The organism is Aurantimonas sp. NFXS3 (assembly GCF_049132005.1).
In the GTDB taxonomy this organism is placed as follows: Bacteria; Pseudomonadota; Alphaproteobacteria; order Rhizobiales; family Rhizobiaceae; genus Aurantimonas; species Aurantimonas coralicida.
Genome location: NZ_JAGDDZ010000001.1, coordinates 572,353 through 628,391, shown reverse-complemented (window position 1 = coordinate 628,391; position 56,039 = coordinate 572,353). Strand labels below are relative to the sequence as shown.

52 protein-coding genes, 1 other RNA gene and 1 riboswitch (1 of these 54 running past the window's edge) are annotated in these 56,039 nt (G+C 67.6%); of the genes, 15 read left to right on the top strand and 38 right to left on the bottom strand.

The window, feature by feature from the left end:
* Positions 1-13: 13 nt before the first annotated feature.
* A complete protein-coding gene (locus J3367_RS02785; protein WP_024348834.1) occupies positions 14-1,048 on the top strand; it encodes an RluA family pseudouridine synthase in 1,035 nt (344 codons plus the stop codon).
* A 185-nt stretch (positions 1,049-1,233) separates the two neighbouring features.
* Positions 1,234-2,145, top strand: a complete 912-nt coding sequence (rpoH, locus tag J3367_RS02780; RefSeq protein ID WP_009208764.1) for an RNA polymerase sigma factor RpoH — start codon at positions 1,234-1,236, stop codon at positions 2,143-2,145.
* A 131-nt stretch (positions 2,146-2,276) separates the two neighbouring features.
* Here the strand turns inward: rpoH and J3367_RS02775 are convergent, their stop codons facing one another.
* Together J3367_RS02775 and J3367_RS02770 are read right to left on the bottom strand one after the other, a co-directional pair.
* Positions 2,277-4,247: a hypothetical protein gene (locus J3367_RS02775; protein WP_024348835.1), complete on the bottom strand. Its 1,971-nt coding sequence runs from the start codon at positions 4,245-4,247 to the stop codon at positions 2,277-2,279.
* A 51-nt stretch (positions 4,248-4,298) separates the two neighbouring features.
* Positions 4,299-5,594: an adenylosuccinate synthase gene (locus J3367_RS02770; protein WP_024348836.1), complete on the bottom strand. Its 1,296-nt coding sequence runs from the start codon at positions 5,592-5,594 to the stop codon at positions 4,299-4,301.
* A gap of 227 nt (positions 5,595-5,821) precedes the next feature.
* Here J3367_RS02770 and J3367_RS02765 point away from each other — a divergent pair, with 227 nt between their 5' ends.
* Positions 5,822-6,733, top strand: coding sequence for a DMT family transporter (locus J3367_RS02765; RefSeq protein ID WP_024348837.1), 912 nt, complete (start codon positions 5,822-5,824; stop codon positions 6,731-6,733).
* A 47-nt stretch (positions 6,734-6,780) separates the two neighbouring features.
* Here the strand turns inward: J3367_RS02765 and serA are convergent, their stop codons facing one another.
* From serA to J3367_RS02695, 14 genes are all read right to left on the bottom strand, one after another.
* On the bottom strand, positions 6,781-8,388 hold the full coding sequence (gene serA / locus J3367_RS02760; RefSeq protein WP_024348838.1) for a phosphoglycerate dehydrogenase: 1,608 nt from the start codon (positions 8,386-8,388) through the stop codon (positions 6,781-6,783).
* A 246-nt stretch (positions 8,389-8,634) separates the two neighbouring features.
* The gene (locus tag J3367_RS02755; protein ID WP_024348839.1) at positions 8,635-9,810 is read right to left on the bottom strand and encodes a phosphoserine transaminase; all 1,176 of its coding nucleotides are present in this window, start codon (positions 9,808-9,810) and stop codon (positions 8,635-8,637) included.
* 199 nt (positions 9,811-10,009) lie between these two features.
* Entirely contained in the window at positions 10,010-10,918 is a 909-nt protein-coding gene (locus tag J3367_RS02750; RefSeq protein ID WP_024348840.1) for an outer membrane protein, read from the bottom strand.
* 227 nt (positions 10,919-11,145) lie between these two features.
* Positions 11,146-12,117, bottom strand: a complete 972-nt coding sequence (locus J3367_RS02745) for an outer membrane protein (protein ID WP_024348841.1) — start codon at positions 12,115-12,117, stop codon at positions 11,146-11,148.
* A 129-nt stretch (positions 12,118-12,246) separates the two neighbouring features.
* Positions 12,247-13,593: a phosphoglucosamine mutase gene (glmM, locus tag J3367_RS02740; protein ID WP_024348842.1), complete on the bottom strand. Its 1,347-nt coding sequence runs from the start codon at positions 13,591-13,593 to the stop codon at positions 12,247-12,249.
* Between the two features lie 288 nt (positions 13,594-13,881).
* Entirely contained in the window at positions 13,882-15,819 is a 1,938-nt protein-coding gene (gene ftsH, locus J3367_RS02735) for an ATP-dependent zinc metalloprotease FtsH (RefSeq protein ID WP_024348843.1), read from the bottom strand.
* Positions 15,820-15,946: 127 nt separating this feature from the next.
* On the bottom strand, positions 15,947-17,431 hold the full coding sequence (gene tilS, locus J3367_RS02730) for a tRNA lysidine(34) synthetase TilS (RefSeq protein WP_421460141.1): 1,485 nt from the start codon (positions 17,429-17,431) through the stop codon (positions 15,947-15,949).
* A complete protein-coding gene (gene ybgF / locus J3367_RS02725) occupies positions 17,335-18,282 on the bottom strand; it encodes a tol-pal system protein YbgF (RefSeq protein WP_024348845.1) in 948 nt (315 codons plus the stop codon). The genes tilS and ybgF overlap by 97 nt, the downstream gene beginning before the upstream one ends.
* A gap of 184 nt (positions 18,283-18,466) precedes the next feature.
* The gene (pal, locus tag J3367_RS02720; RefSeq protein ID WP_009208752.1) at positions 18,467-19,000 is read right to left on the bottom strand and encodes a peptidoglycan-associated lipoprotein Pal; all 534 of its coding nucleotides are present in this window, start codon (positions 18,998-19,000) and stop codon (positions 18,467-18,469) included.
* A 237-nt stretch (positions 19,001-19,237) separates the two neighbouring features.
* Positions 19,238-20,542, bottom strand: a complete 1,305-nt coding sequence (gene tolB, locus J3367_RS02715) for a Tol-Pal system beta propeller repeat protein TolB (RefSeq protein WP_370195018.1) — start codon at positions 20,540-20,542, stop codon at positions 19,238-19,240.
* Positions 20,543-20,792: 250 nt separating this feature from the next.
* Positions 20,793-21,866: a hypothetical protein gene (locus J3367_RS02710; RefSeq protein ID WP_024348847.1), complete on the bottom strand. Its 1,074-nt coding sequence runs from the start codon at positions 21,864-21,866 to the stop codon at positions 20,793-20,795.
* Between the two features lie 16 nt (positions 21,867-21,882).
* Entirely contained in the window at positions 21,883-22,332 is a 450-nt protein-coding gene (tolR, locus tag J3367_RS02705) for a protein TolR (protein ID WP_024348848.1), read from the bottom strand.
* A 43-nt stretch (positions 22,333-22,375) separates the two neighbouring features.
* Positions 22,376-23,092, bottom strand: a complete 717-nt coding sequence (tolQ, locus tag J3367_RS02700) for a protein TolQ (RefSeq protein WP_421460139.1) — start codon at positions 23,090-23,092, stop codon at positions 22,376-22,378.
* A gap of 247 nt (positions 23,093-23,339) precedes the next feature.
* Positions 23,340-23,786: a YbgC/FadM family acyl-CoA thioesterase gene (locus tag J3367_RS02695; RefSeq protein ID WP_024348849.1), complete on the bottom strand. Its 447-nt coding sequence runs from the start codon at positions 23,784-23,786 to the stop codon at positions 23,340-23,342.
* A 200-nt stretch (positions 23,787-23,986) separates the two neighbouring features.
* Between J3367_RS02695 and J3367_RS02690 the strand changes: the two genes are divergently transcribed.
* Complete coding sequence (locus J3367_RS02690; protein ID WP_162142645.1) at positions 23,987-26,098, top strand: esterase-like activity of phytase family protein; 2,112 nt, start codon at positions 23,987-23,989, stop codon at positions 26,096-26,098.
* Positions 26,099-26,196: 98 nt separating this feature from the next.
* Here the strand turns inward: J3367_RS02690 and J3367_RS02685 are convergent, their stop codons facing one another.
* Both J3367_RS02685 and J3367_RS02680 read right to left on the bottom strand, forming a co-directional pair.
* Entirely contained in the window at positions 26,197-27,855 is a 1,659-nt protein-coding gene (locus tag J3367_RS02685; RefSeq protein ID WP_024348851.1) for a hypothetical protein, read from the bottom strand.
* Positions 27,856-27,909: 54 nt separating this feature from the next.
* Positions 27,910-28,305, bottom strand: coding sequence for a hypothetical protein (locus J3367_RS02680; RefSeq protein ID WP_060576860.1), 396 nt, complete (start codon positions 28,303-28,305; stop codon positions 27,910-27,912).
* Positions 28,306-28,520: 215 nt separating this feature from the next.
* Between J3367_RS02680 and J3367_RS02675 the strand changes: the two genes are divergently transcribed.
* Together J3367_RS02675 and J3367_RS02670 are read left to right on the top strand one after the other, a co-directional pair.
* Positions 28,521-28,751 (top strand): DUF2188 domain-containing protein, encoded by a 231-nt coding sequence (locus tag J3367_RS02675; RefSeq protein WP_024348853.1) that lies wholly within the window; start codon positions 28,521-28,523, stop codon positions 28,749-28,751.
* Between the two features lie 174 nt (positions 28,752-28,925).
* Positions 28,926-30,386: a DUF2254 domain-containing protein gene (locus J3367_RS02670; RefSeq protein WP_024348854.1), complete on the top strand. Its 1,461-nt coding sequence runs from the start codon at positions 28,926-28,928 to the stop codon at positions 30,384-30,386.
* 10 nt (positions 30,387-30,396) lie between these two features.
* On the opposite strand, the gene ruvB is transcribed toward J3367_RS02670, so the two are convergent.
* The 6 genes from ruvB to J3367_RS02640 all read right to left on the bottom strand — a co-directional run bounded on the left by ruvB (position 30,397) and on the right by J3367_RS02640 (position 35,542).
* Positions 30,397-31,443, bottom strand: coding sequence for a Holliday junction branch migration DNA helicase RuvB (gene ruvB / locus J3367_RS02665; protein ID WP_024348855.1), 1,047 nt, complete (start codon positions 31,441-31,443; stop codon positions 30,397-30,399).
* Positions 31,444-31,594: 151 nt separating this feature from the next.
* Entirely contained in the window at positions 31,595-32,215 is a 621-nt protein-coding gene (gene ruvA / locus J3367_RS02660) for a Holliday junction branch migration protein RuvA (protein WP_009208741.1), read from the bottom strand.
* A 151-nt stretch (positions 32,216-32,366) separates the two neighbouring features.
* On the bottom strand, positions 32,367-32,885 hold the full coding sequence (gene ruvC / locus J3367_RS02655; RefSeq protein ID WP_009208740.1) for a crossover junction endodeoxyribonuclease RuvC: 519 nt from the start codon (positions 32,883-32,885) through the stop codon (positions 32,367-32,369).
* 238 nt (positions 32,886-33,123) lie between these two features.
* Positions 33,124-33,615 (bottom strand): PRC-barrel domain-containing protein, encoded by a 492-nt coding sequence (locus J3367_RS02650; RefSeq protein WP_024348856.1) that lies wholly within the window; start codon positions 33,613-33,615, stop codon positions 33,124-33,126.
* Between the two features lie 185 nt (positions 33,616-33,800).
* A complete protein-coding gene (locus J3367_RS02645; RefSeq protein WP_024348857.1) occupies positions 33,801-34,520 on the bottom strand; it encodes an SAM-dependent methyltransferase in 720 nt (239 codons plus the stop codon).
* Between the two features lie 272 nt (positions 34,521-34,792).
* Positions 34,793-35,542 (bottom strand): YebC/PmpR family DNA-binding transcriptional regulator, encoded by a 750-nt coding sequence (locus J3367_RS02640; protein WP_024348858.1) that lies wholly within the window; start codon positions 35,540-35,542, stop codon positions 34,793-34,795.
* A gap of 79 nt (positions 35,543-35,621) precedes the next feature.
* On the opposite strand from J3367_RS02640, the gene J3367_RS02635 reads away from it, so the two are divergent.
* The 3 genes from J3367_RS02635 to J3367_RS02625 all read left to right on the top strand — a co-directional run bounded on the left by J3367_RS02635 (position 35,622) and on the right by J3367_RS02625 (position 37,782).
* The gene (locus tag J3367_RS02635) at positions 35,622-36,137 is read left to right on the top strand and encodes a GFA family protein (protein ID WP_024348859.1); all 516 of its coding nucleotides are present in this window, start codon (positions 35,622-35,624) and stop codon (positions 36,135-36,137) included.
* A 168-nt stretch (positions 36,138-36,305) separates the two neighbouring features.
* On the top strand, positions 36,306-36,932 hold the full coding sequence (locus J3367_RS02630; protein ID WP_024348860.1) for a tetratricopeptide repeat protein: 627 nt from the start codon (positions 36,306-36,308) through the stop codon (positions 36,930-36,932).
* 40 nt (positions 36,933-36,972) lie between these two features.
* The gene (locus J3367_RS02625) at positions 36,973-37,782 is read left to right on the top strand and encodes an MBL fold metallo-hydrolase (RefSeq protein WP_024348861.1); all 810 of its coding nucleotides are present in this window, start codon (positions 36,973-36,975) and stop codon (positions 37,780-37,782) included.
* Positions 37,783-37,812: 30 nt separating this feature from the next.
* Here the strand turns inward: J3367_RS02625 and J3367_RS02620 are convergent, their stop codons facing one another.
* Positions 37,813-38,634, bottom strand: a complete 822-nt coding sequence (locus J3367_RS02620; protein ID WP_024348862.1) for a TIGR00282 family metallophosphoesterase — start codon at positions 38,632-38,634, stop codon at positions 37,813-37,815.
* Positions 38,635-39,077: 443 nt separating this feature from the next.
* On the opposite strand from J3367_RS02620, the gene J3367_RS02615 reads away from it, so the two are divergent.
* On the top strand, positions 39,078-39,593 hold the full coding sequence (locus J3367_RS02615) for a CAP domain-containing protein (RefSeq protein WP_024348863.1): 516 nt from the start codon (positions 39,078-39,080) through the stop codon (positions 39,591-39,593).
* Here J3367_RS02615 and J3367_RS02610 read toward each other — a convergent pair whose 3' ends face one another.
* Positions 39,594-40,175, bottom strand: coding sequence for a 5-formyltetrahydrofolate cyclo-ligase (locus J3367_RS02610; RefSeq protein WP_421460135.1), 582 nt, complete (start codon positions 40,173-40,175; stop codon positions 39,594-39,596).
* A gap of 89 nt (positions 40,176-40,264) precedes the next feature.
* Positions 40,265-40,421, bottom strand: a non-coding RNA gene (gene ssrS / locus J3367_RS02605) — 6S RNA.
* Positions 40,422-40,545: 124 nt separating this feature from the next.
* Between ssrS and J3367_RS02600 the strand changes: the two genes are divergently transcribed.
* Positions 40,546-41,067 carry a YgjV family protein gene (locus J3367_RS02600; RefSeq protein WP_029702574.1) on the top strand — a complete coding sequence of 174 codons (522 nt, stop codon included), beginning with the start codon at positions 40,546-40,548 and terminating at the stop codon, positions 41,065-41,067.
* A gap of 34 nt (positions 41,068-41,101) precedes the next feature.
* Here the strand turns inward: J3367_RS02600 and J3367_RS02595 are convergent, their stop codons facing one another.
* Entirely contained in the window at positions 41,102-42,199 is a 1,098-nt protein-coding gene (locus J3367_RS02595) for a 2'-deoxycytidine 5'-triphosphate deaminase (protein WP_421460133.1), read from the bottom strand.
* An 89-nt stretch (positions 42,200-42,288) separates the two neighbouring features.
* A riboswitch (SAM riboswitch) is annotated at positions 42,289-42,366 on the top strand.
* A gap of 71 nt (positions 42,367-42,437) precedes the next feature.
* Between J3367_RS02595 and J3367_RS02590 the strand changes: the two genes are divergently transcribed.
* Together J3367_RS02590 and J3367_RS02585 are read left to right on the top strand one after the other, a co-directional pair.
* Positions 42,438-43,634, top strand: coding sequence for an O-succinylhomoserine sulfhydrylase (locus tag J3367_RS02590; RefSeq protein ID WP_024348866.1), 1,197 nt, complete (start codon positions 42,438-42,440; stop codon positions 43,632-43,634).
* Between the two features lie 211 nt (positions 43,635-43,845).
* Positions 43,846-44,772 carry a GIY-YIG nuclease family protein gene (locus tag J3367_RS02585; RefSeq protein WP_169513612.1) on the top strand — a complete coding sequence of 309 codons (927 nt, stop codon included), beginning with the start codon at positions 43,846-43,848 and terminating at the stop codon, positions 44,770-44,772.
* Positions 44,773-44,821: 49 nt separating this feature from the next.
* Here J3367_RS02585 and J3367_RS02580 read toward each other — a convergent pair whose 3' ends face one another.
* The gene (locus J3367_RS02580; protein ID WP_024348868.1) at positions 44,822-45,427 is read right to left on the bottom strand and encodes a CDP-alcohol phosphatidyltransferase family protein; all 606 of its coding nucleotides are present in this window, start codon (positions 45,425-45,427) and stop codon (positions 44,822-44,824) included.
* Between the two features lie 94 nt (positions 45,428-45,521).
* Here J3367_RS02580 and apaG point away from each other — a divergent pair, with 94 nt between their 5' ends.
* Positions 45,522-45,914: a Co2+/Mg2+ efflux protein ApaG gene (apaG, locus tag J3367_RS02575; RefSeq protein ID WP_024348869.1), complete on the top strand. Its 393-nt coding sequence runs from the start codon at positions 45,522-45,524 to the stop codon at positions 45,912-45,914.
* A 76-nt stretch (positions 45,915-45,990) separates the two neighbouring features.
* Here apaG and J3367_RS02570 read toward each other — a convergent pair whose 3' ends face one another.
* Genes J3367_RS02570 through J3367_RS02560 form a run of 3 tightly spaced genes read right to left on the bottom strand, consistent with a single transcriptional unit; the run spans position 45,991 to position 49,188 of the window.
* Positions 45,991-47,019: an Hsp33 family molecular chaperone gene (locus J3367_RS02570; RefSeq protein WP_024348870.1), complete on the bottom strand. Its 1,029-nt coding sequence runs from the start codon at positions 47,017-47,019 to the stop codon at positions 45,991-45,993.
* Positions 47,012-47,965 (bottom strand): ornithine carbamoyltransferase, encoded by a 954-nt coding sequence (argF, locus tag J3367_RS02565; RefSeq protein WP_029702577.1) that lies wholly within the window; start codon positions 47,963-47,965, stop codon positions 47,012-47,014. The genes J3367_RS02570 and argF overlap by 8 nt, the downstream gene beginning before the upstream one ends.
* A gap of 8 nt (positions 47,966-47,973) precedes the next feature.
* Positions 47,974-49,188, bottom strand: coding sequence for an aspartate aminotransferase family protein (locus J3367_RS02560; protein WP_024348872.1), 1,215 nt, complete (start codon positions 49,186-49,188; stop codon positions 47,974-47,976).
* Between the two features lie 449 nt (positions 49,189-49,637).
* On the opposite strand from J3367_RS02560, the gene J3367_RS02555 reads away from it, so the two are divergent.
* A complete protein-coding gene (locus J3367_RS02555) occupies positions 49,638-50,201 on the top strand; it encodes a GcrA family cell cycle regulator (protein WP_024348873.1) in 564 nt (187 codons plus the stop codon).
* Positions 50,202-50,306: 105 nt separating this feature from the next.
* Here J3367_RS02555 and phoB read toward each other — a convergent pair whose 3' ends face one another.
* From phoB to J3367_RS02525, 6 genes are all read right to left on the bottom strand, one after another.
* Positions 50,307-51,050, bottom strand: a complete 744-nt coding sequence (gene phoB, locus J3367_RS02550; RefSeq protein WP_024348874.1) for a phosphate regulon transcriptional regulator PhoB — start codon at positions 51,048-51,050, stop codon at positions 50,307-50,309.
* 5 nt (positions 51,051-51,055) lie between these two features.
* A complete protein-coding gene (gene phoU, locus J3367_RS02545) occupies positions 51,056-51,802 on the bottom strand; it encodes a phosphate signaling complex protein PhoU (RefSeq protein ID WP_024348875.1) in 747 nt (248 codons plus the stop codon).
* A 19-nt stretch (positions 51,803-51,821) separates the two neighbouring features.
* Positions 51,822-52,631, bottom strand: a complete 810-nt coding sequence (pstB, locus tag J3367_RS02540) for a phosphate ABC transporter ATP-binding protein PstB (protein ID WP_051141505.1) — start codon at positions 52,629-52,631, stop codon at positions 51,822-51,824.
* A gap of 23 nt (positions 52,632-52,654) precedes the next feature.
* The gene (gene pstA / locus J3367_RS02535; RefSeq protein ID WP_024348877.1) at positions 52,655-53,938 is read right to left on the bottom strand and encodes a phosphate ABC transporter permease PstA; all 1,284 of its coding nucleotides are present in this window, start codon (positions 53,936-53,938) and stop codon (positions 52,655-52,657) included.
* A complete protein-coding gene (gene pstC / locus J3367_RS02530) occupies positions 53,931-55,313 on the bottom strand; it encodes a phosphate ABC transporter permease subunit PstC (protein ID WP_024348878.1) in 1,383 nt (460 codons plus the stop codon). Before pstC ends, pstA begins: the two co-directional genes overlap by 8 nt.
* A 70-nt stretch (positions 55,314-55,383) precedes the next feature.
* Positions 55,384-56,039 carry the 3' portion of a substrate-binding domain-containing protein gene (locus J3367_RS02525; RefSeq protein WP_024348879.1) on the bottom strand. 379 nt of this gene lie beyond the right edge of the window, so 656 of the gene's 1,035 nt are visible here — the last part of the coding sequence; the start codon falls outside the window, past its right edge; its stop codon occupies positions 55,384-55,386.

The window sequence follows — 56,039 nt, the reverse complement described above, 5'->3', positions numbered from 1 at the left end:
ATCGGGCACTGTGATGGTCGACATCGCTCCTACAGGGCCGCAAGCCGCCGACACAAGCCGCTTTCTGGTCGAGGACGACCGGGCCGGCATCCGGCTCGACGCCTTCGTCGCCGCCGCCAGCGACGGCGCGCTGTCGCGCAGCCGCGCCCAGGCCCTGATCGCCGACGGCCAGGTCACCGTCGACGACGTGACCGTCACCGTCGGCAAGCGCAAGCTGGCCGCCGGCGAGATCGTCGCCGTCGACATTCCGCCGCCATCCGACCCCGAGCCCCTGCCCGAGCCGATCCCGCTGAGCATCGTCTTCGAGGACGAACACCTCGTCGTGATCGACAAGCCGGCCGGCCTCGTCGTCCATCCCGGCCCGGGCAACTGGACCGGCACGCTGGTCAACGCCCTGATCCACCATTGCGGCGACAGCCTCTCCGGCGTTGGCGGCGTCAAGCGGCCGGGCATCGTCCACCGTCTCGACAAGGACACCAGCGGCCTGCTGGTCGTCGCCAAGTCCGATGCCGCCCATCAGGGCCTTGCCGACCAGTTCGCCGCCCATGGCCGCGACGGCCGCCTGTCGCGCGCCTATCTGGCGCTGGTCTGGGGCGTCCCGCTGCGGCCCAGCGGCACGATCGACGCGGCGCTCGGCCGCTCCACCACCGACCGCGTCAAGCGCGCCGTCGTCGCCGCCGACCGCGCCGACGCCCGCCATGCCGTTACCCGCTTCAACCTGGTCAAGGCCTCGACGCTGGACGACGGCATCGCGTCGCTGGTCGAATGCGTGCTGGAAACCGGCCGCACCCACCAGATCCGCGTCCACATGGCGCATATCGGCCATCCGCTCGTCGGCGACGACGTCTATGGCGCCGGCTTCCGCAGCAAGTCGCGGCGGCTGGAGGACGACGCCCGCCAAGTCGTCGAGCGCTTCGACCGTCAGGCCTTGCACGCCTTCCGGCTCGGCTTCGTCCACCCGGTCACCGGCGAGGATCTGGCGTTCCAGGCGGATTTGCCGGCCGATATGGTGGAACTGTGCGCCGCCTTCGGGATTTCTACAGGGTAAGACCCGTTGCCGAGGCCATTGGTGAGCGTTCGCGAACAGATCGTTCAGCGCGCTGATCCCATGATCTTGCCGTGCAATCGGCCGGGGTAATCCCCATATCTGAAAGGTGCGGGCAGGCGAAGGCGGCCCGCACACCGACCGGCTTTCGCGAAAAGCGGTCGTCTGCAACGATGGAGGGCGCACATATGGCCCAAGCCAATCTCCCGAGCATCTCCTCGGGCGAAGCCGGCCTCAGCCGGTACCTGGAAGAGATTCGGCGGTTCCCGATGCTGGAGCCGCAGGAAGAATACATGCTGGCGAAGCGTTACGCGGAACATGACGACCGCGACGCGGCGCACAGGCTCGTCACCAGCCATCTGCGGCTCGTCGCCAAGATCGCCATGGGCTATCGCGGCTACGGCCTGCCGATCGGCGAAGTCGTGTCGGAAGGCAATGTCGGCCTGATGCAGGCCGTCAAGCGCTTCGATCCGGAGCGCGGCTTCCGTCTGGCCACCTATGCCATGTGGTGGATCAAGGCCTCGATCCAGGAATACATCCTGCGGTCCTGGAGCCTCGTGAAGATGGGCACCACGGCGAACCAGAAGCGGCTGTTCTTCAATCTTCGCAAGATGAAGAGCCGCATCCAGGCGCTGGACGAGGGCGATCTGCGCCCCGACCAGGTCTCGCAGATCGCCACCAATCTCGGCGTGTCCGACGAGGAAGTCGTGTCGATGAACCGCCGCCTGTCCGGCGACGCCTCGCTCAACGCGCCGCTGCGTGCCACCGAGGGCGAATCCGGCGAATGGCAGGACTGGCTGGTCGACGACAGCGAGACGCAGGAAGACCTGCTCGCCCGCAACGACGAGCTCGACCAGCGTCGCGGCATGCTGCAGCAGGCCATGGGCGTGCTCAACGACCGCGAGCGCCGGATCTTCGAGGCACGACGCCTGGCCGAGGATCCGCTGACGCTGGAGACGCTGTCCGGCGAGTTCGAGATCAGCCGCGAGCGGGTGCGCCAGATCGAGGTGCGCGCCTTCGAGAAGGTCCAGAAGGCGGTGCGCGACACCGCCGACGCGACCAACCGGGCGCTGCGCACGGTCGAGCAGCCGGCCGCCTGATCGGCGACCACAGCCAGAATGAAGAAAGGGCCGGTCCGCAATCCGCGGGCCGGCCCTTTTCGCATGATGCACGCTTGAACCGTGCCGCGGACTGCCCCCGCCCTGCCCTCAGGCGCGGCAGTCAATGCCCGTCAGGTCTTGGCCTTCCAGGCCTCGATCGCTTCCTTGAACACCCGGTCGCCCGGCACGCCCTTCTCAATCGACATCAGCGCCCGGCGGCCCGAGGCATAGGCGATCGGAATGTCGATCCACTGCTCGTTCTGCAGGAGCGCCATGTTGTTCTGCATCGCCTGTTCGAGATTGTTCAGGGCGATGATGAAGAAGCCGTCGGAGATCTTGCCGGCCACCCCGATCAGCGGCTCGCCGCGCGCCTGCTCGGAGGGCTTCAGGGCCAGCCGCTGGACGTTGGCGACACTGCCTCCGGCGAAGTTTTCCGGCGTCGTGAACAGCAGCTCGATGACGTGGCTGGCCGGCAGCGTCGGGTCCGCATTGCGCCGGATCGTCATGGTCATCTTCAGGTTTTCGTCCGGGATCTCGGCTTCGGCCCGGATCGCCGGCTCGGGCGGCTGCCCTTCCGTCGGCGACTCGTTGACCACCGACCAGACGACGTCGCCGCTCTCCTGCGTGCCCGGCACCGTCTCGGTGCGCTCCTGGTAGAACACCGCGTCCTGCGCGACGCCCACCCCGTCCTCGGACGGATCGACGGCTGCGACCTCGGTCTCGCCGGCTGCGGCGTCCTCGGTCGGCGCGGCATCGGGCGTCTCAGCCGCGGTCTCGCCCGGCGTCTCCGGCGCACCGACGACTTCGGGATTCTCGCCGATCTCGCTGGCAATGGTCGGATTGCCCGACAGGTCCGGCGTCTCCACCGGCGAGGCGGCGGCGATGTTCGTGCCCTCGTCGAAGGCGTTCGGCGCGACCTCGGCCGGGCCCTCGTCGACTTCGGTGCCGTCCGGCAGCAGCCGCTGGGTGAACTGCCGTGTCGATTCCCGCGCCGGCGTCGTCATCTCCGACGCGGTCTCGCCCTCGGCGTCCGGCGTCTCGGCTGCCGGATCGACCGCGGCGACGTCGGTCCCGGCCTCGTCCGTCGGCGTCGGCGCGGGCGTGCCGTCGGCGTTGTTCGTGGCGATGGTCTCGAGGCCCGCCGGATCGACCAGCATCGCCTGGATTTCCTCGCGATACATCCAGCCGGCCGTTCCCAGCCCGCCGAGGATCAGCACGGCGGCAACGGCCGTGATCGCACCGCGATTGCCGGCACCGCCGGACTTTCGACGCTGGCGCGCAGAGTAGCGCGGCGCGGTCAGGTCGGCGGCGGGGATCAGGTCGTCGTCGGAGCGGATGCCGGCCGGCAACCGGTCCTCGTCGTCATTGGCATCGTCCGTCCCGGCAACGGCGGGACCGGAGCGACCGCTCTCCTGCGACGGCACGATGAACGGCACCCCCACGGCGGCGGGACGCGCCCCGCCCTCGGGCTCTTCCGCCGAGACCGGGAAGAAGGGCGGCGGATCGCTGCGCCCGGCATCCTTGGCCGGTCCGGGCCTGGCCGGCGAAGCCGCGCCGGCGCCCTGCGGCTTAGGCGCGGACGGCGTCGGGGTGGCGGGCGTCTCCCGCTCCCAGGCCGAATGCGTGTTGGCCCCGCCGGCGGCAGCTGCAGCGTTACCCGCGTCCGGGCGCCCGCCGTCGAAGGAGGGTTCGATGCGGCTGTCCGGCTGCGGCGCGCGCGGGCGCTCAGCCGGCGGCGTCTGCGGCCGCGGCGGCTCGGACGGCCGCAAATCGGACCGCGGGGACATGTCCTCGGAAGGGGCTGCCGGCGCATCGGCAGGCGCAGACGCCGGCGACGCTGCGACCGGCGCGGCCGGTGCCGCTGCCGTGGGCTCGCTGCCGTCGCCATCCTGGTCGAGATAATGCTGCTCGGTGCGCGCGATCGCATCCTCGAGCGCCGACTGGCGTGCGGCGACGACCTCCTCGGCAAGAGGAGGATTGGCCGCCTGGATCTGCCGCTGGATCGCCGCGCGGGCTTTCTCGTAGACCTTCGCTCGCATCTGCGGCGTTGCGCGTGGCAGGCCATCGATGGTCTTGCGAAGTACGCCGCTCAAATCCGCCATGGATCGCAGTCACTCACTCGTCTTGATTTCTGGTGCGCCGGCGCCGGGACTCTAGTCCTGAAACGGATCGCGAACAAGTATTGTGTCGTCGCGCTCCGGCGAGGTCGACAGAAGCGTGACAGGCGCTTCCACCAGTTCCTCGATGTGCCGGACATACTTGATCGCCTGGGCAGGAAGATCGGTCCAGCGGCGTGCGCCGGCCGTGGTGTCGCGCCAGCCTTCCAAGGTCTCGAAGATCGGCTCGATGCGCTGTTGCTCGGCAAGACTTGCCGGCAGATAGTCTATCGTCTTGCCGTCGAGCTTGTAGGCGACCACGATCTTGATCTCGTCGAGGCCGTCCAGAACGTCGAGCTTGGTCAAGGCGAGGCCGTGAATGCCGTTCAGCGCCACCGCCTGGCGCACCAGCACGGCGTCGAACCAGCCGCAGCGGCGCTTGCGCCCGGTCACGGTGCCGAATTCGCGGCCCTTCTCGCCCAGGAACTGGCCGATCTCGTTGTCCTGCTCGCTCGGGAACGGCCCCTCGCCGACCCGCGTCGTATAGGCCTTGGTGATGCCCAGCACGAAGCCGAGGCTCGACGGGCCGAGGCCGGAGCCGGCCGCGGCCTGCCCGGCCACCGTGTTAGAGGAGGTCACGAAGGGATAGGTACCGTGGTCGATGTCGAGCAGCGTGCCCTGCGCGCCCTCGAACAGGATCCGGTCGCCGGCCTTGCGCCGCTGGTCGAGCAGCCGCCAGACCCGGTCGATATAGGGGGTGATCTCGTCGGCGACCGACGTCAGCTCGTCGAGGATCGCCGCCGGGTCGATCTCGCTCTGGCCGAGGCCGCGCCGCAGCGCGTTGTGATGCGCCAGCAGCCGCTCGATGCGGCCCGGCAGGCTTTCGGGATTGGCGAGGTCCATCACCCGGATGGCGCGGCGGCCGACCTTGTCCTCGTAGGCCGGGCCGATGCCGCGGCCCGTCGTGCCGATCTTGGTGCCGGCGGCGCTGGCGTTCTCGCGGGTGGCGTCGAGTTCGCGGTGCAGCGACAGGATCAGCGCCGCATTGTCGGCGATCCGCAGCGTCTGCGGGCTGACCGACACGCCCTGCTCCTGCAGGCGGTTCTTCTCGGCCACGAAGGCATGCGGGTCGAAAACCACGCCATTGCCGATCACCGACAGCTTGCCCTGGCGCACGACGCCCGAGGGCAGCAGCGACAGCTTGTAGGAGACGCCGTCGACGACCAGCGTATGGCCGGCATTGTGCCCGCCCTGGAAGCGCACGACCACGTCGGCCCGCTCCGACAGCCAGTCGACGATCTTGCCTTTACCCTCGTCTCCCCACTGGGAACCGACGACGACGACATTGGCCATGATATGTCCTTCTCGCGAATGTTCGCCCCGCACCCTGCTGCCGAAGGCGCGCGGACTATAGTCAAGCGCCCGGCGCGAAGCGAGGCGGTCCTGCGGCGGACTTCCGACAATTTGGCCCGACATGCAAGCTGCGCGGCGGCGCGAAATGCCGGCCGCGCCACTCGTCAGCGAACCTTATTTTATCCGCCCCTCTAGGCGCATCGTCCTGGCGCGCGTAAACGCGAAGCATGACGTCCTATTTCCGCAACGCCTATCTCGTCCTCGGCACCGTCGCCCTGTTCTGGGCCGGCAACGCAATCGCCGGCAAGCTGGCCGTCGGCCACGTCTCGCCGATGCTCCTGACCCTGATCCGCTGGACGCTGGCCTGCCTGTTCGTCGCGCCCTTCGCCTGGGGCGACGTGCGCCGCGAATGGCCGGAGATCCGGCGTAACCTGCCCTTCCTCTTCGCCCTCGGCGCGATCGGCTTCACCTGCTTCAACGCCATCTTCTATCTGGCGGTGAACTATACCAGCGCCATCAACGTCACCATCGAGCAGTCGGCCATGCCGCTGATCGTCTTCGTGGCGAACTTCCTTCTGTTCCGCACCGGCGTGACGCTGTTCCAGATCATCGGCTTCAGCCTGACCATCGTCGGCGTCGCCCTGACCGCCTCTCACGGCGAATTGTCCGCGCTGCTCGCCCTCGACCTTAACCGCGGCGACGCGCTGATGATGCTCGCCGTCCTGATCTATGGCGGCTACACGGTGGCGCTGCGCTTCAAGCCGAAGCTGCACTGGCGCTCGACGATCTTCGTTCTCGCCCTCTCCGCCCTCGTCGTCTCGGTGCCGCTGGCCGGTATCGAATGGGCCATGGGCCACACCCAGCTGCCCGACACCTCCGGCATGACCGCGGCGCTCTATACCGCCATCTTCCCGTCGCTGCTGGCGCAGGTGCTCTATATCCGCGGCATCGAGCTGATCGGCCCCAACCGGGCCAATCTCTTCGTCAATCTCGTCCCGATCTTCGGCGCCATCCTGGCGGTCCTGATCATCGGCGAGGAGCTGCACGCCTATCACGTCGCCGCCCTCACCTTCGTCCTCGGCGGCATCATGCTCGCCGAGCGGGGCGCCGCCCGCGCCCGCAAGGCGAGCGAGGCGTAAGCGGCGCCCCGCAAGAAACGGGGCGCCGCGATCCTGGTCTCAGGCCGTTAGACGGCCGCTTCGGCAACGTCGAAGCGCAGCGGCTTGGCGCTGATGATCTCCTTGTGGGAGAGCACCGTCTTAAGAAGGTCCTCCGGCATCGGCGAATCCAGATACAGCAGCGCGATCGCGTCGCCGCCCGGACGGTTCCGGCCGAGCTGGAAGTTGGCGATGTTGACCCCGGCAGCGCCGAAGGTCGTGCCCAGAAGGCCGATGATGCCCGGCGCGTCGTTGTTGGTCGTATAGACCATGTGCTGGCCGACCTCGGCGTCGAGATTGATGCCCTTGATCTGGATGAAGCGCGGCTTGCCGTCCGAGAACACCGTGCCGGCCACCGAACGGGTCATCTTCTCCGTCGTCACCGTCAGCTTGATGTAGGTCTCGAACACGCCCGACTGGTCGCGACGCGATTCCGTCACGTGGATGCCGCGCTCCTTCACCATGATCGGCGCCGAGACCATGTTGACGTCCGACACCTGGCTCTTGATCAGACCCGACAGCGCCGCGCTGGTCAGCGCATTGGTGTTCATGCCGGCCACCGTGCCGTCATAGAGGATCTCGACCGAGGTGATCGGCTCCTCGGTGACCTGCCCGGCAAAACCGCCGAGGATCTCGGCGAGCTTGACGAAGGGCGTCAGGATCGGCGCTTCCTCGGCCGTGATCGACGGCATGTTGATGGCGTTGGAGACGGCGCCGCGGACGAGATAGTCCGACATCTGCTCGGCGACCTGCACCGCGACATTCTCCTGCGCTTCCGAGGTCGAGGCGCCCAGATGCGGGGTGCAGACGACGTTCTCCAGGCCGAACAGCACCGAATCCGTCGCCGGCTCGGTCTCGAACACGTCGACGCCGGCACCGGCCACCTTGCCCGATTTGATCCCCTCGGCGAGATCGGCCTCGACGACGAGACCGCCGCGGGCGCAATTGATGATGCGCACGCCGTCCTTCATCTTGGCGATCGCCGCCGCGTTGATGATGCCCTTGGTCTTGTCGGTCATCGGCGTGTGCAGGCTGATGAAGTCGGCGCGCTTGAACAGCTCGTCGAGCTCGACCTTCTCGATGCCGAGCTGCGCGGCGCGCTCATGCGACAGGAACGGGTCGAAGGCGACGACGCGCATCTTCAGGCCGACGCCGCGGGTCGCCACGATCGAGCCGATATTGCCGCAGCCGATCACGCCCAGCGTCTTGCCGGTGATCTCGACGCCCATGAAGCGGTTCTTCTCCCACTTGCCGGCCTGGGTCGAGGCGTCGGCGGCCGGAAGCTGGCGGGCGACCGCGAACATCATCGCGATCGCATGCTCGGCGGTGGTGATGGAATTGCCGAAGGGCGTGTTCATCACGATGATGCCCTTCCGGCTGGCCGCCGGGATGTCGACATTGTCGACGCCGATGCCGGCGCGGCCGATGACCTTCAGATTGGTCGCCGCCTGGATCAGCTTCTCGGTCGCCTTGGTGGCCGAGCGGATGGCGAGGCCGTCATACCGGCCGATGATCTCGAGCAGCTTGTCCTTGTCCTTGCCGAGATCCGGCATGTAGTCGACCTCTACGCCGCGGTCGGTGAAGACCTGGACGGCGGTCTTGGAAAGCTTGTCGGAAACGAGAACGCGAGGTGCCATGGGAATGGTCCTTTGAATGATGATCGACGCGGTTTTCCGGCGTCGCGAAAACACTGAATGCTGTGAACTGGAACGAGGCGGCCGTCCCTCACCCACACACGGATGAGGACGGTCCGAAGGATCGGGCGACGCGTCGCAAGAGCGCCTGAACAAGGCTTGCCGCGCGGCGCCCCTTCCCGGATCGTTCGCCCTACTTCGGGCCGGACATCCCTCCCCTTGCAGGGAATGGAATGATCCGCGACCGGATCAGGCTGCCTTGGCGAGCTCGGCCTTCTGGGTCTCGAAGGCCCATTCGATCCACGGCATCAGCGCCAGGACGTCGGAGGTCTCGACCGTCGCGCCACACCAGATCCGCAGGCCCGCCGGCGCGTCGCGATAGGCGCCGATATCGAGGGCGACGCCCTCCTTCTCGAGGAGCGACACGACTGCCTTGGAAAAGGCGTTCTGCGCGTCGTCGGAGAGATTGGCCACGGCCGGATCGGCGAAGGTCAGGCAGACCGACGTGTTGGACCGGGTCGCCTTGTCGGCGGCCAGGAACGCCAGGAAGGGATGCGTGTCGACGAAGCTCTCGATCACCGCCAGATTGGCGTCGGCCCGTGCCTTCAGGGCCGGCAGGCCGCCGATCGACTTCGCCCAGCCGAGCGCGTCGAGATAGTCCTCGACGCACAGCATCGACGGCGTGTTGATGGTCTCGCCCTTGAAGATGCCCTCGATCAGCTTGCCGCCCTTGGTCATGCGGAAGATCTTCGGCAGCGGCCAGGCCGGCTTGTAGCTCTCCAGCCGCTCGACGGCGCGGGGCGACAGGATCAGGACGCCGTGCGCCGCTTCACCGCCGAGCACCTTCTGCCAGGAGAAGGTCACCACATCGAGCTTGTCGTAGGGCAGGTCCTGGGCGAAGGCCGCCGAGGTGGCGTCGCAGATCGTCAGGCCTTCGCGGCTCGCCGGGATCGCGTCGCCATTCGGCACGCGCACGCCGGAGGTCGTGCCGTTCCAGGTGAAGACCACGTCGCGGTCGAAATCGACCTCGGCGAAATCCACGATCTCGCCATAGGGCGCCTCGAAGACGCGGGCATCGTCGAGCTTGAGCTGCTTGACCGTGTCGGTCACCCAGCCGGCGCCGAAGGATTCCCAGGCCAGCATGTCGACGCCACGGGCGCCGAGCAGCGACCACATCGCCATCTCGACCGCGCCGGTGTCCGACGCCGGCACGATGCCGATGCGATAGTCGTCGGGCACGCCGAGAACCTCACGGGTCTCGTCGATCGCCTGCTGAAGCTTGGATTTTCCGACCTTGGCGCGATGCGAGCGACCGAGCGCGGCATCGTTGAGTGCGTCGAGCGACCAGCCGGGTCGTTTCGCGCAGGGGCCGGAGGAAAAACGGGGATTGGCCGGACGCAGGTCCGGCTTCGCGGTATGTGCCATCAAAGCTATCCTCACAGATAGAAGCGCCTCGTTGGGGAGGCGTGTCCCGCGAATGGCGCTACTCCTGCGGCCGGCACCCGTCAAGCACATTCGGGCCGCGCGACGGCCCGTCACCCGTCACGTCCCTCCCCCGAACGCAAGAACGGCAGGCCCCGCAAGGCGCCCGCCGTTCTTGCATGAACTTGCTGTGACTTCTCGCCTACCAGAGCGAATAGCGGATCGCGGCCTGGACCGAATGACGCTGGAAGCCGTCATCCTCGGCGCTGAGGCCGAGCTGGCCGTTGGCCGCGACGTCGCCCGAATAGCTGTAGGCGTCGCCGCCGTCGACATCGAGGAAGCGGTAGCCGAGATCGACCTTCAGGTTCCGCGAGATGTCGTAGGAGACACCGGCCATCAGCGAGTAGGCGAAGCGCCAGCTGGTGGCGCCGTCATAGCTCGCCTCGCTGTTGTAGAAGCTGTTCGCGCAGGCCGTGCCGTTGAGCGTGCAGCCATGCGAGACGTTGACGTCGTCATACTTGACCTTCACCGCACCGGCGCCGGCGCCGACATACGGCGTGAAGCCGACGAAGGTGCCGAGATCGGCATAGGCGTTGGCCATCAGTTCCAGGCCGGTCGCGCTGGCGCTGGTCGTGGAGTCGCAGGACGCCTGGCTGGCCGTGCCGCCGGTCGCCGTCACATAGTCGAAGCAGGAGCCGATCCGGTCGCCGCCGTCGATATCGGCCGACCAGTAGCGCGCGGTCAGGTCGCCGCGGAAATAATCGGTGAACTGGTAGCCGAAGCCGACGCCGAAGGACGCGGCGCCATCCATCTCGAAGCCGTCATGGCCGGCACCGAAGGAATCGTACTCGCCCGGCGCATAGGTCGGTCCGTTGCCGTAGCGCGCGAAGTCCGGGCGGTATTCGCGGCCGTTGACGTCGACGTCGGACTGGAAATCGTAGGAGACATCGCCGCGCAGATACCAGCCGCTGCCGATCTCGACGGGCTGCACTTCCGGCACGTCCTGGTAGATCGGGGTCTCGTAGATGGGCGGAAGGTCGGCGGCGCTCGCCACCGGCATGGTGAAGCCGATCAGCGCGGCACTGGCCATCAGTTTGGTTGCAAGGTTCATGGAGCCGCTTCCCGTTGCAGTCTTCGCTTCACGAGAAGTGCGGCACCGCACCCCTCGTCTCACCCGATCCTGCCGCAGAAAGATTAACGCGCGATTAACCCTGTTTCTTAACCGTAAACCTTTACGAAGGTTACGATCGTCCCGCGAAGACGGACGCGAACGCCGCATGAAAAAGGCCGCTGCCCGAAGGCAGCGGCCCGTCTCATGCGCAGCCTTTGCGGGCCGGCTTACTTGTAGATCGGCTCTTCGTAGATCGGCGCCGGCTCTTCATAGAGCGGGGTCGAGGCGTAGATCGGCTCGACGGCCTTGCCCTTGCCCTTGCCGAAGCCACCGCCCCCGCCGCCGAACTCGTAGCGCAGGCCGGCGCGCACGGCGTGGATGTTGAAGCCGTTGTCGCTGCCCTGGACGCCGGACGCGCCGAAGCTGCGGTCGAGCTCGTCGTAACCGAAGGCGTCACCGCCCGAGATCCGGGTGTAGCGGTAACCGGCGTCGAACTTCAGCTTGTGGGTGATGTCGATGCTGGCACCGGCGCTGAGCGACGAGGCGAAGCGCCAGCTCGACTTGCCGGCATGCACGCCGACATAGTTGGTCGCCGGGCAGTTCGGGTTGGAGCCGCAGACGATCTCGTTGGTCTGGTCGTCGTATTTCACATGGGCAAAGCCGAGGCCGGCGCCGACATAGGGCGTGATGCGGCCATAGGTGCCGAGATCGACATAGGCGTTGGCCAGAGCCGTCCAGATCGAGACCTTCGAGCTGTCGTCGTAATAGCAGCCCGCATTGGCCAGGATGTTGTAGCTCTGCTGCACCTGCGTGTTGCAGTTGCTGCGGCCGTCGACATCGGTCCGGAAGTAATCGACGGTCGCGTCGACGCGCAGATGATCGGTGAAGCGGTAACCGACGCCGACGCCGAAGGAGGCGGCGCCCTTCGTCTCGATCGAATCGTAGTGGAAGACGTCGTCGACGAACTGGACGCCCGGATCGATGTTCCAGCCGTTGTAATAGCCGTCGGTCTTGGACTTGAAGACGTAGCCGACGTCACCGCGCAGATACCAGCCGCCCGTGGCGACTTCTTCCACGATCACCGGAGCCGGCGGCGGGAAGTAGGGCTGCTCTTCGATGATGTCGGCGGCCTTGGCGAAGCTGCTGAAGGATGAGACCGCGCCGATCAATGCCACGGTCGTCAAAAGGCGAGATTTCATTGCTCTCATCTCCGATTCGATCCGGCGGCCGGGATTGGCAGACGCCGTTACCTTAACGAAGACGGTAAATCGGAATGGTTAATACGAAGTTTAACGAAGAGCGGGCCCTCAGAACTTGGTGACCCTACCTTACGCTGCGGTCTGCTGGAGCGCGCCAAGGATATCGTCGACCACCGAGTTGACCAGCCCGCGATCGTCGCCCTCGGCCATCACCCGGATCAACGGTTCCGTACCGGAAGCGCGGATGACCAGGCGCCCGCCCTCACCGAGACGATCGCGCCCGGCGCTGATGGCGTCCTGCACGCGCTGTCGCTCCAGCGGCGCGCCGCCCGAATAGCGGAAGTTCTTGAGGATCTGCGGCACCGGCTCGAAGCGGCGGCAGACCTCCGACACGGTGCCGCCCTTGCGCTGGACCACCGCCAGCACTTGCAGCGCCGCCACGAGCCCATCGCCCGTCGTGCCGAAATCCGACAGGACGATGTGGCCGGACTGCTCGCCGCCGACATTGTAGCCATGCTCGCGCATGTGCTCGACGACATAGCGGTCGCCGACCGCCGTGCGGGCCAGTTGCAGATCGTGTTCGGACAGGAAGCGCTCGAGGCCGAGATTGGACATCACCGTCGCGACGATGCCGCCGGCCGCCAGTCGGCCGTCTTCGGCCCAGCTTTCGGCAATCACCGCCATCAGCTGGTCGCCGTCGACCACCTCGCCGCGCTCGTCGACGATCAGCACCCGGTCGGCATCGCCGTCCAGCGCGATGCCGATATCGGCGCGCACTTCCTTGACCTTCTCGATCAGCGCCGCAGGCGCCGTCGAACCGCAATTGCGGTTGATGTTGGTGCCGTCCGGATCGACGCCCAGCTTGACGATCTCCGCGCCGAGCTCCCACAGGACGTCCGGCGCTACCCGGTAGGCCGCGCCATTGGCGCAGTCGATGGCGACGCGCACGCCCTCCAGCGACAGCTCGCGCGGCAGCGTCCGCTTGGCTGCCTCGATGTAGCGGTCGTGGACGCCGTCGATGCGCTTGGCCCGGCCAAGGCCGTCGCCCGTCGCCAGCCGCGGCGTCAGATCCTCGTCCAGCAGCGCTTCGATGCGCAGTTCCAGCTCGTCGGACAGCTTGTAGCCGTCCGGCCCGAACAGCTTGATGCCATTGTCCTCGAACGGATTGTGCGAGGCCGAGATCATCACGCCGATATCGGCGCGCAGCGACCGGGTCAGCATGGCCACCGCCGGGGTCGGCATCGGCCCGAGCAGGAACACGTCGACGCCGGCCGCCGTAAAGCCGGCCACCATGGCGTTTTCGATCATGTAGCTCGAGCGCCGCGTATCCTTGCCGATCACCACCCGGTGCCGGTAGGAGCCGCGCTGGAAGACCAGGCCCGCCGCCATGCCGACCCGCATCGCCACCTCGGCCGTCATCGGGTGCCGGTTGGCCGTGCCGCGAATGCCGTCCGTGCCGAAATAGCGTCTGCTCATCACCTGACCCCGTCTGTTCCTGTTCTGCCGGACCGTCCGTCCGGTGGCGGCTGCCGCGCGCGCCATCGCCCGGCCCGGACGCCGCCATCGACGGTGTCGCGGACCGGGAGAGGCGCGCAGCGCCGTTCCCTGTCGTCATACTCTCGCATCAATGGATTGCGGAGACGTTGCCTGCAACCCCGCCGGTCTGCGTCGCCGCTGATGCCGACCCCGCAAACGAAAAGGGAGCGGCCGTGAGGCCGCTCCCTTCGATTGTCTTGCGATCCCGCAGGAGCGGACCCCGCGTGATCAGGTCGGCTGCGGCTCCAGGCTGTCGCCCGCCTCGCCTGCGCGGGAATCCGGCCCGCGGCTCGAACCGGCCTTGGGCACGGCGGACCCGCGCGACGGCGGCGTGTCGTCGCCCATGTCGCGGGCCAGCGGCTTGCCGGCCAGGAGGTCGCGGACCTCGTCGCCCGAGAGCGTCTCGTATTCCAGGAGCCCCTTCGCCAGGATGTGCAGCTGGTCGATATGGGTGTTGAGGATGTTGCGCGCCTTGTTCTCGGCCGTCTCGATGATGCCGCGCACCTCCGAGTCGATCAGCCGCGCCGTGTCCTCGGACATGTGCTGCTGGTGCGCCACCGAATGGCCGAGGAACACCTCGTCCTGGTTGTCCTTGTAGCGCAGCCGGCCGAGCTTGTCGCTCATGCCGTATTCCATGACCATCGCCCGCGCCATGTTGGTCGCCTGCTGGATGTCGTTGGAAGCGCCCGTGGTGACGTTGTCGAGCCCGTAGATGATCTCCTCGGCGGCACGTCCACCGAAGATCATGGCGAGACGCGCTTCCATCTCGTTCTTGCGCATGCCGTAGCGATCGCGCTCCGGCAGGTTCATGGTCACGCCCAGCGCACGACCGCGCGGGATGATCGTCACCTTGTGCAGCGGATCGTTGAACGGCTCGATGATGCCGACGAGGGCGTGGCCGGCCTCGTGATAGGCGGTCAGCGTCTTCTCTTCCTCGGTCATGGCCATCGACCGGCGCTCGGCGCCCATCATGACCTTGTCCTTGGCATCCTCGAATTCGAGCATGGTGACGAGACGCTTGGAGCGCCGCGCGGCCATCAGCGCCGCCTCGTTGACGAGGTTGGCGAGATCGGCGCCCGAGAAGCCGGGCGTGCCACGGGCGATCGTCCGCAGATTGACGTTCGGTGCCAGCGGCACGTTGCGCACATGCACCTTCAGGATCTTCTCGCGGCCGCCGACATCCGGGTTCGGCACCATCACCTGCCGGTCGAAGCGGCCCGGGCGCAACAGCGCCGGGTCGAGCACGTCCGGACGGTTGGTCGCGGCGATCAGGATCACGCCTTCGTTCGATTCGAAGCCGTCCATCTCGACCAGAAGCTGGTTCAGCGTCTGCTCGCGTTCGTCATTGCCGCCGCCGAGGCCGGCGCCGCGATGGCGGCCGACCGCGTCGATCTCGTCGATGAAGATGATGCAGGGGCTGTTCTTCTTGGCCTGCTCGAACATGTCGCGCACGCGGCTGGCGCCTACGCCGACGAACATCTCGACGAAGTCCGAACCGGAGATGGTGAAGAACGGCACGTTGGCTTCACCGGCCACCGAGCGGGCGAGCAGCGTCTTGCCGGTTCCCGGAGGGCCGACGAGCAGCACGCCGCGCGGGATCTTGCCGCCGAGGCGCTGGAACTTCTGCGGCTCGCGCAGGAATTCGACGACCTCTTCCAGGTCCTGCTTGGCCTCGTCGACGCCGGCGACGTCGGCGAAGGTGACGCGGCCATGGGCCTCGGTCAGGAGCTTGGCCTTGGACTTGCCGAAGCCCATCGCCTTGCCGCCGGCACCGCCCTGCATCTGGCGCATCAGGAAGATCCAGACCGCGAGGATCAGGAGGATCGGGCCGAAGGACAGCAGCATCGACCAGATCGGGTTGCTGTTGTCACCCGGAGGGCTGGCATTGATCTGGACGTTCTGGGCCTCGAGCCGCTCGACCAGCTGCGCGTCTTCCGGCGCATAGGTCTGGAAGGGCGGCGAGGAATCCGAATATTTGCCGCTGATGCGCTGGCCCTGGATCGTCACGGCCTCGACACGGCCGGATTTCACGTCGGACAGGAACTGCGAATACGGGATGTCGCGGGCGCCGGCGGTTTGCGAACCGTTCGAAAACAGCTGGAAAAGCGCGATCAGCAAGAGAGCGATGATCGCCCACAGCGCGAAGTTTCGAAAGTTCTGGTTCATCGATCTTCCTGGAATGGACGCCCGAAGTCACGAGGACGATTGGCTCGAAGATAGGTGCTGCCCCCCTTCTTGCCAACAAGGTCAGGCGGTTTTGCGGCAATTTGCACCGGTTGGCGGCGCAGGGTGGTTACCGCGGCTTTGCACTCGGCCCGGCCCGGCCGCCCGTTGGCGGCGGCAGATCGCGGGTCAGGCTCCAGCCGACGAGCGACCGGATCGCCAGCAGCGGCGTTCCCGCGGCGACCTTGCCGCCGAGCTGTGCGGGGATGGCGACAAGGCTATCGCCGGCAACGAGCACGGGCAAGGTCTTCTCGACCGGATTGCCCCGGCCGAGATCCCCGAAGGCGACGAGCCGCCCCCCACAATGTGAGGGCCCGGCGCCGGCATCGACCACGAAACGGCCGTCGAAGACCCGTTCTCCCGCCGTCGCCGTCAGCACAGCGATCCCGGCCCGGCCGTATTCGCGCATCAGGGCGATCGTTTCGCCTGGCACCGCCCGCACACCCGCCAGCGTGCGGGCCCCGTCCGATTCGCCGCGCAGCGCCTCCAGAAGCCGGATCGTCGCCGGGCCCTCGGGACCATGCCCCCTGCCCCCGACCGCCGCGATGGCGCGTTGCAGAAGGACGAACGCCGTGTCGTCGCCGAGGCCCCGCAGCGCATCCCGGTCGATCTCCAGCGTGCCGGCCTCCGTCAGGCAAAGCTCACCCGCCGCCTGCATCGCGGCGACGGCCTCGCCGAGCCCGGCTTCCAGCGCGTCGCGTTCCGATCGATGCCCGGCGATTCGCGCCCGCAGCGCGTCCCGGTCCAGCCCGCCCGCCGCGATCTGCCGGCGAAGCTCCACCCGGCGCGAGCCCGGATCGTCATTCGTCGGGTCCGTGACGGCCGGCAGGCCATGCGCCGCCACGCTTGCCTTCAGCCGGTCGCCGGCAATGTCCAGGAACGGCCGCGCCAGGACGAGATCCGGCGCCAGCGACCGCACCGGGCGCATGCCCGCCAGGCCGACGACCCCGGCGCCGCGTTCGCGCGCCAGCAGGTGAGTCTCGCACTGGTCGTCTGCGTGATGGGCGGTCAAGATCACTGTCGCGCCGAAGCGCCGGGCCGCATTTGCGAGCAGCGCGTAGCGGGCCTCGCGGGCCGCCGCCGCAATGTTGCCGGTCCGGGCCGGCGCGGCCCAGCGCAGCGTTTCGTGGCCGAGGCCGAAGCGCGCGGCAACGCCCGCGACGTAGCGCGCTTCGGCCGCCGAGGCGTCGCGCAGGCCGTGGTCGACGGTGACGATGTGAAATCGGGTTTGCGGCAGCGCTGCGGTGCCCTGCAGGGCGATGGCCGCGAGAACCAGCGCCAGCGAATCGGGGCCGCCGGACACGGCAAGGATGGCGCGGTCGCGGAAGCCTGTCAGGGCGGCCGCCTGGTGCAGCGAATGGGTCAGGAGCTCGGCAAGGGCAAGCCGGTCGAGCGGCGCGGCGTCGGGACGGGCGCGGGGAATGTCCAGGCGCAGGCCGCGGCGGTCCGCGGCGGGTGTCAGCAGTTGGCCGACTTTTCCTCGCTCGCCAGCTTCTTGCGCACGTTGCTGCTCATCTGCGGATAGCGTTTGGCCACTTCCTTGTAGGTGATGCACGCGGTTTCCCGATTGTCGAGCTTGGCCAGCGACATGCCCAGCTTCAGCATCATCTCCGGCGCCTTGCCGTTCTCCGGCGCGCTCTTCTGCGCCTCGAGGAACACCTCGGCCGCGTCGGCGAATTTCTGCTGCTGGTACAGGCTCTCGCCCAGCCAGTAGCGCGCATCCGGCGCATCCTCGGCGGTCGGATAGGTCTGGGCATACTGGCGGAAGGCCTGCTCGGCGAGCTGGTAGTCGCCGGCCAGGAGGTAGTTGTAGGCCAGGTCGTAGGTCTCGCCCTGCCCGCCCGGCGTGATCGCCGCGACGGTGCTGGAGCCGCCCGACGACGCGCTGTCGCCAAGGCCGGGCACGCCGGTCTGCAGATTGGTCGTGTCGAGCGCGCCGGTGGCAAGCTCGCCGTCCTCCAGGAGACGACCGATGTCGTCTCCCGTGGCGGCCTGCTGGCTGTCGCCGGGCTGCTCAGGCATGGCCGAGCCGGCGTCGCCGCGCTGCTCGTTGACCGAGGTGCCCGCGGCACCCGCTCCGCCGCCCTCGAGCTGCTGGAAGCGGAACTCGTTGTCCTCGAGCTGCTTGCGCATGTCTTCCTGGGTGCGCAGCAGCTGGAAGCTCAGTTCCTCGACCCGGCCATTCAGCCGGCGGACCTCTTCCTCGAGCTGGTTGATGCGCACGCTGACGTCGCCGGCCTGCGCCATGCGCACGGGGGCGGTCCGCGTCTCGGCCGGCGCCTGGCGTGCAGCGCCGGATGCGGACTCGCCGAAGAGCCCGGGCAATTCGAAGGCCGACGCCCCGCCGGTCGCGGTACCCATCAGGGCCAGCGCCGATACGGCAAGGATCGTTTGTCGAAACATCATGAACACAGTTCCTCGACGGCTGGAAACGGCAATGGCCGCCGCGGCGCGAACGCAATGGTTCGTGCAGCGACGGCGCGGTTTCCTAGCATGGAACGAGGCAGTTCGGCCAAAGTTGGGCAGCGCCCTGCTTTCGCCGTGGATGCCGCCGGTCGCATCGCGAACCGGCGACGATTCGTCAGGCCGATCAGCTGCCGGCGCCGCTCAGGACGGTGACGGCGCGGCGGTTCTGCGACCAGCAGGAAATGTCGTCGCAGACGGCGACCGGACGTTCCTTGCCGTAGGAGATGGTGCGCATCCGGTTGGCCGGCACGCCCTGCTGGACGAGGTAGTCGCGGGTCGCGGCGGCGCGGCGTGCGCCGAGTGCCAGGTTGTACTCGCGGGTGCCGCGCTCGTCGGCATGGCCTTCGATCACGATCGAGTACTGCGAATACTGGTTCAGCCAGCGCGCCTGCTGCGTCAGCGTCTGCTGGGCGTCGGCCCGCAGCGAGGTCGAGTCGGTGTCGAAGAACACCCGGTCACCGACATTGACGGTGAAGTCCTGGGTCGAGCCCGGCGTCGCGCTGCCATAGGCGCCGTTGGCACCGTTGGCCCCGTTCAGACCGAGACCTGCCGCGTTGTCCGGCAGGGCGTCCTTCTTGCTGGCGCAGCCAGCGACCGCCAGGCTGGCGACGACGGCGAATGCGATGCGGCTCTTCACCCCGAAAATGCTCCGGCGCATGGCCAGCTCCTTTGAAAACAGTGGGTTTGGGTTACGCGACGTTTACCCTGACGCCACTTAACGACACGTAAAAACGGCGGCGCTTCGGTGCGCCCAACGCGGCTCATCCCGTTGAATTATCGCCGGAATGAGGCCGCCGCCGGATCGTTGCCCGGTTTCCGCCATGTTGCGGCATTTCCGCAACATTCACGCCATAATCGGGCCCCGGGCTTGCCCGGGGCTGGCCTTGCGGCGGCCCTATTCGAGGGAGGGCGACCAGGCCGGGTCCGAGGCGTAGCTCGGGGTCGGGATCTTCTGCTCGTTGTAGCCCGTCAGATCGATCGAATAGAGCTGCGGTCCGCCGCCGCCCCGCTGGTCGCGGAAGAACATCAGGACACGGCCGTTCGGCGCCCAGGTCGGGCCCTCATTGTGGAAGCCCGAGGTCAGGATGCGCTCGCCCGAACCGTCCGGCCGCATGACGCCGATCTGGAACTGCCCGCCGCTCTGCTTGGTGAAGGCGATCAGGTCGCCGCGCGGCGACCAGACCGGGGTCGAATAGGAGCCGTCGCCGAACGAAATGCGCTGCTGGCCCGAGCCGTCGGCCCCCATCACGTAGAGCTGCTGGCGTCCGCCGCGGTCGGATTCGAACACGATCCGGCGCCCGTCCGGCGAATAGGACGGCGAGGTGTCGATGGCCGTGGTCGAGGTCAGCCGGGTCGTCGCCCGCGAGCGCAGATCCATGGCGTAGATATTGGCGTTGCCCTCCTGCTGGAGGCTCATGATCACCTTCTGGCCGTCCGGCGAGAAGCGCGGCGAGAAGGTCATGCCGGGGAAGTTGCCGACGATCTCGCGCTGGCCGGTTTCCAGCTGCAGGAGATAGACCCGCGGCTCGCCATTGCCGAAGGACATGTAGGTGACCTCCTGGCGGCTCGGCGAGAAGCGCGGCGTCAGCACCAGCTCGCTGCCGTCGGTCAGATAGCGCAGATTGGCGCCGTCCTGGTCCATGATGGCGAGGCGCTTGACCCGCTTGTCCTTGGTGCCGCTCTCGGAGACGAAGACGATGCGGGTGTCGAAATAGCCCTTCTCGCCGGTCAGCCGCTCATAGATCGCGTCGGCGATGATGTGGGCGACCCGGCGCCAGTTCTCCGGATTGGTGTAGAACTGCTGGCCGTCGAGCTGCTGGCCCGCAAACGTGTCCCACAGGCGGAACTCGACGCGCAGCCGTCCGTCGGCCTCCGGCGAGACCCGGCCGACCACCAGCGCCTGGGCGTTGATGACGGTCCAGTCCTTGAAGGACGGCGTCGTGTCGGTGGTCAGGCCGGACTGGATGAAGGCCGCCCGGTCGATCGGCGCGAACAGGCCCGAGCGCTTCAGGTCGGCCTGGACGACGTCGGAAATCTGCTTGCCGATGCCGTCGGCCGACTGGAAGTCGGTGATGGCGATCGGCAGCGGCTCGACATTGCCCTGGGTCACGTCGATCTCGACCGCCGCGGCGGCCGGTGCCAGTGCCACGAAAGCGCCGGAGATCGCCATCGCGATCACGAGCGCGCCCTTGATGATCATCTTCATGTCAGACCTTCAACTGCGGTCGGAGACCTGCGCCGGCCGGTTGGCCGCGCCTCTCCTGTTTGAACTGGTACGGAAAATCCCCCGGCAGGCTGGGCCGGGGAATCGATCTTCCCTCGTCCGCTTCCTACCATCCAATAGGGGGATTGTATGGCGTCCTGCCGCAACGGCGACCGGGCGGCTGGCGCCCGGACCGGCGATCCGGCGGCCGGATCATGATCGAAACCGGGTCGCCGCGCCGTCGCCATCAGAACATCTGGCTCGGATCGAAATTGACCACGACGTCGGCCCAGGTGTCGTACTTCTCGGCCGGCAGATTGTAGGGCGCGCAGCGCTGCACGGCGCGCAATGCCGCCTCGCCCGCCACCCGCTCGATCATCGAGCCGCCGCCGCCGCCGATGATCTGCGGCCGCGCTTCCAGTTCGCCCGACGGATCGAGCCGCATCTGGATCGAGATTCGCAGCGAACCGGCTTCCGACACGCCCGAGGGCGGCGACCAGCAGCGCTGGATCTGCCCGCGCAGCGCGTCGAGTTCGCTCTGGGAGAGCTTGCCGCCGGTCTGGCGATCGGTGCCGAGCGAGGCCTGTTGGTCCGAGCGCTTGGCGCCGCCGCCGGCCGACTTCTCCTTGTTCAGGAGCGCGGCGATCTGGTCGGCGTCGAACTGGCTCTCTTCCGGCGTCCGCGTCTCGGCCTGCTTCGTCGGCTCCGGCCTTTTCGGCTCGACGGGCTTGGTCTCGGCGACCTTCGGTGCGGGCGCCGGCGGCTTCGGCTTGGTCGCCGGCACCGGCACGTTCTGCGGCACGGGATCGGGTTCCGGCGCGGCCTCGGCCTCGGCGATCGCCTGCTCCACCGGGTCGGGCTGCGGCGGCGTCACCTCGGCGGGCTGTTCCGGCGTCGGCTCGGGTTCGGGCTGCGGCTCCGGCGGGGTCGGCGCGGGGGCGGGCTCCGGCTCGGGCGCAGGTTCCGGCTCAGGCGTCGGTGGCGTCGGCTCGGACGGCTGGGCGGCGGCCGCCTGCTCGGTCGGGGTCGGGCGCTTGACCGGCGTCGGCGGGGTGGCGAGATCGGTCTCGTTGTCGCCGACATTCTCCGCCGGCATCGGCAGCGTCTCGGGGGTCTCGGTCGGGTTGGGCGCCGGCGTCTCGGTGACCGGCGCGTCCTTGGCACCGATCATCGACTGCGAGAATTCCTCGATCGGCACGAGGTCCACCGGCAGCGATTCCACCGGCGCCATCTGCAGCGGCTCGGGCGCCGACAGGGACCACAGGCCCCAGGTCAGGACCGCTCCGTGCAGAAGGGTGGAAAGGACGACGCCGGACTTCATCGAAAGCTGGTTTCGCTCAAGCGTTTTCTTGATCGGTCACGAGACCGATATTGCGGAAGCCGGCGGCCGAGATCCGCGCCATGACGCGCATCACCGTGCCGTAATCGGCCGAACGGTCGCCGCGCACGAAGATGCGCTCCTCGTAGCCGGCCTTGGCCACGGCCTGCAGCTTGGCCACGACCTCGTCGATCGGGATCACCGTGTCGTTGAGATAGATCTCGCCGTCCGAATTCACCGAGATGGTGATCGGCTGGGTGTCCGAATTCATCGCCTTGGCCTGGGTCTCAGGCAGTTCGATCGGCACGCCCACGGTCAGGAGGGGCGCGGCGACCATGAAGATGATCAGCAGCACCAGCATCACGTCGACCATCGGCGTGACGTTGATCTCGCTCATCGGCTGACGGCGACCGCGGCCCCGACCGCGTCGCGACCCGCTGGAACGCCCGGTTCCGGCAGACATGCCCATCTGTCATTCCCTTCCCGGTCGCACGGACCGGCGTTTCACGCGCTCAGCGCGAGGACAGCTTCTCGTCGATCTGCCGCGACAGGATCGCGGAGAACTCGTCGGCGAAGGATTCCAGCCGCATGCCCAGCTTGCCGGCATCGGCCGACAGCTTGTTGTAGGCAATGACGGCGGGGATGGCGGCGACGAGGCCGATGGCGGTCGCCAAAAGCGCTTCCGCGATACCCGGCGCCACGACGGCAAGGCTGGTCTGCTGCGACCCGGCGATCGCCTGGAACGAGGTCATGATGCCGATGACCGTGCCGAACAGGCCGACGAAGGGGGCCGCCGAGCCGATGGTGGCGAGGAAGCCGAGCCGCGATTCCAGCTCGTCCATCTCGCGGGCCAGGGTCACGTCCATCGCCTTGTCGATCCGGGTCTGCAGGCCGAGCGGCGAACGGGCGCCCTTCTCGAACGACTTCTTCCACTCGCGCATCGCCGCGACGAACAAGGCGCCCATGCCCGACGTCTTGCGCTCGGACAGGTTGTGATAGAGGTCCTCCAGCGACTGGCCCGACCAGAAATTGCTCTCGAACTTGTTGAGCTGGCGGCGGAACCGGCCATAGCGCAACGACTTGTCGATGATGATCGCCCAGGTCCAGACCGAAGCAGCCATGAGCCCGATCATCACCAGCTTCACGATGAAGCCGGCCTGCCAGAACAGGTCCCAGAGGGACACCGAACCGGCGGCGTGTAGCGTTCCCTGAACGACGTCAGCGTCCATTCCCAGTCATCCTCGATATTCGGAACCGTCGGCAGCCTGCAGCAGGTGCGCGCCTCTCGGCACCGTCCCGCCCATATCGGCCCCGACATGCAGCAAATTCGGCCATTCGGCCGCGTAAACCCCTGATGCCCTTTCACAAGCGAATCCGGTGAAAGAATGGCGTGGTTCGGCTCAAATCCGATTCGCGCCATTGATGCACCGGTAGGGTTAACGAGCCGTTACCGCCCACGCCCGGCCGGCCCGCGCCTCACGCCTCGGCGGCGGGCTGCAGCAGCGCCTGCATCTCCTTCGGCATGCGCATCGGCTTGCCGCCGGGCGAGATCACCGCGACCTTCACCATCGCCTCGATCAGCGCCGTGTCGCCGCAGGAGATGCGCTGGGCAAGGACGATCCGCGCGCCGCCGAGGAGTGCCGTGCGGGTGGTCACGGTGACCACGTCGTCGATCCGCGCCGGCCGCAGGAAGTCGATGTCCATGTGCCGCACGGCAAAGGCCATCGGCGCACCGTAGCGTCCGTCCATCAATTCGCCGTGGCCGATCCCCTTCAGCCGCAGGAAGTCCGAGCGTCCCCTTTCGAGGAAGTGCAGGTAGCGGGCGTGATAGACGACGCCGGAGAAGTCGGTGTCCTCGAAATAGATGCGCACGTCGAGCGCGTGGCCGTCCTCGGTCAGCCGTCCGGCCAGTCCATCGGTCATCGCCAGCTCCTTTCACCTCGCGGTCGCGGCACGCGCCGGTCGCACGCCCGTTCCGGCACTGTGTCACGCCTCTGTAACAGGCCGACCTCATAGACGCGCCATTCGCGTCAAGCAAAGGAACCGCCGCCGTGATCTCGCCGCTCCGCCTCAGCCTCGCCGCCCTTCTCGCCACCAGCGCGCTCGCCGCGCCGGCCACTGCGATGGCCGAGCCGGTGTTCCGGCGCATCGCCAGCTTCCCGGTCGCCGCCAACCTGCCGGCCGAGATGCCCGCCGAGACCGAGACCTCCTCGGAGATCATCACCGCCAGCGCCGACGGCAACACCCTGATCTACTCCGACAGCCCGGCCGGCGGCATCGGCCTGATCGACATCACCGATCCGAAGGCCCCGAAGGCCGGCGGCTTCCTGGCGATGGACGGCGAGCCCACCTCCGTGGCGGTCGCCGGCGGCAATGTCCTCGTCGGCGTCAACACCTCGCCGAGCTACACCGCGCCGTCGGGCCGCCTGGCGGTGATCGACATCGTGGCCAAGACCGAGACGGCCTCCTGCGATCTCGGCGGCCAGCCCGATTCCGTCGCGGTCTCGAAGGACGGCGCCTATGCCGCCATCGCCATCGAGAACGAGCGCGACGAGGACCTCGACGACGGCGCCCTGCCGCAGATGCCGGCCGGCTTCCTCGCCATCGTCAAGCTGGCCGACGGCGTGCCGGACTGCGCCTCCCTGACGAAGGTCGAGCTGACCGGCCTCGCCGACATCGCGCCGGAAGATCCGGAGCCGGAATATGTCGACTTCAACGATGCCGGCGAGATCGTCGTTTCGCTGCAGGAGAACAACCATTTTGCCATCGTCGACGCGGCGACCGGCGAAGTCACCGCCGACTTTTCCGCCGGCGCCGTCGACCTCGACGGCATCGACACCGAGGACGACCGCGAACTTTCCTTCACCGGCAGCCAGGCCGGCCGCAAGCGCGAGCCCGACACCGTCCAGTGGATCGACAACGACCGCTTCGTCTCCGCCAATGAAGGCGACTACGACGGCGGCTCGCGCTCCTTCACCGTGTGGAACAGGGACGGCAGCGTCGCCTGGGAATCTGGCCCGTCCTTCGAATACGAGGTCATCCGCGCCGGCCATTATCCGGACAAGCGCTCCGACGCCAAGGGCGTCGAGCCCGAGGGTCTGGAAGTCGCGACCTTCGACGGCACGACCTACGCCTTCGTCCTGTCCGAGCGCGGCTCGGCCGTCGGCGTCTACGCTCTCGGCGACGGCGATCCCGTCTTCACCCAGCTCCTGCCCTCGGGCGTCGCCCCGGAGGGCGCCATCGCCATCCCGTCGCGCAACCTTTTGGTCACCTCCAACGAGGCCGATCTCGTCGAGGATGGCGGCGCCCGCTCCCACGTGATGATCTACGAGCGCGGCGAAGGCGAGAGCGCCTATCCGATGATCGTCTCTGAAGACGATGCCGACGGCCGCCCGGTCGGCTGGGGCGCCCTTTCGGGCCTTGCCGCCGACGCCGACAGCGCCACCACCCTCCACGCCGTCAGCGACAGCTTCTACACCAGCCAGCCGGCGATCTTCACCATCGACGCGTCTGAGAAGCCGGCCCGCATCACCGCCAGGACGGTCGTCACCCGTGACGGCGAGCCCGCCGAGGCTCTCGACCTCGAAGGCATCACCGCGGACGGCGAAGGCGGCTTCTGGCTCGCCAGCGAAGGCAATCTCGAGAAGGACGTGCCGCACCAGCTTCTGCGCGTGGACGCCGCCGGCGCCATCACCGAGGAAGTGCCCTTCCCCGAAGCGCTCGTCGACGGTTCCACCCGCTTCGGCGCCGAGGGCGTGACTCTGGACGGCGACACGCTCTGGGTCGCCATCCAGCGCGAATGGGCGGACGATGCCAAGGGCACCGTGAAACTTCTCGCCTACAAGCCGGCCTCGAAGGAATGGAGTGCCGTCAGCTACGCGCTGGAGAGCACCGGGAAGGGCTGGGTCGGCCTGTCGGAGATCACCGCCAGCGGCGACTGGCTCTATGTTCTCGAGCGCGACAACCAGATCGGCGACGGCGCCCGGCTGAAGAAGCTCTTCCGCGTAGCCAAGGCCGACCTGAAGCCCGCCCCGCTCGGCGGCGACCTGCCGACCGTCACCAAGGAGGAGGTCCACGACTTCCTGCCCGACCTGAAGGCCACCGGCGGCTATGTCGTCGACAAGATCGAGGGCTTCACCATCGCGAGCGACGGCACCGCCTATGCGGTCACCGACAATGACGGCGTCGACGATTCCTCCGGCGAGACGCTGTTCTTCTCGATCGGCAAGCTCTAGCCCGCCATCCAGGAGCCGCGACCGGGGCATCCCGCCCCGGCCGGACCAATTCATCGAAAGGGCGCGCTCCACTCGTCGGGGCGCGCCCTTTTCGTTGTTCAGCGCGCAGGCGTGTCGGAGGCCGCGCCTGTCGGCGCGGAGGGCACGGTGCGCCTGGGCGGCGCGAATTGCGATCCTTCATAGGTCTCGCACAGCCCGGTCTTGCCCTTCGGCGCGACGCAGCTCGCATTCAGCATGCCCCAGACCATGTCCATCGGCAGGACCCGCATCTGGTTCGTGCCCGTGGCATAGAACCAGTCCGGGTCCGGCGCGCCGTTCACCGTCTGGCTCAGGCCGAACAGATTGAGGTCGTTGCTGGCGCCGATCCCCGGCACGCCGGGATTGCCGGTGGCGTCCGGCCCGGCCTGGGAATGGCAGGTCATGCAGGAGGCCGAATTGACGAAGCCGCCTTCGGTGATCGACTGGCCGGCATGGGTCGGCATGCCCGTCGGCATGACGAACTCCGTCTGCGAGGCCTTCAGCCGGTAGCTGCGCCACGCCGGATCGGCCGCCGACGGCCTGTCCGGATCCTGCGGCCCGTCACCCGTGGCAATGCCCATGGCGGCCATCAGCCCGTCCAGCGCCGGGGTGATCCGCTCGCCGGTCTCCTCCGGCGTGTAGGGCGTGCCCATGTCGAAGACGATGTCCTGCGTGGCGTCCTCGGAGTTCTCGGTCTTCGGCGGAATGTAGTTCTGGCCGAAGCTCTCGCCCTCCACCGTCACGCCGGCGGCGCTGTAGCCGTAGGAATCGTTGCAGCCGGTGAAGTCGCAGCGGCCGAGATTGCCGACATGCTCCATGGCGTACCAGTGCCAGGTCGGGATCGCCTTCGACGCCGCCGTCACCGCGACGAGATAGTAGAGTTCCGGTTCCTCGTCGCCCGGCGCCAGCGTCTCCTCGATCAGCATCGTCACATAGGGCGCGTCGGGATCGTTCGGCGGATTGAGCGTTCGCCCGGCATCGTCCTCGCGCCAGATCAGGCCGTTTTCCAGCATCTGCGACTGGCTGAGGAAGTCGACCTTGAACATCACCGCATCGGTCGGATAGTCGATCGCCAGCGCCGCGTTGTTGTAGGGCGCATTGACGTTCACCCAGTCCTGCATCGCGGTGAAGCGGGCGCCGAGACTCTCCTTGTTGTAGAGGTTCTGCGCGAAGGTGTAGCGCACGAAAGACCGGTTGCGGAACACGATCTCCGCCTCCTCCTGGCGCAGCACCCGCGCGGGATCGAGCCGTTCCAGGAAGTCGTGGGTGTGGCTCGGGCTCGGCCGCGCCACGGTGATCGGCGGCGGATTGGTCCAGTCCGGCGGATAGAACGGGCAGCCGGCCGGCGGCGCCTCGCCCAGCGGCGGCGTCTCGTCGAACACCGCCGGATCGCAGCAATCCTCCGGCGAGCCCTCGCGTCCGCAGATCGCCTTCGGGTCGTCGATCCAGATCGTCTGGTCGGTGCCCCAGGTCCAGAACGCCTGCTCGACCGCCGTCAGGAACGAGGTCCAGCCGAAGGCATCGGGACAGCTCACCGCCGGATTGCCGATCGCCTCGGGCCAGCTCACCATGCCGTTCGCGGCGCTGGGCTCGCAGCCCGGCCGGTCCCGCACGTCGGCCCGGAACAGGCTCGCCTGCTGGATCTGGTTCGGCGCCGCCGCCTGTCCCTGCGCTTCCGCGCCGGCCGCCAGCAGCACAGTGGCCGCAAGCAGCGATCGGGCGATCGTTCGATGGGTCATGCCGTCCTCCCGTTGATGCCTGGTCGTGTGAACCCTCCGCCCCGTCCCGCCGCGTCAGGCCGCCGGCAGCAGGGCGACCACCGGCAGGTGATCCGATTGCAGCTTGTCCGGCGGATAATTGGGCGGGATCCGGTCGGCCGCCGGGCCGGCACTGTCGAAGACGTAGTCGCCCGCCCGGTCGCCCTGGGCGAGGCTGCGCGGTGCGAGATCGCGCCATTCCCACGCCAGGCTCGCTTCCTGCAGCCCGATGAAGGCGAAGCCGTCCATGCCCATCGCCTCGGGCATCGCGTCGATGCAATGGGCGACGTTGACGGCGCGGCGGGTCAGATGCGGATTACCGGGGACGAAGGTGCAGGCATCGCCCAGCGGCAAGCCATGGTGATGGCTCATCGCCTCCCAGCAGACATTGTAGCTGAGCACCAGAAGCGCGTCTGTCCCGCTGTCCGCCATCGCCGACCACCTTCCGCTGCGGAATGCTACCAGCAGGGCAGGCTCCTGACCAGCCTTCGCGTCGACGTTGTCGCCCCGGCCGGCGGCGAGACCGAACACATCCGGGCGTTTGACCCGTTGCCCGGCCAGAGGACCGACGGCCGCGACCACTTGCCGCCCCGCGGCGCCTCGCTAGCTTTCGCCAGCACGAGAAACCCGATTGCGAGGAGAGCGGCATGGCACGCGAACGCTATTACGTCCTGAAGGATGGCGACGGCTGGAAAGTACGTCACAACGACAAGGACACGCCCTACGACACCCAGGCGGAGGCGATGGACGCCGCCCGCGACGCGGCCCACAAGATGCATGACAGCGGCACCGACTCCCAGGTCCTGGTGCAGGGCAGCGACGGCCAGTGGCAGACGGAATGGACCTACGGCAACGATCCCTACCCGCCGGCCGGCTGACCCGGCGCACCCAGCCTTCCCTTTGTTGGATCGGCCGCTGACAAAGCGGCCGGTCCCAGCGCCTCCCGCCGGCTCCGGGCACCCATCGTTTCGGATTCACGCGGCAATGGCGGCTTGGAGCTTGTGCCGGGCCGTGCGGGCCATATCTGCACTCGCCCGACCCGAGGAGCCGCGATGCGTGCGTTCATCCAGCAATATTACCAGCGCGTCGTCGCAAGCTACTGGTTCATCCCCTCGATCATGGCGGTCAGCGCCGCGGTTCTGGCCTTCGTCCTGATCGAGATCGACGCCCGGGTCCCGCTCGACGCCTTCGGCGAGAGCCCGTTCTTCTACGCCACCCAGCCGGACGGGGCCCGCGCCATCCTCAGCGCCATCGGCGGCTCGATGATCGGGGTGGCCGGTACCGTCTTCTCGGTCACCATGGCGACGGTCGTCTTCGCCTCCGGCAGCTACGGCCCGCGTCTCCTGACCAATTTCATGAACGACCGCGGCAACCAGATCACCCTCGGCGTCTTCGTCGCGACCTTCATCTATTCCATGCTGGTGCTGCGCAGCGTCCGCGATGGCGGCGAGGACGACGTCTATGCCGCGATGTTCGTGCCCAACATCGCGATCTTCGGCGCCATCATTCTGGCCATCGGCTCGATCGGCGTCTTGATCTTCTTCATCCACCACGTCCCGTCCAACATCCACATCTCCAACGTCATCGCCGGCATCGGCGAGGCGCTGTGCAAGCAGATCGAGAAGGCGTTTCCGGTCCGCGGCGACGTGGAGGACGGCGAGGCGACCGGCGAAGCCCAGCCGGCCGGCCTCCTGTGGCAGGTGCCGCCCTGCTTCGGCGACGACATCGACGAGGCGGCGGCCACCGTGCCCTATGCCGAGATCGTCTCCGACCGCAGCGGCTATCTCCAGATCATCGACCACGAGACCCTCATCGAGGCGGCGCAGAAGGCCGACATCGTCGTGCGGATGAACTGCCGGACCGGCATGTTCGTGCATCCCGGCAAGGTGATCTTCCACGCCTGGCCGAGCGAGCGCGTCACCGACGAAACCCGCACCGCCCTCGTCGCCTCCATCGCCTGCGGCAACCAGCGCAGCCCGCATCAGGACCAGGTCTTCCTCGTCGACGAACTGGTCGAGATCGCCGGCCGGGCCCTGTCACCGGGCGTCAACGACCCCTTCACCGCGATCACCTGCATGGACTGGCTGACCGCCGCCATGTCCCGCATGGTCGGGCGCGGCAAGGCCGATCCGCTGCATGTCGACAGCGACGGCAAGCTGCGGGTCATCGACCTGCCGCGCAGCTTCGCCGAATATCTGGAATATTCCTTCGGCCATCTGCGCCAGTATGCGGCCACCGACATGATCGCTGGCGAGCATTACCTCGCCTGCCTGGAGCAGATCGCCCCGGCCGCCACGCGGCCGCGTGACATCGCCGCGCTGCGCCGCCAGTGCGACGCCTTCATGGGTCTCGCGCGTCTCGGCCTCGACGGCGCCGCCCTCGCCGTGGTCGAGACCCGCGCCGCGCATCTGGCCGCGACCCTCGACCATCCGGCCCATCGCCTCGCCTATCCGGTGCCCGATGGCGAGCGCATGGCGCGGCTGGACACCGGGCACCACCCGGCCTCGGCCTGAACCGCCCGCCTCAATCGGCGTCGGCGCCGTCCTCGAAGAGGCTCGCCTGCGATCCCTGATAGGTGCTCGGCACCGCCAGCCCAAGATGGGCGAAAGCCCGCTGGGTGAGCAGGCGCCCGCGCGGGGTGCGCTGCAGGAAGCCCTGCTGCAGGAGATACGGCTCGACGATGTCCTCGATGGCGTCGCGCGGTTCCGACAGCGCCGCGGCGATGGTCTCGATGCCCACGGGCCCGCCGCCGAAATTCATCGCGATCAGCTCCAGGTAGCGCCGATCGAGCTGGTCGAGGCCGAGACTGTCCACTTCCAGCCGCGACAGCGCCTCGTCGGCCACCTTGCGGTCCACGGTCTCCGCGCCGGCGACGTCGGCGAAGTCGCGCACCCGGCGCAGCAGCCGGCCGGCGATGCGCGGCGTGCCGCGGGCCCGCCGGGCTATCTCGCGGGCGCCGTCCTCGGCCATGGGCAGCCGCATCAGCCGCGCGCCGCGGGTGACGATATGCTCCAGCTCCGCCACCGTGTAGAAATTCAGCCTCACCGGGATGCCGAAACGGTCGCGCAGCGGCGTCGTCAGCAACCCCAGCCGCGTCGTCGCCGCGACCAGGGTGAATTTCGACAGGTCGATCTTCACCGAACGCGCCGCCGGCCCCTCGCCGATGATCAGGTCGAGCTGGAAATCCTCCATCGCCGGATAGAGGATTTCCTCCACCGCCGGGCTCAGCCGGTGGATTTCGTCGATGAACAGGACGTCGCGCTCTTCCAGATTGGTCAGCAGCGCCGCCAGATCGCCGGCCTTGGCGATCACCGGGCCCGAGGTCGAGCGGAAATTGACGCCAAGCTCCTTGGCCATGATCTGCGCCAGCGTCGTCTTGCCGAGCCCCGGCGGCCCGACGAACAGCACGTGATCCAGTGCCTCGCCGCGATTCTTCGCCGCCTCGATGAAGATCTTGAGGTTGGCGCGCGCCGCCGCCTGGCCGACGAAATCGTCCAGTCGCTGCGGCCGCAGGGTCGCGTCGATGTCCTCGCCGTGCTTCTCGGGAGTGATCAGGCGGGCGTCGCTCATAAGGGCCGTTCCGTCGCGATGGGACAATCTGCCTGCAAGACCAGAGGCGCGGCCGGTCGCGGGCAGGTTCCGCAATGGCCGTTCGGCGCCGTCATGTCAAAACCGGCCGGCCGGCGATCCGTCCCCGGCCCCGGCGGCGCCATTCGCCGCCTCAGCGGCTCAGCGCCTTCAGCCCCAGCCGGATCAGCTTCGCGCTGTCCGGCGCCTCGCCGGCATCCTTCAGCGCCTTCGCCACGGCCTCGGCCGCCTGGTCGCGCGGATAGCCGAGATTGACCAGCGCCGAGACCGCATCGGCCACCGGCGCGGCGGCTGTGCCGCCGCCGATGTCGCGCTTCAGTCCCAGGCTCTCGTCGCTGCCGGCGCCCGAGAAGGCCGGCGCCTTGTCCTTCAGCTCGGCAACGATCCGCGCGGCGACCTTCGGCCCGACGCCGGGCGCGCGCGCCACCATCGCCTTGTCCTGCAACGCCACCGCATTGGCGAGATCCCCGGCCGACAGCGTGCCGATCACCGCCAGCGCCACCCGCGCGCCGACGCCCTGCACCATCTGCAGCAGCCGGAACCAGTCCTGCTCAGCCCGCGTCGCAAAGCCGTAGAGCCGCAGCATGTCCTCGCGCACATAGGTGTCGATGAACAGCACCACCGCCTCGCCCTCGCCCGGCAGCGCCGCCAGGGTGCGCGCGCCGCAAAAGGCGACATAGCCGACGCCGTGGACGTCGACGACCACGTGGTCCTCGCCGATCTCGTCGACGGTGCCCTTCAGTTTGCCGATCACGAATGCGTCTCCAGGCGGTGGGAATCGAAGGCGGGTCTGCGGCAAGGCATGCCCGCGCCGTCGCTTACCACGATCGGCGCATCCTCGCCGACAGTCCCGGCTGGCAGCGCCGGGCGCGGGCCGCGACGGGCGGACGGATTGGCGCGCACCCTCACAGGCCGGCCAAAAGCGCCCGCGACTGGGCCGACTGGCGATGATGGCTGTGGCAGATGGCGATCGCCAGTGCGTCGGCGGCGTCGTCCGTGTCGAAGGTCGCCTTGGGCATCAGCACCTTCACCATCATGTGGATCTGCTTCTTCTCGCCATGGCCGACGCCGATCACCGCCTTCTTCACAGCGTTGGGCGCATATTCGGCGACCGGCAGCCCGGCCAGCGACGGCACCACCATGGCGATGCCGCGGGCCTGCCCGAGCTTCAAGGTGGCGACGGCGTCCTTGTTGACGAAGGTCTGTTCCACCGCGGCCTCGTCGGGCTGCTGCGCGTGGATCACGTCGGTCAGCCCCTCGTAGAGCGTGCGCAGCCGCGAGGCGAGATCCATCTTGCCGTCCGACATCACCGTGCCGCTGGCGACGAACCGCAGCGAATTGCCGAGCGTCTCGACGATGCCCCAGCCGGTCCGGCGCAGGCCGGGATCGATGCCGATGATGCGAATGGTCCGCTCCTGCAACACTTCGTTAACCCTCTCCGACTAGCCGAATCAGGTGCTATTGAGAAGACGAAAAGTGAACAAACCAAAAACGAAACGGGCTTGGTCACGTGGAAGCCGCACAGCTCAAAGCGCGCGGGGCGTCGTTCCCTCACCGAAACGGAGCGCTCCATGAACGAGGCCCGCCGCGGTTTCCCGCGACGGGCCTTCGGATTGCACCGGATCAGCTCCGGCTCAAGCGTCGCCGGTCAGGCGAGACGCCTCAGTTCCACCAGGCTTCGTCGACGCCCGGACGGCCTTCGAGCTCTTCCTCGGAGAACCGCGTGATGAACGCGTAGGACTGGTCGTCGACCGGGACGAGATCCACGTCGCCAACCCGCAGCATGACGTGCTTGTCGGCTATGTCGAGAAAGCCGCCCACTTCGGCGACGACGCCGGCAAGGTTGCCCGACCGGTCCAGGACCACGTCCTCGATCTCGCCGATCTGGTTCCAGTCGCTGCCGACCGCGTCATAGCCCGAACGGCCCCAGGCGTAGTCGTCCCGGTCGCCCCAGGAGCCCTCGTCATAGGCTTCGTTCGTCGTGTAGACGGCGCCACCCACGATGTCCCGGGTCCGGATCAGCTGCGCCCAGTCGGTCGCTGCAGTATCTTCCGAGGCCATCGGCGTCGTGGCCGGTGTGCCGGCAGTGTCCTGCGCGATCGCGGGCGTCGCGGCCAAGATGATGGCGGTCGCAGTGGCTGCAATATACTTCATATGAGCCTCCTCTCTGGCGTTGGAATTCATCGAACCAACGGAGAGGATGCGCCATTGTTCCAGAACGCGCGACACAGTCTGACGCTGCCCATCCATACGGGTGCCGGTTGCTTTTGAAACTCGCTCAGCCCGTGCGTTCTACTTCACCGTCGGATGGCCCTGGGCGGCGGGCGGCGAACCGGGAGCTAGGCGTCCCGGGCGCCCGCGTCCCGGGTGGCGATCACCGATTTGCGCAAGCCGAGGACGGTCTCGTAGGAGATCTCGCCATCCGGGAAGAACGCCGCCATCTGCCGCCGGCCGATCAGATCGTGGTCGCGCACCACGTTGCGTGCGTCCTCGACATCGTCGATGCGGTCGAAAAAGCCGAGCGCGAAGCGCTGCAGCATGGCGACCCGGACCGCCTTGGGCAGGTACTGGAAGCCGGCGGTGCGGAAATGCGGCTCGTACGGAAACCAGTAATTCGGCGTCTGGCAGTAATAGCGTGGTGCCAGCCGGCGCATGTTGAGGGCGAAGTCCCGCATGTTGGCCCGCGAGCCGACATGCTCGATCACCGAGTTGGAATGGGCCAGATCGAAGCCCTGGCCGTCGAACAGCGTCAGGTCGCTGGCGCTCTCCCGCACGGCGCGGAACTGCTCGGGGCGCGCCACGACCTGGGGCTCGGTATTGACCAGCGTGACGAAGACACGGCCCTGGCGCCTCTCGAGATAGTCGCCAGCGACCGCCCAGTATTTTTCGGTGCCGCCGAGATCGATGATCTCGCAGCGCTCCTGCTCGGCCAGAACGGCGTCGATCAGGCGGCGGATGCGCACGAACCGCTTGGCGCGGAACTGGAATTCCAGGCTGGTGGTGTCGACATAGGGGTCGGAGCGACGACGAAGGGCCCCGAGATAGGCGGAAATCTGCATGACGTGGTTCCTGTTTCCCACGTCGATGTAGGACTTTCCCTAAGGGGACGTCTCGTTAATCGTTAACAAATGGTTAACGCAGCCAGGCCCGGAAGGCCGGGGGTTGCGGGTGAACGGCGCCTCAGAACACGCAGTCGTGAGGGAAGCTCGGGCGGACGGACGGCGCCATTCGCCCTCGGCACGGCCACCGCGGCCACGCCACGCAGAAGCGACCGGTCGAGCTGCGGCACCGCAGCCCGACGCATGTCAAGGATGGGCGATCAGCCCGGTTTTCAGGCGGCCGACAGCTTCGCCATCACCTCGTCGTCGACCTCGAAATTGGCGTAGACGTTCTGCACGTCGTCGTCGTCGTCGAGGTTGCCGATCAGCCGCATCACGCTCTCGGCCTTGTCCTCGTCCACCGGCGTGCCGGTCTGCGGCCGCCAGGTCGGGCGCACGCTTTCGGCCTCGCCCAGCGACTCCTCGAGCGCCGTCGACACGTCGCCGATATCCTCGAAGGCGGTGATGATGGTGTGGCCGTTCTCGTCGGAGATCACGTCGTCGGCGCCGGCCAGGATCGCCGCTTCCATCACCGTGTCGGCGTCGCCGGCCGACAGCGGATAGACGATCTCGCCGACATGATCGAACATGAAGGACACCGAGCCGGTCTCGCCCATCGAGCCGCCGGCCTTGGTGAAGCAGGAGCGCACGTTGGAGGCGGTGCGGTTGCGGTTGTCGGTCAGCGCCTCGACGATGATGGCGACGCCGCCCGGGCCGTAGCCCTCGTAGCGGACCTCGTCATAATTCTCCGAATCGCCGCCCGAGGCCTTCTTGATCGCCCGGTCGATGTTGTCCTTCGGCATCGACTGCGCCTTGGCGTTGTTGATCGCCAGTCGCAGCCGCGCGTTCATCGAGGGGTCCGGCAGGCCCGACTTGGCCGCCACCACGATCTCGCGGGCGAGCTTGGAAAACATCTTCGATCGGACCGCGTCCTGGCGGCCCTTGCGATGCATGATGTTCTTGAACTGTGAATGGCCGGCCATGGCGAACCTGTCTTTCAATGCGGAAGAATTGCGCGACATATAAAAAATCGGGCGGCAAACGTCCAGAACGAGGTTTCCCATGTCCGACGCCCCCGAAGCTTCCGCGCCCCGCCGGACCACCCTTCCGGCCCTGCCGCTGACCGGCGGCTGCCAGTGCGGCAGGGTGCGCTACGAGATCCGTGCCGCGCCGCAGGTCTTCTATCTGTGCCATTGCACCGAGTGCCAGCGGCAGACCTCCAGCGCCTATGGGGAGAGCTTGCGCGTCGATCCCGCCAGCCTCGTCATCCGCGGCGAGATGGCGACGACCCGGCGCATGGCCGACAGCGGCGCGGTGCGGCTCGGCGATTTCTGCCCCGATTGCGGCGTGCGCATCCAGCACCGCTCGCAAGGCAATCCCGGCCGGGTCAACATCAAGGCCGGCACCCTCGACGACACCAGCTGGCTGGTTCCCGCCGGCCACATCTGGACCGCCTCGCGCCAGCCCTTCGTCGCCATCGGCCCCGACGAACTCGATTATCCCGGAGCGCCGGCCGACAATTTCGCCGCGCTGATCGCACGCTGGCAGGAGATGGTCCGACCCGCCGACGGCGCATAGACGCCTCGCAGCCCGCTCCCGCGTCCCCTCCTGCGCGTTGCCGGCCGGCGACCGCCGCGTGATGACGCCATGTTGATTTCGCTTCTGGCGCCGGCGGGGTAGCCTCGAAGCGTCGGCGCCCGATCGCCCCTGCTGCTGCCGCGCCGACGGTCAGGGGAGAACGCGACCATGCGATATCGCGCTGCGCTGTTCCGCTACGCCCTCTGGGCGGCCCTCGTCCTCGCCGCGGCCGTCCCGGCCCTGGGCGACACCGCCGCGCCGGGCAATGACCGCGCCGCGCCGGCCGAAGCCGAGCCCGCGCTTCGCCCCACCGAAACCCATCTGTTCGCCGCGCTGAAGAACGCCGCCACCGAGGCCGAGGGTCTCGCCGCCGAAAGCGCCATCTGGCGGCACTGGATGCAAGCCGCGCCCGATGCCGCCACCCGCCGCCTCGTCGAAGAGGCCATGGATCGGCGCGGCAGCTACGATTTCGCCGGCGCCCGCGCCCTTCTCGACGCCGCCGTGGCGGCCGCCCCCGATTATGCCGAGGCCTTCAACCAGCGGGGTTTCGTGCGCTTCCTGCAGGAGGATTTCGACGGGGCGCTGGCCGATGTCGACCGCGCCATCGCGCTGGAGCCGAAGCACTTCGCCGCCATGTCCGGCCGCGCCATCATCCTGATGCGCCAGGGCCGCTTCCGTCTCGCCCAGGCCCAGCTGCGCGAGGCCGTGGCGATCCATCCCTTCCTCAAGGAGCGCGCGATGATCGTGCCCGAGGCGCCCGACACGCCTGCCGAACCCGGCGGCGTCAATCTTTGACCCGCTTGACCCGCCCGTCCCGCCGACCCGGAGCCTGCCCATGAACCGCCTCGTCGCCCTTGCCGCGCTTCTCGCCGGCCTCGCCCTGGCGCCCGCCCCGGCCGCCGCCCAGATGGTGCCGAGCACCTGCATCGCCATGGCCGAGAGCCTGCCGGGGGCAACCTATGTCGCGATGGACAGCCCGGCCGCCCGGCGCTTCGCCGCGACGTCGGACGAGGTGACCATCACCTATGTCTCCCACGCGACCTATCTGATCGAGAGCCCCGGCGGGGTGGTGGCGGCCACCGACTATGCCGGCTTTGCGGGCGGCGCGATGCCGGACATCGTCACGATGAACAAGGCGCATTCGTCCCACAACACGCCCTATCCCGACCCGGCGATCCCGCATGTGCTGCTCGGCTGGAACCCGGAGGGCGGCCCGGCAGAGCATGCCTTGACCGTCGGCGACCTCTATGTGCGCAACGTGCCGACCGACATCCGCGCCTTCGGCGGCATGGAGGCGGACGGCAATTCGATCTTCATCTTCGAGGTGGCGGGCCTGTGCATCGGCCATCTCGGCCATCTGCACCACCAGCTCACCAACGAGGATTACGCCCGCATCGGCCGGCTCGACGTCCTGATGGTGCCGGTGGATGGCGGCATGACCATGAGCCAGGAGGGCATGGGCGAGATCGCCGACCGGCTGCGCTCGTCCATCGTCCTGCCGATGCATCGCTTCGCCGGCCCGATCGAGCGCTTCCTCGACCGCATGCCCGGCTTCGCCGTGGAGCGGCGGACCGAGCCCAGCCTCACCATCTCCATGCGCAGCCTGCCGAAGACGCCGACGGTCATCGTCCTTGCCGGCGTCTGAGGCCGGCGCCGTGCGTTCGCGGCGAACGCCTTACCAGAAGTCCGGCACCGCCTCGGCGAGCCGCGGGCCGATGCGCACCGGCGCGACCTTTTCGGCCAGCCCCGTGCGGTCGGAAATCTCCACCGCCAGCCCGGCGATGGTCGCCGGCCCCTGCGCGGCGTCGAAGCGGCCGCGCGGCACCTTGGTGACGAAGCGGTTCAGCGGCTCCTCCTTCTCCATGCCCAGCGAGGAATCGTAGTCGCCGCACATGCCGGCATCGGACTGGTAGGCGGTGCCGCCGACGAGGACCTGGTGGTCGGCGGTCGGCACATGGGTATGGGTGCCCACCACGACGCTCGCCCGTCCGTCGAGGAAATGCCCGAAGCATTGCTTCTCGCTGGTCGCCTCGGCGTGGAAGTCGATGATGATGGCGTCCGCCTGTTCGCCCATCGGGCAGGCCGAGACCAGATTGTCGGCGCAGGCGAAGGGATCGTCGAGATCGGGATGCATGAACACCCGGCCCATGATGTTGGCGACCAGCACCCTGGCGCCGTTCTTCGCCTCGAACAGGCCCGAGCCGTGGCCGGGCGTGCCGGCCGGATAGTTCGCCGGCCGGATGAAGCGGTCCTGCCGTCCGGCGAAGGCCAGCGCCTCGCGCTGGTCCCAGACGTGGTTGCCGGTGGTCACCGCATCGGCGCCCGCCTCCAGCGTGCGCTCGAAGATCTCCTCGGTGATGCCGAAGCCGCCGGCCGAGTTCTCGCCATTGACGACGACGAAGTCGAGCTTCCAGTCGGAGATCAGGCCGGGCAGCCTGTCGAAGACGGCGGTCCGTCCGGAGCGGCCGACCATGTCGCCGAGAAAGAGAAATCGCATCGCGCTCGCCTGTCGCTGTCTGTCCCGCGGCCTCGCGCCGCGCCGGCCCGCCCCTGACGACAAACCGGCAGCGATCCGCTTGGCCCATGCCGCCCGCCCCGTCAACTCGGCCGCGGCATCCCGCGATGCGGGGGGCGCCCGCCGGCAACAGTGCCGCCGTCGCCCGCCCCCTGCGCAACATCGTCGCGCCGGCCGGCCGCCGCCGTCCGGTCGAAAAACCGCCAGATTGCCGAGGCATGAGGCCGGTGTTTCGCCGCGTCGCCGCTGGCCGTGCGCGGTCTTTTGCCGTGCCGACATGCCGGCGGGGCCGACGACTTTCAGATTTCGGTGAGCAATCCCCGCCATCATCATCGTGCATCTGCGTCCCCTTGGGCGCAGGGCCGCCGACCGCCTGCCGCGCCTCCCCGATCGCGCGCCGCAACCGACAGGACAGAACAGACCCCATGATTTTCGCCCGCCGCACGCTCCTTGCCCCCGTCCTGCGCCTCCTGGCGCTGCTGCCCATCGCGCTTCTGGCTGCCTGCGTCGGCTCCCCCGGCTCCGTCGATGTCGGCTCGACCCGCGAGATCAGCGTCGACCGCAATGTCGCGCTCGCCACGATCAACGCCTTCCGCGCCGAGAACGGCCTCGGCGCCGTCCGCTTCGACCCGGTCCTCGGCAAGGCCGCCGAGCGGCAGGCCCGCGCCATGGCCGCCAGGGGCAATCTCAGCCATTCGCTGGACGGCGCGCTGCCCAACCGGGTCGCCTCCTTCGGCTATGACTGGGCCGCCGTGTCGGAGAATATCGGCTGGAACTACCGCTCGACGCCGGCCGTCATCACCGGCTGGAAGCGCTCGCCGGGCCATCGCCGCAATCTGCTCAACGCCAATGTCACCGAGATCGGCTTTGCCGCGGCGACCGGCGCCAATGGCGAGCCCTATTGGGCGCTGATCCTCGGCCGCGAGAAGAACCGGCGCTGATCAGCCGATGTCGGGGCGGATCGTCTCGCGCTCGGTGACGATCATCGGCAGGCGGATGTCGTGGGGCTCCATCGGCACCGTCTCCGCCTCCTGCACGGCAAAGGCGACGCCGGCCAGGATCGGCGGCGCGCCCTTGTCCGTCAGCGCCGCGATGGCGCTGTCGTAATAGCCGCGGCCATAGCCGATCCGGCCGCCCTGCCGGTCGAAGACCGCCAGCGGCACCAGCATCAGTTCGGGGTCGAGCACCGCCGCCTCGGCGCCCGGCGCATAGGTGCCGAAGCCCTGCGGCTCCAGCGGCGCCCCGCGCACCAGATGGCGGAACTGCAGACGGCCGTCGACGATCGCCGGCACGCAGAGGCGCGCGCCGCGGTCGGCCAGCAGCATCATCAACGGACGGATATCGATTTCGGAGCGGATCGGCAGGAAGCCCGAGACGACCATGCCGGGCGTGATCGGCAGGAGCTCGGCGCAGCGATCGGCGACGGCGAGCGACGCCTCGATCCGGGCGTCTTCCGGCATCGCGTCCCGCCGGGCCAGCGCCGCCTGGCGCAGGCTTGCCTTGGCTTCTTTCGCATCACTCATCGGCTCTCCCCCTGCCGGGCAGAGGTGAACGATTTCGCGGCGGAAGAAAAGTGGTCTGCCGTGTCGGCTGGCCGGAGAAGGGTGGAAAGTGACGAGCCACCCGGCCGATGGAGATGTCGATCCCGGGAACCTACAGAGTAGGTGGGCGCCGTGTGCCCCAGGCCCACGGGCCAAGGCAGGGACAGCTCCCTAGGAATGACTAAGGCCCCGAGAATATGTTACTCCTGGCGCACCGCGCAGCCCGTCGAACACCAATATAGGCGACGCTGCCCCATCCAGCCATAGCTGCAAGGGCTCCGCCCGAAGTTTCTTCTCACACCCGGCGGACGGCGTCGTTCGACCGCCCCCCCATTCGACCGGGAGATCACAACTGGAGCTCTGGGATTTCCGCTTCATCGCCGGTCAGGCGACCGGCTTTGCCGCGCTGGTCATCTGCATCATGGCCTTCGCCAGCAAGCGCGACGACCGTCTGCTGCTGCTGCTGGTCTTCGCCAATGTCGCCTTCGCGGTGCAGTTCTTCCTGTTCGGCGCCAAGGTCGCCGGCGCGATCAGCGCGCTGATCATCCTGCGCATCCTCCTGGCCCGGCGCTACAAGGGAAGCTGGCCCGTCATGGCAACGATGCTCGCGGCGACCGGGCTGGTCAGCTGGATCAGCTGGGAGCGGTCGCTCGACGTCATTCCGCTGACGGCGGGCCTTCTCGGCACCATCGCCATGTTCATGCTCGACGGCATTCCCATGCGCCTGCTTCTGGCCGGCGCGGCGCTCTGCTGGGTCGCCAGCAACGTCCTCGTCGGCTCGGTCGGGGCGGCGCTGGCCGAACTCCTCGTCCTGACCACCAACGCCATCACCATCTGGCGCCTCACCCGCGACCGCCGCGAGGCGCTCGCCTGAGGGGCGGCGGCGCGGGTCGTCACCGCGCCAGCCGTCAGACGAAGTGCTTCGACAGCTTCAGCCCCTGGGCCTGGTAATTCGACTTCAGATCGCTGCCATAGAGCTTCTCCGGCAGCGCCTGCATCCACTCATAGACCAGCCGGCCGACGATCTGCCCGTCCTCCAGGATGAAGGGCACGTCATGGCTGCGCACCTCCAGCACCGCCCGGCTGCCCGAGCCGCCGGCCGCCGAATGGCCGAAGCCCGGATCGAAGAAGCCGGCATAATGGACGCGGAATTCGCCGACCAGCGGATCGAAGGGCGTCATCTCGGCGGCGAAGGCCGGCGGCACATGCACCGCCTCCTTGGACACCAGGATGTAGAATTCGTCCGGGTCGAGCACCAGCTCGCCGGCCTTGGAGCGCAGCACCGGCTCCCAGAAATCGGTCAGCGCATAGGCACCGCGCCGGTCGACGTCGACGACGCCCGTATGCCGCTTGCCGCGATAGCCGACCAGCCCGTCCCGGTTGCCGACGAGATCGATCGACAAGGCGATGCCGCCGCCGGAGATGTTGGCCTCGGCCGCGGTCGTCAGCACCTGTTCGCCGTGCAGCGCCGCCAGTTCCGCCTCGTTCAAGAGCGGCTCGCCGCTGCGGAAGCGGATCTGCGACAGGCGCGAGCCCTGCCGCACCAGGATCGGGAAGGTCCGCGGCGAGATTTCCAGATAGAGCGGGCCGTCATAGCCGGCCGGCAGCTTGTCGAATTCCTGCGCCCCGTCGGCCAGCACCCGCGTGAAGATGTCGAGCCGGCCGGTGGAGGATTTCGGATTGGCCGTCGCGCGGATGTCGGCCGGCAGGCGAAAGCTTTCCAGCAGCGGCACGACGTAGACGCAGCCGGTCTCCAGCACCGCCCCGTCTGCGAGGCTGAATTCGTGCAGCGAGAACCGGTCGAGCTTGTCGACCACCGACTGCCCCTGCCCCGGCAGGAACGAGGCGCGCACCCGGTAGGCCTTCGGCCCGAGGCGCAGGTCGAGGCTCGCCGGCTGGATCTGGTCGCCGTCGCGTTCGATCGGCGCGGCGATGGCACCGGCGGCAAACAGCCCCGCAATCTCCAGGTCGGGCAGGATTCCGCCCTGCGCGTATGTGTCCGACATCGGCTGTCCCGTCATGGCCTTGCATTGCGTCCGCGCCGCCCGCGGCGTCGCGCTCCCGGATTGACGCCTAGCCGGATCGGGTCTATTTGCAAAGCAGAAGTGGTGATTTGGCCGGCCGGCTTGCAGCCACGTTAAAGAAGTCGCTAAAGGGCCGTTCTGACGAAATGGCGATCGTGCCTCCCGACGAACCGGCTTTGCGGCGACGCGACAGCCGGTTTTTGTTGTTCGGAGACGACCCATGCAGAAGAAGACGGATACGGCACGCAAACTGCGCCCGGCCACGGCCATGGTCCATGGCGGCACGACGCGCTCAAGCTTCGGCGAGACCTCCGAGGCGCTGTTCCTCACCCAGGGCTTCGTCTATCCGAGCGCCGAGGCCGCCGAGGCCCGCTTCCGCGGCGACGAGCCCGGCTTCATCTATTCGCGCTACGGCAATCCCACGACCCGCATGTTCGAGGAGCGGATGATGGCGCTGGAAGGCGCCGAGGATGCCCGGGCCACCGCCTCCGGCATGGCCGCGGTCGCCGCCGCCATGCAGTGCCAGGTCAAGGCCGGCGACCATGTCGTGGCCGCCCGCGCTTTGTTCGGCTCCTGCCGCTACGTGGTCGAGACGGTGCTGGAGCGCTGCGGCGTCGCCTGCACCCTCGTCGACGGCCGCGATCTCGACGCTTGGCGCGCCGCCGTCCGGCCGGAGACCAAGGTCTTCTTCATGGAGACGCCGACCAATCCGACGCTGGAGGTGATCGACATCACCGCGGTCGCCGAGATCGCCCATGCGGCCGGCGCCACCCTCGTCGTCGACAATGTCTTCGCCACGCCCATGCTGCAGCGCCCGCTGGAGCTCGGCGCCGACGTCGTCGTCTATTCGGCCACCAAGCACATTGACGGCCAGGGCCGGTGCCTCGGCGGTATCATCCTGTCCTCCGCCGCATGGATCGACGAGAACCTCCACAACTATTTCCGCCACACCGGCCCGTCGCTGTCGCCCTTCAATGCCTGGACGCTGCTCAAGGGCCTGGAGACGCTGCCACTGCGCGTCGCGCAGCAGACACGCTCGGCCGCCCGCATCGCCGACACGCTGGCCGAGCACGGCAAGGTCAACAAGGTGATCTATCCGGGCCGCGCCGACCATCCGGACGCGGCCATCATCGCCCGCCAGATGACCGGCGGCTCCACCCTCCTCGCCTTCGAGGTGGCCGGCGGCAAGGAGGCGGCCTTCCGCTTCTCCAACGCGTTGGAGATCATCCTGATCTCCAACAATCTCGGTGACGCCAAGAGCCTGATCACCCATCCGGCGACGACCACCCACAAGAACCTGACGCCGGAAGCCCGCACCGAACTCGGCATCAGCGACGGCCTCCTCCGCCTCTCCATCGGCCTCGAGGACGTCGACGACCTGCTGGAAGACATCGAGGCCGCCCTGGCGGCGGTCTAGATTGGTCGAAAGATCAGCCAGTGCAAGACAATCGGCGATGGCATTGCCGTCGCCGATAATTGCCGTATTGAGGCATTCGTCCTGCAAAATGTTGATAAGTGGAAGCGCAACGCAATTGACCTATCGTCACAAGATATAAGCGCGTTCACCACAGGTCCATGATAGATGAAGGTCACAGTGCTCGTGACCACATCGGCTTGAGGCTTTCCCATTGATCACCGGAAGAAGCGTTCGCCTATACCTCGTTGACGGATCGCCCACCGGCATCCTGACCGCTGAAATCATGAACTGGACAGGGCATGTTCTGGTAGCGCCCCGTTCACGTTTGGCAGAAGCGCTGCAACGTAGTGAGGCAGCGCGAACCGGCGTCTATTTCCTTGTGGGTGACGACCCCAAACAGCCCACGAAGTCCCGGGTTTACGTCGGCGAGGGCGATATTGTTGCTGATCGCATCAAATCGCATGCCAAGGACGACCAGAAGGATTTCTGGACCCGGGCGTGCCTCGTCACCTCCAAGGATCTGAACCTGACAAAGGCGCATGTACGCTATCTGGAGAGCCGCTTCGTTGAACTGACGAAGAACTCCGAGCGAGCAAACGTTGCGAACGGCAACGAGCCAGCGCGCAAGAGCCTGCCCGAAAGCGATGTTGCGGATATGGAGTTCTTTATCTCGCAAGTTCAGGTGATCCTGCCCGTTGTCGGCTTCGATTTCCTGCGAGAAAGGGCAAAGTCAGCAACGTCCGCCGACGCGGCAACGCAATCCCTGCCGGGAATATCTCCGTCGAAGTTGGACTTAGTTCTGACGAGCGGAAAGTACGGTTTTGAGGCGCGCGCGGTCGAGGTTGATGGCGAAATCACCGTACTGGCAGGGTCACACGCGAGCACAGAAAGTTTCGCAACGAACGTCTATGCCAATCTGCGTGATCAGCTTGTTCAGGACGGTCGCCTCGTTCCAACTGATGACCCGAACTTTCTCCGGTTCGCCGAGGATGTCGCCTTTGCGAGCCCGAGTGCGGCCGCTGCTGTTATCAAGAACCGCAACACGAACGGCCGAACGTCATGGAAGCTGGTCGCGACAGGCCAGACGCTGAAGGATTGGCAGGACGCCCAGTTGTCGTCCGTCCCTAGCGACGGATAATACGGCTTGCTCACCTGCGCAGCGGGACGCAGCAGACAAGGGGCGGCCCTCACCCGAACGCCTGGAAACTCAGCCGCACGCGCCAGGCAAAGGTCCAGGCCGTCATCGCCGCGAAGATATAGGCGATCATCGCGAAATGCTGCGGCAGCAGGCAGAACAGCACGAAGACGGCCAGCGTCTCCGACGCCTCGGCCAGCCCGGTGGTGAAATAGAGCGATTTGGTGCCGCGCTGCACGGTCGCGATGCCGCGCTTTTCGGCCATCACCGCATAGGCGAGGAAGCTCGCGCCATTGGCGTAGAAGCTCATCAGGAGGATCGCCGCGGCGAGCGCATTGGCGCCCGGATCGAGGATCGCGAAGGCCAGCGGGATCGATCCGTAGAAGAGAAAATCGAAGACGATGTCGAGATAGCCGCCGAAATCCGTCGGCCGTGTCTGCCGCGCCACCGCCCCGTCCAGCCCGTCGGCGAGCCGCGACAAGAGGATCAGCACGAGGCCGGTGATCAGCGCGCCGAAGGCGATCGCGGCGGCAGCCGACAGTCCCAGCACGAGGCCAGCAATCGTCACGGTGTTGGCGCCGATCTTCAGCCGCGCCAGCCCGCCCGCCAGCCAGTCGATCGGCGGGTCGATCTGCCGTTTCAGAACACCGTCGAGCAAGGCTTTCTCCGTCCACGCGGCGACCCGCCGTTGACCCGAACCGGCCGCGCCGCGATAACGTAAGCGACGCGACACGCCATTCGGGTATGGGGCCATGTACAGGGCGACGACGCACGGCATCACGGTCACGGTGACACCGACCTATCTGGAAGACCAGTCGATGCCGGACGACGGACGCTGGGTCTGGGCATATACGGTCGAGATCGAGAACGGCAGCCGGCAAACGACCCGGCTGCGATCACGATATTGGCACATCACCGACGCCAATGGTCACGTCGAGGAAGTCAGCGGCCCCGGCGTCGTCGGCGAGGAACCGCGGCTCGCGCCGGGCGACAGCTTCACCTACACCTCCGGCTGCCCACTGGGCACGTCGTCCGGCTTCATGCGCGGCCATTACCGCATGGAGCAGGAGGACGGCACGCTGTTCCAGGTGGAGATCCCGGCCTTCTCGCTCGACGTGCCGGCCCGTCAGCGGGTGCTGAACTAGCCGCGCGAACCCGCCGGCCCGTCGTCAGCGCCCCGCGCCCGAACCGGCCGGCCGGCCGCGCGCGAAAAGTGTCGGATCAGCTGTCGCCGTCGGGGCTCGTGTCGCTTTCCGCGTCCGTGAATTCCGACGGATCGAAGCTGTAGGACTCGCCGCAGAACTCGCAGGTCACCGCGATCTCGCCGTCCTCGACGCTCTCGGTGATCTCCTCGGCGGAGAAGTTCGACAACACGCCCTTGATCCGCTCGCGGTTGCACGAGCAGTCGTCGGCGACCGGATTGGGCGGGAACACCCGCACGCCCCGCTCGTGGAACAGGCGGAACAGCAGCCGCTCGACGCCGACATCGGGATCGGCGAGTTCCGACGCCTCGACCGTGTCGACCAGCGCCCGCACCTCGACCCAGGAATCGTCCGGCTCGAAATCGCCCAGATCGTCCTCGACGCCTTCCGGCGCGTCGCCGCCCGGCAGGTCCGGCATGCGCATGCGCTCCGGCGATTCCGGCAGGAACTGCGCCACGAGACCGCCGGCACGCCAGCTTTCCACGAAGCCGTTCTCGCCGCGCTTGACGATCCGCGCCACCGCCAGCTTCACCGCGGTCGGGATCTGCTCGGATTGGCGGAAATACGCCTCGGCGACCTCCTCCATGGACGAGCCGGCCAGTTCCACGATGCCCTGGTAGCGCTGGGTGTATTCGCCCTGGTCGACGGTCAGCGCCATGATGCCGTTGCCCAGCAGCGCCTCGGACGAGGTCGCGCCGACGCTGACGGCGGCCGCCAGCTTGTCCGCGTCGAAGCGGGCATAGCCGCGCACGCTCGACGGCGTCGTGAAGTCGACGACCAGAAGGTCCACCGGACCGTCGGTCTGGGTCTGGGCGATGAACTTGCCGTCGAATTTCAGCGACGTGCCGAGCAGCACCGTCAGGACGACCATCTCCGCCAAAAGCCGTGCCACCGGTTCGGGATAATCGTGCCGGCCGAGGATCTGGTCGAGCATGGGGCCGAGCTGCACCGCCCGGCCACGGGCGTCGAGGCCCTCGACCGCGAACGGCACGACGGCATCGTCGCCGGCGAAGTTGAACTCGCCGAGCGCCTTCTGCGGATCAGCCACGGCTCTGCCCCGCGGAAGTCTCGGTGCCGAGTGCGTCGAAGCACCAGGCCAGGATGGATTTCTGCGCGTGCAGACGGTTCTCGGCCTCGTCGAAGACCACCGATTGCGGGCCGTCCATGACGGCGTCGGTCACTTCCTCGCCGCGATGGGCAGGGAGACAATGCATGAAGAGTGCCTCGGGCTTGGCATGCGCCATCAGGCGTTCGTTGACCTGATAGGGCATGAAGACATTGTGGCCGCGTGCCTGTTCCTCGCGGCCCATGGACACCCAGGTGTCGGTGACGACGCAGTCGGCGCCGGTCACCGCTTCCACCGGGTCTTCCGTAATTAGGATCGAAGCGCCGTCTTTGCGAGCCCGCTCGACGAAGCGCATGTCCGGGCCCGACCCCGCCGGCGTGGCGATGGTCAGGTTGAACGAGAAGCGCGCCGAGGCCTCGACGAAGGACGACAGCACGTTGTTGCCGTCGCCGGTCCAGGCGAAGGTCTTGCCGCGCACCGGGCCGCGCTTTTCCTCGAAGGTCAAAAGATCGGTCATGATCTGGCACGGATGGGTGTCGTCGGTCAGGCCGTTGATCACCGGCACCGTGGCGTATTCCGCCATTTCCGTCAGCCGGTCATGGGTGGTGGTGCGGATCATGATCGCGTCGACATAGCGCGACAGCACCCGCGCCGTGTCGGCGATGGTCTCCGAGCGGCCGAGCTGCATCTCGGTGCCCGACAGGAAGAGCGTCTCGCCGCCGAGTTGCCGCATGCCGACGTCGAAGGACACCCGGGTGCGCGTCGACGGCTTGTCGAAGATCATCGCCAGCACCTTGCCGGCCAGAGGCTTCGGGCCGTCGCGGCCGAGCGCCTTGCGCCTTGCGGCATCGTCGATGATGTCGTGCAGGTCGCGGCTCGGGACGGCGGAGATGTCGAGAAAGTGCTTGGGGCCGTTTGCCATCGTCATCATCCGCCTCACGCGCTCTTGCGCCGGTTGCCGGCCGACATCGCCGCCACCGCCGTCTCGATCCGATCCATCGCCTGCCGGACCTCGTCCGCGGTGACGTTGAGCGGCGGCAGCAGGCGCACGACATTGTCGCCCGCCGGCACCGCCAGAAGTCCTTCCTCGCGCATCTGCGCCACGAGTTCGCCGTTCGGCACCTTGGCCTTCAGGCCGATCAGCAGCCCCTCGCCGCGCACCGCCTCGATCACGTCGGGATAGCGGTCCGAAAGCGAGGCCAGCGACTGCTTGAGCTGCAGCGACATGTCGTGGACATGGTCGAGGAAGCCGTCGTCCAGCACCACGTCGAGCACGGCATTGCCGATGGCCATCGCCAGCGGGCTGCCGCCATAGGTGGTGCCGTGCGAGCCCGGCGTCATGCCGCTGGCCGCCCGCTCCGTCGCCAGGCACACGCCGAGCGGAAAGCCGCCGCCGATGCCCTTGGCCGAGGCGAGGATGTCCGGTGCGGCGCCAGAATGCTGATAGGCGAAGAACTTGCCGGTCCGCCCGACGCCGGTCTGCACCTCGTCGTAGATCAGGAGGATGCCGAGATTGTCGCACATCTCGCGCAGGCCCGTCAGGCACATGGGCGGGACGCTGCGGATGCCGCCCTCGCCCTGGATCGGCTCGATCAGGATCGCCGCGACGTCGGGCTGCGCCGCCGCCTCGCGCAGCGCGTCATGGTCACCGAAGGGCAACTGGTCGAAGCCTTCGACCTTCGGGCCGTAGCCCTCCAGATATTTCTTCTGCCCGCCGGCCGCGATGGTGGCCAGCGTGCGCCCGTGAAAGGCGCCCTCGAAGGTCAGGATGCGATAGCGCTCCGGCGCGCCGTTGACGTAGTGATAGCGCCGCGCGGTCTTGATCGCGCATTCCACCGCCTCGGCGCCGGAATTGGCGAAGAAGGCGCGGTCGGCGAAGGTCGCCGCCGTCAGCCGTTCGGCCATCCGCGTCTGGTCGGGGATCTCGTAGAGATTGGAGACGTGCCACAGCTTCTCGGCCTGCGCCTTCATCGTCTCGACGAGATGGGGATGGGCATGGCCGAGGCAGTTCACCGCGATGCCGCCGCCAAAGTCCATGAAACGTCGGCCGTCGCGCGTCTCCAGCCAGACGCCGCTGCCGCGCTCGAAGGCGAGCGGCGCGCGTGCATAGGTCTCGAAGAGCGGCGAGGAATGGTCCGTCGTGTCAGCCATGGCCTTTGACTTTGCTGGATCGTAAGGGTCGGATCCGGTTATTGTTGCGGGATCGGTTCGGCGCGCGAACCGCTGGGGCGGGATGCTTGAAACGCCAAAGCCTGCCGATGGGGCAGGCTTTCGAGCGTTTTCCGAGACTTCGGAGCTTCCGCTATACCATGGCGAGCCGACGCGGTGTCAATCGAACCGCATTTTCGCCCTGCTTGTCGGTCATAGGCTTGACGAACGTCACGGGCGGCAACAAAGGCTGGGGAAAAGCCCCAAACGATTCCCCTGCGTCCCCGGCGAGCCTTGTCAGCGAGTCCGCGGCTGGGCTATCTTGCCGTCAAGATACTAGATTTCGTGCGGCGGACCTAGTTCCTCAATATATCTTGTGCGTTCTGGCGCGGTCAGCCGTCGCGCTTGTGGAGGGATTCCAGCCGTCGCGACTATGCCGAAAGGAGCTTGCCATGGGCTGGACTGACGAACGCGTGGAGCTGCTCAAGCAGCTCTGGACCGAAGGCCTGAGCGCCAGCCAGATCGCCGACCGCCTGGGCGGCGTCAGCCGCAACGCCGTGATCGGCAAGGTGCACCGCCTGAAACTCGAATCGCGGGCCCGCCAGCCGAATGTCGCGCAGCCGGTTGCCGTCGAGCGCCCTGCCCCGCGCCGCACGGCCGAGGTCGAGACCGTCGAGATGGTGGTGCCGGCCCGTCTGGTCGCCGCCTCGCAGCAGCAGGCCCCGAGCCGTTCCATGCCGCGCACCATGGGCGCCACCGCGCTGAAGATGGAGCCGGAGGAAGAGCTCGAGGTGATGGACCAGCCGCAGGAGCGCGAGAGCGCCGAAGTGGTGCCGATCGCCCGCAAGCTCAGCCTCGTCGAGCTGACCGAGACCACCTGTAAATGGCCGGTCGGCGACCCGATGAAGCCGGACTTCCATTTCTGCGGCAACAACGCCCGCGATGCCTCGCCCTATTGCGCCTATCACGCCAAGCTGGCCTTCCAGCCCTTCTCGGATCGCCGCCGCGCCCGCTAGGCGCCACAGACCGTACCCAACGCAAACACCCCGCGTGGCCAGGCCGCGCGGGGTGTTTGCGTTTCAGGCTCGTGAAGAAGCCGCCCGGCGCCGGGCGGAGACCCGTCAGGCGCCGGCGCTCAGCCGCGTGCGGGCCGGCGCGGCGGGGGACCTGGCGGCGCTGAACTGCTCGTCCAGCGCATAGCCGGCGCCGCGCACGGTGCGGATCGGGTCGCGCTCGCGGCCGCGATTGATCGCCTTGCGCAGCCGGCCGACATGGACGTCCACGGTGCGCTCGTCGACATAGATGTCGCGGCCCCAGACGCCGTCGAGCAGCTGCTCGCGGGAGAACACCCGGCCCGGCGACTGCATGAAGAATTCCATCAGCTTGAACTCGGTCGGTCCGAGCTTGAGCTCGCGGCCGGCGCGGCGCACCCGATGGGTCTCGCGATCGAGATCGATGTCGCCGGCGACGAGCTGGCTGGAGATCTTCTCGGGCTTGGAGCGGCGCAGCATGGCCCGCACCCGGGCGATCAGTTCCGGCGTCGAGAACGGCTTGACGACATAGTCGTCCGCGCCGACCGACAGGCCGCGCACCCGCTCGCTCTCCTCGCCGCGTGCCGTCAGCATCAGGATCGGCAGGCGCTCGGTCTCCTCGCGCTGGCGCAGCCGCCGGCAGAGCTCGACACCCGACAGGCCGGGCAGCATCCAGTCGAGGATCAGGAGATCGGGCACCTCCTCCTTCAGCCGGATATCGGCCTCGTCGCCCCGGTCGATGACGTCGACGACGTAGCCCTCGGCCTCGAGATTGTACCGCAGGAGAATGCCGAGGGCTTCCTCGTCCTCGACGACGACGATCCGTGCGCTCATCGGTTTCAGCCCCCGTCAGCCTGGGTGGGCGGGTCGTTCGGCACCGGCTGGGTCATCGTCGCCGTGTTGTCGCGCTTCGGCCGCTCGTTCTCGAGCTGCTTGCCGGTCTGGATGTAATAGACCGTCTCGGCGATGTTGGTGGCGTGATCGCCGATCCGCTCGATGTTCTTGGCCGAGAACAGGAGATGGGTGCAGGAGGTGATGTTGCGCGGATCCTCCATCATGTAGGTCAGGAGCTCGCGGAAGATCGAGGTGTACATCGCATCGATCTGCTCGTCGTTCTCGCGCATGGCGAGCGCGCGCTCGTAGTCCCGCTCGCCATAGGCGTCGAGCACTTCCTTGAGCTGCTCCAGCGCCATTTCCGACAGATGCTCGATGCCGCGCACCAGCTGCACCGGATGGGCATGGTCGTGTACCGCGATCACCCGCTTGGCGATGTTCTTGGCCAGGTCGCCGATCCGCTCCAGATCGTTGGAGATGCGGATGGCGCCGACGATCTCGCGCAGGTCGACGGCCATCGGCTGGCGCTTGGCGATGGTCATGATCGCCCGCTCGTCCAGCGCCCGCTGGGCGTCGTCCAAAAGCAGGTCGTCGGCGACCACCGACTGGGCCAGCCCCCAGTCGCTGCGCATCAGCGCGGCGACCGACTGCTCGACCATCCGCTCGGCCATCCCGCCCATTTCCGAGATCCGGCGGACGATCAGCTTCAGCTCGTCTTCGTAGGACGTGACTGTATGTTCGGTCATGGGCATGACGCTTCCTTGCCTTCGTTCAGCCGAAGCGGCCGGTGATGTAGTCCTGGGTGCGCTTGTCGTCCGGGTTGGAGAACATCTTCTCCGTCGGGCCGACCTCCACCAGATAGCCGAGATGGAACATCGCCGTGCGCTGCGAGACGCGCGCCGCCTGCTGCATCGAATGGGTGACGATGACGATGGTGTAGTTCTGCTTCAGCTCGTCGATCAGCTCCTCGACCTTGGCGGTCGCGATCGGATCGAGTGCCGAACAGGGCTCGTCCATCAGGATCACCTCGGGCGACACCGCGATGGCGCGGGCAATGCACAGGCGCTGCTGCTGGCCGCCCGACAGGCCGGTGCCCGGCTCGGCGAGCCGGTCCTTGACCTCTTCGTAGAGGCCGGCCTTGCGCAGGCTGGTGACGACGATCTCCTCGAGCTCGGCCTTGGTCGAGGCGAGTCCGTGGATCTTCGGACCGTAGGCGACATTGTCGAAGATCGACTTCGGGAACGGGTTGGGCTTCTGGAAGACCATGCCGACCCGCGCCCGCAGCTCGACCACGTCGATCGCCGGATCGTAGACGTCTTCGCCGTCCAGCGTGATCTTGCCGCCCACCTTGGCGATGTCGATCGTGTCGTTCATCCGGTTCAGGCAGCGCAGGAAGGTCGACTTGCCGCAGCCCGACGGTCCGATGAGCGCCGTCACCTGGTTCTCCTCGACATCGAGATCGATGTCGTAGAGCGCCTGCTTCGGACCGTAATGGACGGTCACCTTCTCGGATCGCATCTTGATCGGACGGGTAGGTTGCACGGCAGGCCCTTTCGCTAACGACACCTGGATATTTTCCATCATGGGAGTCTCCTGTCGCATATCTACCAGCGCCGTTCGAGACGGCGTCGCAGAAGGACCGCCGTAAGGTTCATGATCGAGAGGAAGGCCAGGAGCACGCAGATGGCCGCACTGGTGCGCGCCACGAAGCCGCGTTCCGGGCTGTCGAACCAGATGAAGATCTGGGTCGGAAGCGCCGTCGAGGGGTCGAGAGGACCCGACGGCGCCGAGGTGATGAAGGCGTTCATGCCGATCAGCAGCAGCGGGGCCGCCTCGCCGAGCGCCTGGGCCAGTCCGATGATAACCCCGGTGAGGATGCCCGGCAGGGCCAGCGGCAGGACGTGATGGCCGATCACCTGCATCTCCGAGGCGCCGACACCCCGCGCCGCCTCGCGGATCGAGGGCGGTACCGCCTTCAAGGCGTTCCGGGTGACGATGATGATCGTCGGCAGGGTCATCAGCGACAGCACCATGCCGCCGACCAGCGGCACCGAGCGCGGCAGTCCGAAGACGCCGATGAACAGCGCCAGGCCCAGGAGACCGAAGACGATCGAGGGCACCGCCGCCAGGTTGTTGATGTTGATCTCGATGAAGTCCGTGAACCGATTCTTCGGCGCGAACTCCTCCAGATAGACGGCCGCGCCGACCCCGACGGGAACGCTGATGAGGAAACAGACCAGGAGCAGGAAGAACGAGCCGATGATGGCGCCCTTCAGGCCGGCGAGCTCGGGGAAGCGGCTATCCGCCTCGGTGACGAGGCCCCAGTCGACGGACGAGCGGATCAGCCCGGCCTCTTCCAGCTGCTTGAAGCGAGCCAGCGCCGCGTCGTCGAGGCGTCGGTTGGCCTCGGCCTGGTCGGCGTTCACGACGCCTTCGAACAATTGCTCGTAGGGGTCGGACACCGGCACCCACACCGATGTCGTCTGGCCCTTGAGCTGCGGGTCCGCGGCGACGAGGTCGCGCAGCATGAACTGCGCGCCGTTGCTCAGGATGCCGGTCACCGCCCGCCGTTCCGCGCGCCCGTCCGTCTCCGGGAACAGGGCGAGCAGGGAATTGTTGGCGAGCGAATTGTAGTTGATGTCGTCCTCGGCGGGGATCGCCACGTCGAGCTTCACCTCGGTCCGCGTCCAGGCCGGAAGCGAGGTCGAGACGACCGAGCCGATCAGGGTCGCGAGCATCAGCAGCGCGAACGCGATCGCGGCGCCGCCGTAGATCTTCAGCCGGGTCTGCGCCGACTTGCGCTTGCCGAGGCTGGCCCTGACGAGATCACGGGAATGCGTGCCCGGCCGGCCCGAGGGAAATGCGCCTGCTTGGGTAGCGTCAGTCATATTGTTCCCGATACTTCCGGACAATCTGGATTGCGACGAGGTTGAGCATCAGCGTCAGGAGGAAGAGCGTCAGCCCGAGGCCGAAGGCGGCCAGCGTCTTGGGACTGTCGAAGGACGTGTCGCCGGTCAGAAGCGCCACGATCTGCACCGTGACGGTGGTGACGCCTTCCAGCGGATTGGCGGTGAGGTTCGCGGTCAGGCCCGCGGCCATGACCACGATCATGGTCTCGCCGATCGCCCGGCTGGTGGCGAGGAGAACACCGCCGACGATGCCCGGCAGGGCCGACGGCAGGATCACCTTGGTAATGGTTTCGCCGCGGGTCGCCCCGAGCCCGAGCGAGCCGTCCCGCATGGCCCGCGGAACCGCGGAGATCGCGTCGTCGGCCAGCGACGAGATGAACGGGATGATCATCACGCCCATGACGAGGCCCGGCACGATCGCCGCCGTCGGCGACACCGGGATGCCGATGTCGCTGCCGAAGCCGCGAATGGCCGGCGAGACGACGAGGACGGCGAAGAAGCCGTAGACGATCGTCGGAATGCCCGCGAGCACCTCGATCAGCGGCTTGACCACCGTGCGCATCGGCTGCGAGGCGAACTCGGCCATGTAGATCGCCGAGAACAGCCCCACCGGCAGCGCCACGACCATCGCCGTCAAGGCGATGATCAGCGTGCCGGCAAAGATCGGCACCGCGCCGAAGGCGCCGGTCGAGCCGACCTGGTCGGGGCGGATGGCGATCTGCGGGTCCCAGTTGATGCCGAAGAAGAATTCCAGCGGCGACACCACGGCGAAGAACCGAAGCCCCTCGAACAGGAGCGAGAAGAGAATGCCCAGCGTCACCAGGATCGAGATGGTGGCGCAAAAGATCAGGATGTACTTGATGATCCGCTCGGCCGTGTTGCGGGCACGAAACCGCAGGTCGATCCGGGGAACGACGACGCCCGAGGCGATCAGCGCGATCGCCACGACGACCGCGAGCAGCAGCCAGCGCGAGACGTTCGCCGCCGTCTGGAAGGTCTCCGCAGCGGTGAAGACCGCGGGGTCGGGCTCGCCGAAGGTGACGCCGGCCGCGACCTGGCGGACCTGTCCGATGAGCAGGCCGAGCCGCCCGGCCGACGCTTCCTTCAGCGTCTCGGGCAGATTGGCGAGGATGATCCGGTCGAGCACGACGGGCTCGAGCGCCAGCCACAGCAGGATGACGACGACGCAGGGCGTCAGGATCGTCAGCGCAAGAAGATAGCCGTGATATTTGGGGAGGGAGTGCAGCGTCCGTCCGTCACCCGTCGCCCCGACCGTCCGCGCCTTCATGAAGGCGGCGCTGAAGCCGATGATCGTCAGCAAGACGGCAGTCGCTAGCGTCAATGATAGCGGCATGGATCCCGACACTCCTTGCGAGGAACCGCCGGCCAGGAAAATGGCCGGCGGGTTTTGTCAGCGCGAAAGCTTACTTCGGCGCCTGCATGGTCTCGCCTTCGGTGGCGGACTTGCGGGTGGCCTCGAGCTTGTCGGCGCTCAGCGGAACCAGGCCGCGGTCGATCAGGTAGCCGTCCTCGCCCATCGCGCCGTCGCTGACATACTCGGCGACGAACTCGTTGAGGCCCGGGATGGCGTCACGATGCGCGTTCTTGACGTAGATGAAGAGCGGGCGGGAGACGCCGTACTCGCCGGTCAGAACCGTGTCCTCGGACGGAACGACACCACCGATGGCGGCGCCCTTCAGCTTGTCCTGGTTCTCGAACAGGAACGAGTAGCCGAAGATGCCGAAGGCGGTCGGGTCGGTCTCGAGGCGCTGCACGATCAGGTTGTCGTTCTCGCCGGCTTCGACGAAGGCACCGTCGGTGCGCATGCGCTGGCAGACTTCGTCGTGACGGTCCTCGTCGAGCGCCTTGATGGCCTCGAACTCGCCGCAGCCCTCTTCCATGACCAGCTCGACCCAGGCGTCGCGCGTGCCGGACGTCGGCGGCGGGCCGTAGACCAGGATCGGCTCGGCCGGCAGCGAGGAATCGATCTCGTTCCAGCTCTTGTACGGGTTGGCCTTCACCTCACCGTCGACCTCGACCTCGGCGGCGAGCGCCTGGAAGAGCTGCGCCTTGCTGACCG

Coding starts and splice junctions, on each gene's coding strand:
- glmM (WP_024348842.1), bottom strand. CDS start 13,593: ATGAGCAGACGCTATTTCGGCACGGACGGCATTCGCGGCACGGCCAAC.
- J3367_RS02595 (WP_421460133.1), bottom strand. CDS start 42,199: ATGTCGGACACATACGCGCAGGGCGGAATCCTGCCCGACCTGGAGATT.
- J3367_RS02610 (WP_421460135.1), bottom strand. CDS start 40,175: ATGAGTGATGCGAAAGAAGCCAAGGCAAGCCTGCGCCAGGCGGCGCTG.
- J3367_RS02675 (WP_024348853.1), top strand. CDS start 28,521: ATGGCACGCGAACGCTATTACGTCCTGAAGGATGGCGACGGCTGGAAA.
- ybgF (WP_024348845.1), bottom strand. CDS start 18,282: ATGATGTTTCGACAAACGATCCTTGCCGTATCGGCGCTGGCCCTGATG.
- pal (WP_009208752.1), bottom strand. CDS start 19,000: ATGCGCCGGAGCATTTTCGGGGTGAAGAGCCGCATCGCATTCGCCGTC.
- rpoH (WP_009208764.1), top strand. CDS start 1,234: ATGGCCCAAGCCAATCTCCCGAGCATCTCCTCGGGCGAAGCCGGCCTC.
- J3367_RS02640 (WP_024348858.1), bottom strand. CDS start 35,542: ATGGCCGGCCATTCACAGTTCAAGAACATCATGCATCGCAAGGGCCGC.
- phoU (WP_024348875.1), bottom strand. CDS start 51,802: ATGCCCATGACCGAACATACAGTCACGTCCTACGAAGACGAGCTGAAG.
- ruvB (WP_024348855.1), bottom strand. CDS start 31,443: ATGAGCGACGCCCGCCTGATCACTCCCGAGAAGCACGGCGAGGACATC.
- J3367_RS02590 (WP_024348866.1), top strand. CDS start 42,438: ATGCAGAAGAAGACGGATACGGCACGCAAACTGCGCCCGGCCACGGCC.
- argF (WP_029702577.1), bottom strand. CDS start 47,965: ATGACGATGGCAAACGGCCCCAAGCACTTTCTCGACATCTCCGCCGTC.
- J3367_RS02645 (WP_024348857.1), bottom strand. CDS start 34,520: ATGCAGATTTCCGCCTATCTCGGGGCCCTTCGTCGTCGCTCCGACCCC.
- tolQ (WP_421460139.1), bottom strand. CDS start 23,092: ATGGACGCTGACGTCGTTCAGGGAACGCTACACGCCGCCGGTTCGGTG.
- ftsH (WP_024348843.1), bottom strand. CDS start 15,819: ATGAACCAGAACTTTCGAAACTTCGCGCTGTGGGCGATCATCGCTCTC.
- J3367_RS02710 (WP_024348847.1), bottom strand. CDS start 21,866: ATGAAGTCCGGCGTCGTCCTTTCCACCCTTCTGCACGGAGCGGTCCTG.
- J3367_RS02690 (WP_162142645.1), top strand. CDS start 23,987: ATGGCCGAGCCGGTGTTCCGGCGCATCGCCAGCTTCCCGGTCGCCGCC.
- phoB (WP_024348874.1), bottom strand. CDS start 51,050: ATGAGCGCACGGATCGTCGTCGTCGAGGACGAGGAAGCCCTCGGCATT.
- J3367_RS02615 (WP_024348863.1), top strand. CDS start 39,078: ATGATTTTCGCCCGCCGCACGCTCCTTGCCCCCGTCCTGCGCCTCCTG.
- J3367_RS02620 (WP_024348862.1), bottom strand. CDS start 38,634: ATGCGATTTCTCTTTCTCGGCGACATGGTCGGCCGCTCCGGACGGACC.
- J3367_RS02775 (WP_024348835.1), bottom strand. CDS start 4,247: ATGGCGGATTTGAGCGGCGTACTTCGCAAGACCATCGATGGCCTGCCA.
- J3367_RS02630 (WP_024348860.1), top strand. CDS start 36,306: ATGCGATATCGCGCTGCGCTGTTCCGCTACGCCCTCTGGGCGGCCCTC.
- tolB (WP_370195018.1), bottom strand. CDS start 20,542: ATGATCATCAAGGGCGCGCTCGTGATCGCGATGGCGATCTCCGGCGCT.
- J3367_RS02765 (WP_024348837.1), top strand. CDS start 5,822: ATGACGTCCTATTTCCGCAACGCCTATCTCGTCCTCGGCACCGTCGCC.
- apaG (WP_024348869.1), top strand. CDS start 45,522: ATGTACAGGGCGACGACGCACGGCATCACGGTCACGGTGACACCGACC.
- tolR (WP_024348848.1), bottom strand. CDS start 22,332: ATGGGCATGTCTGCCGGAACCGGGCGTTCCAGCGGGTCGCGACGCGGT.
- J3367_RS02745 (WP_024348841.1), bottom strand. CDS start 12,117: ATGAAATCTCGCCTTTTGACGACCGTGGCATTGATCGGCGCGGTCTCA.
- J3367_RS02635 (WP_024348859.1), top strand. CDS start 35,622: ATGTCCGACGCCCCCGAAGCTTCCGCGCCCCGCCGGACCACCCTTCCG.
- J3367_RS02560 (WP_024348872.1), bottom strand. CDS start 49,188: ATGGCTGACACGACGGACCATTCCTCGCCGCTCTTCGAGACCTATGCA.
- J3367_RS02695 (WP_024348849.1), bottom strand. CDS start 23,786: ATGACCGATGGACTGGCCGGACGGCTGACCGAGGACGGCCACGCGCTC.
- pstB (WP_051141505.1), bottom strand. CDS start 52,631: ATGGAAAATATCCAGGTGTCGTTAGCGAAAGGGCCTGCCGTGCAACCT.
- J3367_RS02680 (WP_060576860.1), bottom strand. CDS start 28,305: ATGGCGGACAGCGGGACAGACGCGCTTCTGGTGCTCAGCTACAATGTC.
- pstC (WP_024348878.1), bottom strand. CDS start 55,313: ATGCCGCTATCATTGACGCTAGCGACTGCCGTCTTGCTGACGATCATC.
- J3367_RS02685 (WP_024348851.1), bottom strand. CDS start 27,855: ATGACCCATCGAACGATCGCCCGATCGCTGCTTGCGGCCACTGTGCTG.
- J3367_RS02625 (WP_024348861.1), top strand. CDS start 36,973: ATGAACCGCCTCGTCGCCCTTGCCGCGCTTCTCGCCGGCCTCGCCCTG.
- J3367_RS02555 (WP_024348873.1), top strand. CDS start 49,638: ATGGGCTGGACTGACGAACGCGTGGAGCTGCTCAAGCAGCTCTGGACC.
- J3367_RS02750 (WP_024348840.1), bottom strand. CDS start 10,918: ATGAACCTTGCAACCAAACTGATGGCCAGTGCCGCGCTGATCGGCTTC.
- J3367_RS02670 (WP_024348854.1), top strand. CDS start 28,926: ATGCGTGCGTTCATCCAGCAATATTACCAGCGCGTCGTCGCAAGCTAC.
- J3367_RS02650 (WP_024348856.1), bottom strand. CDS start 33,615: ATGAAGTATATTGCAGCCACTGCGACCGCCATCATCTTGGCCGCGACG.
- J3367_RS02770 (WP_024348836.1), bottom strand. CDS start 5,594: ATGGCCAATGTCGTCGTCGTCGGTTCCCAGTGGGGAGACGAGGGTAAA.
- J3367_RS02755 (WP_024348839.1), bottom strand. CDS start 9,810: ATGGCACATACCGCGAAGCCGGACCTGCGTCCGGCCAATCCCCGTTTT.
- J3367_RS02785 (WP_024348834.1), top strand. CDS start 14: ATGGTCGACATCGCTCCTACAGGGCCGCAAGCCGCCGACACAAGCCGC.
- serA (WP_024348838.1), bottom strand. CDS start 8,388: ATGGCACCTCGCGTTCTCGTTTCCGACAAGCTTTCCAAGACCGCCGTC.
- pstA (WP_024348877.1), bottom strand. CDS start 53,938: ATGACTGACGCTACCCAAGCAGGCGCATTTCCCTCGGGCCGGCCGGGC.